Raw genomic sequence first — 56,617 nt, forward strand, 5'->3', positions numbered from 1 at the left:
TCGCGGGTGGCTTTGCCCTGTGCAGCCAGTTGGCGTGTTTTGGCTTTCTCTGAATTGGACAAACCGGTTTCCATGGGGCCTGCCGGAATGAACACAAAGGGCAGGTGCCCAAAGCCCAAAGCGCCAATCAACAAGCCAGGCGCAATTTTGTCGCACACGCCCAGCAAAATGGCACCGTCGAACACATCGTGCGACAAACCCACGCAAGCGGACAAGGCGATTACGTCGCGTGAGAACAGGGACAATTCCATGCCTTCACGGCCTTGCGTGACGCCGTCGCACATGGCGGGTGTGCCGCCTGCAACCTGGGTGGTGGCGCCCAGTGCGCGTGCATGTTGGGCAATCAATTCAGGGTAAACCGCAAATGGCTGGTGAGCCGACAACATGTCATTGTATGCAGTCACAATACCCAAGTGCGGTGACTTGTGTAATGAAATAACACGCTTGGTGGTGCTTGGGTAAATGGCTGTGGTGTGGGCCAGGTTGGCGCAGCCCACAGCTGTGCGGTTTTGCGGGCCCTGTGGCAGGCTGTTTAAGTACGCAGCGCGCGTGCCCTTGGAGCGCAGTTCAATGCGTTCGCGAAGCGCAAGCAGTGCGGGATGTAGTGGTGTTGCCATTGCACAGACCTTGATAAGATTGCTTGTGAACTAGTGTTGTTTGTAACATAATTACAAAAAATTATCAATTAATGTAATCGACTTGATCGACACGAACGGATATTAAAATGACTGACAATTCTCCCCTGCCCGTTGGCGCGTTCACCTTTGTGCTGCACGGTGCGGGGGGCGATCTGGCCAAGCGCAAAATCATTCCTGCACTGGCACATCTGGCCAAGTCTGGCTATTTTTCAAACGACTCCAGAATCATATTTGCACAACGCGAAGCGCTGACACCCACAGAGGCATTGGCCCAAGTGGATGCGTTTTTGAAATCTGCTGGCGATGAGGCTGCCCGCGAATCCATCCCCGCCTTGTTGCCCTACCTGCACACCTTGCAGGTGGTGTTGGGCACGCCCGAATCGTGCGGGGCCATGGCGAATGCCGTGGCGGGTAGCCCGGAACCCGTGGTGCATTACGCAGCCCTGCCTTCTTCCCGTTTCATTGATTTGATCAATTGTATTCCTACAGTGCGCGATCCGGAAAAGTTGCGCCTTGTGCTGGAAAAACCATTGGGTTTCAACGCCAAAGAATCCGCCTTGATTGAAGAAGCGGTGGCCGCAAAACTGGACGAATCGCAGGTGTACCGCATTGACCATTACCTGGGCAAACAAGCGGTGCAGAACATGTTGGCCCTGCGTTTGGGCAACCGTATTTTTGAGCCACTGCTGACCCGCGAACATGTGGCCTATGTGCAAATTACGGTGGCTGAAGATTTGGGTGTGGAAGACCGCGCCGGTTTTTACGAGCATGCGGGTGCGCTGCGCGACATGGTTCAAAGCCATATTTTGCAGTTGCTGGCCATTGTGGCCATGGAACCCCCGGTTAGCCTGGAGGCCAATTCGCTGCGCGATGAAAAACTGAAGGTGCTGCGTTCACTCAAGGTGCCCCAAATTACGGGCGTTCCGGAAATTGTGGTGGGCCAGTATGGTGAAGGTTATGTGAAGGGGCAGCCCGTGCCCAAGTACCGCAATGAAAAGGGTGTGGCAGCCAATTCCACCACGGAAACCTATGTGTCGTTTCGCACCGAAGTGCAAACCTGGCGCTGGGCTGGCGTGCCTTTTTTGGTGCGCACGGGCAAACGCATGCCGCGCCGCTTTGCAGAAATCGTGATTCAGTTTCGCGATGTGCCCAAGCCTTTGTTCGAGCCGGTGGGCGGGCAGTGGGTGGGCAACCAGTTGGTGATCCACCTGCAGCCCGAAGACAAACTTGAATTGAAGTTGCTTGCAAAAACACCGGGCGAGCGGGAACGGTTGAAACCTGTTTCGCTGGATCTGGATTTTTTCAATACCTGGCGCATTCCGGTGCGTGACGCTTATGAGCGTTTGATCACCGACATTCTTCGTGGCCGCCTGGGCTTGTTTTTACGCCGCGATGAAGTGCAAACCCAGTGGCAATTTGTAGACCGTATATTGAACGACTTGAAAAGCCATGGCATGGAACCTGTGCCTTACACCAGCGGTACTTATGGCCCTTCATCGGCCACAGCCATGGCTTTGCGGGCTGGTGCATTGTGGTCGGAGGACGGCTTGTGATCGAAGACAAGGATTCCCAGTTGCGGGAAGACATTCGCCTGCTGGGCGCGTTGCTTGGAGAAATCATTGCTGAGCAACAGGGTTTGCCTGTGTTTGCAGCCATTGAGGAAGTGCGGCAGTTGTCGGTGCAGTACCGCCGGTTTGATGACAAGGCGGCGCGTACCAAACTGGAGGCTCGCCTTGAGGCGTTGACTCAGGACGAGACCATTTCACTGATACGCTCTTTTTCGATTTTCTCAATGTTGAGCAACATTGCCGAAGACTGCCATTTGATTCGCCGTAACCGCGAGCATGAACTTGCAGGCGTGCCCGCACGCGAGGCCAGCCTGGATTACACCATGGCCGAGCTGAACCGGGTTGGCGTGAATCGCGATGCGGTGCTGGCGCGGTTAAAGCAAACCGAATCGGTGCCCGTGTTGACCGCACACCCCACCGAGGTGCAACGCAAAAGTGTGCTGGATGCGCAGCAAAGCATTATTGCGCTGATTCGCCATCGGGATGAAATCCGCCTGACGCTGGAAGAAACCCATGCCTGGCGAGATGAACTGAAAGCCGCAGTGCAGCGCCTGTTTCAAACCCGCTTGCTTCGCCGAAACAAGCTCAGCGTGATTGATGAAGTGAACAATTCGCTGGCCTATTTTGATTCCACTTTTTTTGCTCAGGTGCCGCAGGTGTACAGGCGCTTGCAAAGCCTGTTGGATTTGCCCAGCACCGACAATTTTTTGCCAGTGAATGAAGACCCGCTGGGCAAGGTGCTCACCGTGGGTTCGTGGATTGGCGGGGATCGCGATGGCAACCCATTTGTAACTGCGCAGGTGCTGGACACCACCCTGAAAATTCAAAGCCGCAAGGTACTGGAGCATTACCTTGCCGAGGTGAATTGCCTGATTCGCGAATTCAGCGTGACCGACTACTTCTTGAAACCCAATCCACCACTAACGGCATTGGCCAAAACCTCGGGCGAGGACTCTGCACACCGCCAGGATGAAACCTTGCGGCGCGCCTGTGTGGCCATTCGCAATCGCCTGCAGGCTTCGTTTGAGCAAAGCCAACAGGGCCATGCCGTGGCCACGGCCTATGGCTCGCCGGGCGATTTACTGGCCGATCTGAATGTGATGTACAAGGCTTTGAGTGACAACGGCATGCAACGCATTGCCGAGGGGCGTTTGGCTCTGTTGGCACGCAAAGTGAAAGTATTTGGATTCTCGCTGATGGCCCTGGACCTGCGGCAAAACAGCGATGTGTTTGAAGAAGTGGTGGGTGATTTGCTCAAGCAATCAAGCCTGGGGCAAATTGATTACCTGGCTTGCAGCGAAGCCGAACGCATTGAATTGCTGTGCGCTGAACTGCGCACACCCCGTTTGTTGTTCAGCGATTCACTTCAATACGGCGAACGCACCCATTCTGAAATGGCCATTTTTCGCAAGGCCAAACTGGCGCATCAAATACTGGGCCACTCGGCCATTCAAAACTGCATTATTTCCAAAACAGCATCGGTCAGTGATTTGCTTGAACTGGCCGTGTTGCTCAAAGAAGCCCATTTGCTGAATGTGGCCAAGGGCGACATTGCCGTGAATGTGGTGCCGCTGTTTGAAACCATTGGCGATTTGCAAGCCGCGCCCGACATCATGAACCGCTTGTTCAGCATTCCTGAATACCGTGCCTTGGTGGCTTCACGCGGGCATGTGCAGGAAGTGATGCTGGGCTATTCCGACAGCAACAAAGACGGCGGGTTTGTTACATCGGGCTGGAGCTTGTACCAGGCTGAAATCGGTTTGGTCGATGTGTTTGCAAAGCATGGCATAAAAATTCGCCTGTTCCATGGCCGTGGCGGTTCGGTGGGTCGTGGCGGTGGTTCCAGTTACCACGCCATTTTGGGTCAACCGCCCGGTGCGGTGGAAGGGCGCATTCGCTTGACTGAGCAAGGTGAAGTCATTGCTGCCAAGTATGGAATTGAATCGCTGGGCAGGCGAAACCTTGAGGTACTTGTTTCTGCAAACCTGATGGTGTCTGAGCACACGGAACTGACGCGCGAAGTGCCTGCCAAGTACCTTGAATTGATGGCGCAGTTGTCAGACCATGCATTCAACGCCTATCGCGATTTGGTGTACAACACCGACGGTTTTCTGGCGTACTTCAAACAATCCACGGTCATTTCAGAAATTGCGAGTTTGAACATCGGCAGCCGCCCTGCTTCACGCAAAGCCGATTGGACCATTGAAGACTTACGCGCCATTCCCTGGGTGTTTAGTTGGGCGCAAAGCCGTGTGATGTTGCCGGGCTGGTATGGTTTTGGCACGGCAGTGGCTACGCTGCGCAAATCGCTTTCCGACAGTGAACAAGCGGACTTGCAAACCATGGCCAAGCAATGGCCGTTTTTCAACACCATGTTGTCCACCTTGAACATGGTGCTGGCCAAGGCCGACATGGCAATTGCATCGCGTTATGCTGCCATGGTGGAAGACGTTGCGCTGCGCGAGAAAATATTTGGCTGCATTGCAGCCGAGCATGCGCGTGCTGTGGAAGGGCTGCTGTGGTTGACCGGGCAGCAGGAATTGCTGGCCGACAACCCATTACTTAAACGTTCCATCGAGGCGCGTTTTCCTTATGTTGACCCGTTGAACCATGTGCAGGTGGAGTTGTTGCGCAGGCACCGGCAAGGCGAGGCCGACGAACGCGTGGCGCGGGGTGTGCATTTGTCGATCAACGGCATTGCCACAGGTTTGAGGAACAGTGGCTAGCAGGGAGTGAATTGTGGAAACCATACACATTGCCGACTGGAACGAGTTTGTTGCGCTGACTTCGGAATGCGATGGCTGGGCATTTCGTGGCCTGCAAGACGCGGACTGGCCTTTGTTAAGTTCGCTGTCGCGATACCTTCAGAATTATGTGCCTGAAAAAGCATCCTGGCGGTCACGTGAAGAGCGGGCTTTTCGAATTTTCAGGCGCAAAGCACACAACTACTTGCCCGATGCCAGCGTGCTCGACGATGACATTCGCTGCCTTGCCTTGATGCAACACCATGGCGCACCCACGCGCATGCTCGACTTCACCAAGTCGCCTTTTGTAGCCGCTTTTTTTGCACTGGAAAGGGCGGTAAAAAATTCAGCCGTGTTTGCGCTGGACACGCCGCGCTTGTGGATGGCCTCGCCGATTAACAACGCAACCTTGCACCGCGACATGATCGACCCCCGCATTGAAGGGAATTTCGAGCGCTACTTTGCATCGAATACCAACGACATGATGTGGGTGGGCGAGCCCGATCAAATGGACAGGCGCTTGGTGGCGCAATCAGGAACTTTTGTGGTGCCTGGTGTGCTCGACAAACCGATCGACGAAATTATTCAGCAATATGAAACCGGTCCGGCCATGATCCGAAAATTCATTTTGCCGGCCAGTATTCGAAAAGAAGCGATGTTGGCGCTGTACCGAATGAACATCACCCACGCCACATTGTTTCCAGATCTGGATGGCTTGTCGCGATCCATTTCCTATGAGCTTGAAATTACCTGGCCGGGGCATGCTATGGCAGCGAAAAATAACGGCTAGTTTCACTTGCGGCTTTCCTGCCTGTATTCCTCCAGCTTGTTGCCCCGGTACACTTGCTTGAAGAATATCGGGGTCAGAAAGGTGGTCACAATGCCCATCAACACCAAAGTTGAGAACATGGTGGGGCCAATAAAGTCGTTTTGGTAAGCGATGCCGGCCACCACCAATTCCATCACGCCGCGGCCGTTGAGCACAGCACCCAAGCCCAGTGCTTCGCGGTGGTCCATGCCCACCATCAAGCCGCCCAGCCAGCCTGCGAATAGCTTGGTGACAATCGACACCACGATGACAATCAGGGGAAATTCCCATTCGGTCAGGCTGACCAATTGCAATTCAAGTCCCAGATAAGCGAAAAATATGGGTGCGAGAAAGCCGTTGGTGATTGACCCCAAGGTGCCTTGCAAGTCTTTGTAGCGGGAAGCAATGAAGTGTTTTTTGTCGAGAAACAGCGCACCAAAAAATGCACCAATCACGAAGTGAAATCCCAAGGCTTCACTGATGGTGCCAAACACAAGCACAAACACAATCACGATACCAAACAAGGCTTCGGGACCAAATACTTTGATCATCGATTCTGGCAAAGCCTGCACATTGACATTGCGTTTTTCAAGCCAGTTCAGTAACTGGTTCAGCCCCACCACCACCATGCCCATGGCCATTAGTTTTAAGGTGGCAATGCCCACGGCCACGCTGGCGTCACCCAGGGTGAGCGTTTCGGGCAGGTTCAACACAATGCCCAGAATGAACAGGGCAGCCACGTCGTTGACCACCGCGGTGGCCAGCGAGAACTTCGCAATCGGTGTGTGCAAAATGCCAAGGCTGTCCATCAACTTCACAGCCACGGGCAGTGCAGTGATCGAGATGCACAGGCCCAAAAAGATCATGCGCATGATGTCTTGCCCGAAAGCCGCAGCTACCAATACACCACCACCGAAGGGAATGAAAAAGCTGATGACGGCCAGCATCAGGCCGCGGCCTTTCATGGCGCCCACAATGTCGGAGAAGCGCATTTCAAGCCCGGCGTTCAGAATGATCAGGAACACGGCCAGTTCTGTAATACCCGCCAAGGCTTGGTTGGGTTCAATCAAACCCAGAATGGCCGGGCCCAGCAACACCCCGGCCAGAATTTCACCGATCAGCTCAGGTTGGTTGTAGCGCGCAAACAGGCGACCAAACAAGCGGGCAACCACAATGAGCAACAGCAAGCTTGATAAAAGCGACATGGGGAAATTTACAAAGAGATGGCGATTGAGTTTATACCACCGGTGAGCCTAGGGTTAACACCAAGATGTGAATGTGATCAAATGTGGCGTTTGATCCATTTGACGTCGTGAATATGCCTAATTCTGAAAAACACCTTGAAGAAACCTGCATCACCAGCACACGGGTGTTTGACGGCCATTTGATGAAAGTGAACCAGGACAGGGTTCGCCTGCCCAACGGTGAGGAATCGGTTCGCGAGTACACCGTACACCCCGGTGCTGTCGCCATTATTCCCATACTGGACGATGGTCGTTTTGTGATGGAAAGGCAGTTTCGCTACCCCCTGCATCGTGTGTTTCTGGAGTTCCCGGCAGGCAAAATTGATCCTGGTGAAGACCCCGTTGCCACAGCCCACCGTGAACTGCTTGAAGAAACCGGCTATGTGGCGCAAACGCTTGAGCACATCACCACCATACACCCGGTGATTTCTTATTCCACCGAAAAAATTGAGCTGTATGTGGCACGGGGTTTAACCCTTCAAGAACGCCAACTCGATCACAACGAGTTTCTGGATGTGGTGCTGGTTGAGCCAGCTGAATTGATGCGACAAATCAAGGCCGGTGAAGTCAGCGACGTTAAAACAATGATTGGGGCGTTTTGGGTGGCACAAAGCGTTTAAAACTGAAGGTCGCGCACGTACGGGTTGCTTCGCCGTTCCTGACCAAAGCTGCCTTCCGGGCCATGGCCGGGAATAAACACCGTGTCGTTGCCCATGGGCCACAGGCGGTTGCGAATGCTGTCGATCAGGGTTTCATGGTCACCACCAGGAAAGTCGGTGCGGCCCATGCTGCCCACGAACAAAACATCGCCCACAAATGCGCGTTTGGCTTGCTCGGAATGAAACACCACATGGCCTGGCGTGTGGCCCGGGCAATGGCGAACACTCAAAGTGCAATTGCCGATTTGAACGGTGTCGCCATCGACCAGCCAGCGGTCGGGTATAAAAGGTTTACTCAATGGAAAGTTGAACATGCGGCTTTGGTCGGCCAGGCGGTCGATCCAGAATTGGTCGCCTTCGTGTGGGCCGATAATGGGCAGGTTCAGTTTTGCAGCCAGTTCAGCCACCCCGCCCGCATGGTCAATGTGCGCGTGCGTTAGCCAAATGGCCTGCAGTTCAAGATTGCGATCTGCAATTGCCTTGGTCAGTTTTTCAAGATCACCACCCGGGTCGATGATCGCAGCCTTGTTGGTTTCACTGCACCACACAATGGAACAGTTTTGCGCGAATGGCGTGACAGGGATGGTGAGGTACTGAAGCATGTTGCGGGTAGTGGGGTTGGAGTGACGATATAGTAGAGAAATTCAAACGGCAGAGGGGCTAAATTTCATGGGAACAGAGGCATATCGCAAATTGTTAGTCGTATTGGCGGTGGCATTTGCTGTGGCTTTTGCCATGGTGTGTATTCCGCCGTTTATCGACAACCCGGATATTATCGGCGCGTTCGCCGGCGGATTTGTGAATCCTTACGCATCGGGTTATGCGATCGATATTTTCTTCACTTGGGCTGTGTTGGCCGTGTGGGTGATGTACGAGGCCAAGGTAAAAGGCATTCGCCACGGCTGGGTTGCGCTGTTGTTGGGAGTGGTGCCCGGTGTTGCCACCGGGTTTGCGGTGTACCTGCTGATTCGGTTGAAACAGGAAAAAGCAGGCGCTTGAAACTACACCAGAAGTGGATGATCGGCCATGTCGTGGTTCACATCAGCATGGCCTTGTTCGTCCTTCCTCACCGCGATCACTACATCACGTAGCTTTGCATCGGCAGGTAATTTGTAATACTCGATCGCAATTTTCGGTGCGTCGATATTTTCAATTCGGCCCGCATCAATTTCAGTCAGGTAGTCGGTGTAGCTGACCACGGCCTGATTTTCAAAATACCCCACCATGCGGTGCGCGGTTTTTGGAAAGAACACATACAGCACAAAATAGAAGTGCCAGAACACCAGCTGGGCAAACAACACCAGCAGCCGTTCGCCCACGCTTGGCTTGGCAATCTCGATAAAAATCATCAAGTGCATGCGCTCGTTTTCGGCCTCGTCCAGCAAGGTTCGAATGGTGGGGCCGTAGCCGGTTTTCATTTTCCGCAGGCTTTTGAGGTGAATCCACATGCCCGCGACCATACCGGGCACCCCAGCCACTGTTTCAAGAATAACGGCCCTGTGCCCGTAGCGTTTTGCAAAGAATGTGTCTGCAAACCACCGAAAAAACATGGTGAGTGATTTGGCGAAACGGTCTGAAAAGTCCTGTGGTGCGGGTTCTTGTGGCATTACTTCCATGTGCTCGACTCCCTGTGGTGCGATGACAGTACGTTCGTTTACTTTGTTAATGAGTCTACGCGTGTTGGGGGGAGTAGGCCAATCCAATTTCCGAGCCCGAGAAACATCCCGGAAACTCGCGAGCGAATATCAGCCTTTTTTGAAACCATCCAAACCAAAGTCACCAAAGGGTTCGTCTCGTTGACGCACGGCCTGCATGAACCCTTGGGCCATCGAGTCTTGCTGAAACTGATAGCCCTCTTTGGTGTGGCGGGTGATTCCATCAAACACCGTGCCCAGAATTTGCGTTGTGTGCAGGCCTTGCTGCATCACTGACTGGTTCAACAGCAATTTCATCATGATGAGCTGGTTCACCGGCATTAAAGCGATCCGTTGTACCAAGGCTTCGAAGCGTGCGTCTAGCTCGGCTGGGGGCGCAGACTCTATCGCCAAACCCCATTCTTGTGCTTGTTTGCCTGTCAGGCAATCGCCAGTGAACAGCAAGCGCTTGGCTTTTTCCAGCCCAATGCGGTGAAACCAAATTGACGTGGTGGGGCAGCCCCACACGCGCGCGGGTGGGTAACCAATTTTCGCATCCTCGGCAATCACCAACAGGTCTGAACACAAGGCCATGTCGGTACCGCCGGCCACACAATAACCGTGCACTTTGCACACCACAGGTTTCTCGCTGTGAAACAGGCTCATGAAGCCTTTCACATTGCGACTCATCATGGCGTAGTCAAGCATTGGGTCCCAGGTTTGGGCTGGGTTGTGATTTTGCATTTGCACCATGGGGTCAAGTGTTGAACCTTTCGGGCGCGAGGCATTCAGCTCCCCCAAATTGCCTTCGGCCTGCGCACTTTCAACCAAATCGTAGCCGCCACAAAAACCGCTGCCATTTCCACTCAGGGCAATCACATGCACGTTGGGGTCAATATTGGCTTTTTCCACGCACAGAGCCAGTTCCTGCGGCATGTCCATCGTGATGCCGTTTCCACGGGATGGGCGATTCAAAGTGATTCGGGCCACTCGGCCTGTGACCTCGTAGGTCAAGGTGGAAAGTTCTAGCTTGGATACGTGGCTCATGTTTCGACCTTAAGCATTGCTTGTTGAAATTGGGTTTTTTGAAGAAACAATCCTCAACACTTCCAGGTAGCTGGGTGCGGGTTGCACTACACCGCGTTGCAAGAACAGTTTGTGTAGTTTCGGCAGCTTGTACCAGGGCACGGAAGCAAGTGCGTGGTGTTCAATGTGGTAGTTCACATTCAAAGGTGCCACCAGGCTTTTGGCCAACCAGCCTGCGCGAGTGGTACGGGTGTTCTCGAACATGTTGTTGGTGCGTTGGGTGGCTGCGTGTTCCGCCAGTGCACGAATGCGAATGAACATGGGGTAAGTGGTCAAATAGGCGATTAACCAAAGTGCATACAGCTCGCCATAACCAAACATCATCAACGCTGCGGCAATTGCCAAATTGGTAATCAGGGTGGGAAAGAAATTGATCACAAAGCGCTTGGCATGAAACCACCGGCTTTGCTTTGGCAACCACTCGTAGTTGCTGGCCACTGTCCACTTCATGTATTCAGCGCACATCACAAACTGACCAAACATGAATTTCATGCCTGTTATTCCAACCGCATCACGCAGCAGTTTTCGCGCAAGTGATTTGCGGGTGGTGGGCAAACCGGCAATCAGTGAAATATCCACATCCTCGTCGGTGCCAGTTTTCAGGTGGTGAATGAAGTGATGTTCCCTGTACTTGAACAAATCCAAACCGACAGGCCTGGCGCACAGCCAATCGGTGAAGTGATCGTTCAGGGCGCGTGTTGCAAACAAGGTACGGTGGGTTGCCTCGTGCGTGGCAATGGCCAAGGCCAACTGGCGGCCTCCGATCACAATGACACACAACAGCAGCACAAGGGCAGTCAACCAAACTGCTTGTGTAAGCGACCAGGCGGCCAATGCAAAACTGCCGGCAATTACCGCCCAGGTTGATACAATCGCCCAAAACCCAGCCCAATCAGAGCGTGAAGTCAAAGCACGAATTTCGTCTTTGCTTAAAATCTCGTTAATTTTTTTGCGTGTTACTGCGCTGTAATCAGTAATGGCTTCGTTGTTCATTGCATGGCCCGTCAACTGCAAAATATTGATAATCGGATCTTTATAAAAATTACTCAAAAAAGTAATATTAAGCAATTTATGTAATATTACTAATATTGTCAATAAAATATTTTAATGTAATGTAAAGATGTAGATCTCAATACGGTGTGCGATGTCAATGGCTTGGGCGTGTTCAATACACTGTTACAAAAAGAACATGTATTGATTGCTTCTTCTTAAGCCTGCAACACCCACTTTCTGTACTGCCTTGTCCTGAAAAACGCACCAAGCTGCTGCTGCGCCAACGCAAATACAGGGTTCACCTTTGCATTGGGGTTACGCCCTTTGCTTACCCTGTTCAACTGGTGTTTCACCATGGCCATGTAAGCCAGCGAAGCCAGCATTTTGTTGTTCCATGCAATAGGGCGCAACTGGGGCACGCTGGCTTGGCCTTGTTTCCACTCGTCGGGCAAATTGGGGTTCAGCGCCAGTGCGGTGGCAATACCCACCAGGTCAATGCCCTCGGTGGCCAACACTTGTTCAGCCACGGCCTGTCTGCGAATACCACCGGTCACCATGATTGGCACGGTGGCCACGGTGGCAATGTCTTTGGCAAATTCAAGAAAGTAAGCTTCGCGGGCCAGGGTGCGACCGTCGCGTGCGTTGCCTTGCATGGCGGGTGCTTCGTAGCTGCCGCCTGAAAGCTCGATCAAGTCCAGCCCCATGGGGTTGAGCATTTGCACCACGGCTTTGGCGTCGTCTTCGCTAAAGCCACCGCGCTGAAAGTCGGCAGAGTTTATTTTTACAGCCACAGCAAATTGTCGCCCCACCCCTGCGCGAATGCCTTTCACCACGTCGATCAACAGGCGTGCCCGGTTTTCAATCGAGCCACCCCATTGGTCTTTGCGCTTGTTCGATATGGGGGACAAAAACTGGCTGAGCAAATAACCATGCGCAGCGTGAATTTGCACCCCGTTGAAACCAAATTTCTCAGCCAGTATGGCGGCATTGATAAAACGGTTTTTGATGTCTTCAATTTCAGCCGCTGTCAGTTCACGCGGTGGTGTGAACTGTTTGGAAAATTTGCCCAAGTCCATGGCCACCTCAGAAGGTGCCACGGTGGGCTGCCCCAAGTTGGCGGGCATTTGCCGACCGGGGTGGTTAATCTGCATCCACACTTGCGCACCATCTAATTTCGCAGCTTTGGCCCAGCGTTCAAACTGCGCAGCTTGTGAATCGTTTTCCAACACCACGCCGCCCGGGCCTGTCATGGCCCGGCGATCAATCATCACGTTGCCGGTGATCATCAAGCCCACACCGCCCGCAGCCCACGCGCTGTACAAGCGGATCAATTGCTCGGAAGGAGCTTGGTCGGCATTGGCCAGGTTTTCTTCCATGGCGGCTTTGGCCAGGCGGTTGGAAAGCTGGGTGCCGTTGGGCAGCGTGAAGGCGGTGAACAGGCTCATGTGGTTTTCCATGGTTGCAATGGATGAAACAATAAGCTTAAAGTTAACCTGAAGGTCAATAGAGGAAATACACCATTATGAAAATTGGCGAGTTGGCCAAGCGCAGCGGTCTGTCTGCGGCCACCATTCGGTTTTACGAATCCAAAGGTTTAATTACCGCAGTAAGCCGGAAAGCGAATGGTTACCGCGAGTACCCGCTGGAAGCCGTGGCCGTGTTGGCCATTATTGCCAACGCGCAACAAACCGGTTTTACGCTGGAAGAAATACGGCAGGTGATGCCCGGCAATTTAAGCAACTGGAAGCACGAAGAACTGGTGGGCATGTTGAAGAAAAAAGTGGCCGACATGGAAGCCATGGAATTGAAGCTGGCACAGAGCAAATTGCAGTTGCAAAACATGATTCAGTTGATCGAGGGCAAGCCCGAGGATATGGGTTGCGACGACAACGCCAACCGCATTTTGAAGGAAATGGGGCTTTTGAAATCTAATTAGTTTTTTAATTTGGCGTGGGGCGAATTGTCATTTGTAAAAATCCGAAGGGGTTACGCCAAAGTGTCTACGGAACATGGCAGAGAACGCGCTGTGGCTGGTATAGCCGCAGTTCAGGGCAATTTCGATGCCTTTTTTGCCTTCTGCAATTTGGCTGAGTGCATTCAACAACCTTGCCTGCTCTCGCCACTGAGAAAAGCGCATACCCGTGTCTTGTACAAAAAGTCGGTGCAAGGTGCGTTCACTCATGCCAATTTTCGCAGCCCACATGGCTGCAGTTTTGTTGTCCCAAGGTTGCTTGGTCAAGGTCTCGCACACTGTTTTAATTCGCGTGTCGTTGGGCATGGGCAAATGCAGCGCAATGGTGCTCGACACGCTCAGTTCATCCAGCAGCAAATCGATCACGCGTTCGTGTCTTGGGGTAGGTTCCGCATGAACAGGAATGCGCACGGCTTCCACCAAAAGCTCCTTTAACAGGGGGGACACATTGATCACGCAGGTTTGCGTGGGCAGGCCCGTGGCGGCGTGCACGTCAATGTAAGCGGTGCGCATTTCAACTTCGCCTGACATCGTAACGTTGTGGCGCAAGCCGGTGACCATCCAAAGAGCCCGCGTGGGCGGAACCACCCAAGTTCCGGTATCGGATTGCACAATCATCACGCCTTTAATGGCGTACAGAAGTTGCCCTCTGGGATGTGAATGCCAGCCCGTGCTTGCGCCCGCAGGCCATCGGTTCTCCATGGCCACCAAGCGCCGTGGTTGGTTGTGATAATCCTGATGTTTGTTGTTCACAGAGGTATTCATGGCAGAAACTCTACACCTTTTGACTGTTTAGCGCGAGATGGCAATTCTGCTTGACCCTACACTGCGTATTCCACGCTGTCGCACTTTAATTACCATGTCCAGTCAACCAGCCACCAGCAACAACCCCGTACCCACCCAAGGCCACTTTGCGATAGGCATTGTCGGCGCGGCCGCGTTTTCACATTTGCTGAATGATCTGATTCAGGCCATGTTGCCTGCAGTGTTCCCAATGCTGAAGACCAGCTTTGCACTCAGTTTCAGCGAAATTGGCTTGATTGCACTTTGCTACCAATTGACCGCGTCGCTGTTGCAACCCTGGATTGGTTTGTACACCGACAAGCACCCCAAACCCTATTTGTTGCCCAGCGGCATGGCAGTTACATTGCTGGGAATTGTGTTGCTGGCCACCGCGAGTAGTTACGCCATTTTGCTGTTGGCCGCTGCGGTGGTGGGTGTGGGTTCGGCCACGTTTCACCCAGAGGCTTCACGGGTGGCACGCATGGCTTCGGGCGGGCGGTTTGGTACGGCGCAGTCCACCTTTCAAGTGGGGGGCAATACAGGGTCGGCGATCGGCCCCTTGCTGGCTGCTGCAATTGTGATTCCGAACGGGCAAGCTGCAATTGCCTGGTTTGTGGTGGCCGCGCTAATTGCAATTGCGGTGCTGTTTCGCCTCACCGGCTGGACGTTGTCGCATGGTCATGCCCAGCTCAAAGGTTTGGCGAGTATTCAAAAAGAGGGGCTTTCCCGGCGGGGTGTGGTGCAGGCGGTGGTGGTGATCTGTATTTTGATGTTCGCAAAGTTTGTGTACATCGCGTCGTTCACCAACTATTTCACTTTTTATCTGATTGAGCGCTTCGCCTTGAGTGTTCAGCAAAGCCAGGTGTTTTTGTTTGTCTTTCTGGCCTCGGTGGCCTTGGGCACTTTTGCAGGCGGACCTGTTGGCGACCGCATTGGCCGCAAGGCTGTTATTTGGGTGTCGTTTTTGGGCGTGGCACCATTTGCGCTGGCGCTGCCTTATGCCAACCTGTTTTGGACGGCGGTGCTGGCCATCGGGGTGGGCTTGGTGATGTCATCGGCTTTTGCGGCCTTGGTGGTGTATGCCCAAGAAGCAGTTCCTGGCCGGGTGGGTTTGATCTCGGGTTTGATGTTCGGGCTGATGTTTGGCATTGGTGGCATGGGCGCTGCGGGCTTGGGTTATTTGGCCGACATCCACGGCATTGTGTGGGTGTACGGGTTTACCTCGTTTTTGCCTTTGTTGGGATTGGCCACTGCACTTTTACCGAAAACTCGACGGTAGCTGCGCCTGAAAGAATGATGTGACGACTTTTCTATAATTTGATTGGCGCCGGTATCCAAGAAAAGTATTCGTGCAGAATACGGTTGAACCCATCACTTTATTCAGTCAAATCCATGTTGATCAAAAGCGCTGATGATCGAGAAAACGACATCAAGATTCTTGAAAGCCTGTTGAACCATCCTTCCGCATCTGCGTTGACGAAACGTAAGATTGAAAAAGTGATTAAAGCGATCCGGTCGGGTGTAAAGGGAGAGAAGGACGCCGCCTATCAAATTGAGTACCACTACGGCAATGGAAAAAACTGGGCAGTCATTCACGACTTGCGCATTGAACACAAGGGCCGGGTTGCGCAAATTGACCACTTGCTGATTAATCGGCTGATGGAAATTTGGGTATGCGAAAGCAAGCACTTTAATCAAGGGATTTCAATTAACGAACAAGGCGAATTCGTTTCATTCTTCGGCACCAAGGCCTTTGGAATACCCTCGCCGTTGGAGCAAAACCGCAGGCATTGTTTGCTGCTGCAAGAAGCATTTGATGACGGCGCTGTGGAGTTGGAGAGGCGTTTGGGCTTTGCGATCAAGCCCGTGATCAAAAGCCTGGTACTGGTATCCAGTAAAGCGCGAATTACCCGCCCATCGTTATCATTTCCGGGGCTTGATGAGATTGTTAAAGTTGACCAAATCAAGGCGATACTTGATAAGGCAATGGACGATGACAATAACCCGCTAAGCCTTGCAAAGCTGGTCAGCAGCGAAACATTAAAAGCGTTTGCTGAACGGTTGGCAGCGTTGCACAAACCGCATCAATTTAACTGGCCCGGAAGGTTTGGTTTGCCTGTGCGCCTTGATGAAGAGGCTGCAGTTGAGGCCGTTGAGAATGTTGAGCCAGAGCCCAAGAAATCAAAATTGGCCTGCAATACTTGTGGAACTGCAGTGGCTTACAACGTGGCGAAGTTTTGCTGGTTTAACAAGCCGCGTTTTGGGGGGCAGGTTTACTGCTTCGAGTGTCAGAAGCATGTGCAGGTGGGTGGGTAGTTGTATTTTCTGCCGCGTTGCCCTGACGCATTTGAATGTCACACCCACCTTTGGCTGTAAGCAAAACCCGAATTTCTCACCCTTCACTTATTTTTGCTAGTCTCATTTTCTTGAAAAATTCACGAGAATAGCTTTGGCGAATATTCAATTTTTAAACGCGGAAAAAAGCATACGGTTTGTGTCAGAGTACTCAAGGCCGGTACTCACAGACATCATGCGACAGACAGGCGTGCCCTCGATCCTGATTACCAGCACTGCGCGTACCCCTGCGGATCAAGCCCGAATCATGTACGAGAATATTGAACGCTATGGAGTAGATCACCAAAAGTTGCTTTACAGCAAGTATGGTGACCAAGTGATTGACGAGTACTCAAAGTACAAATCGAAAAAGCATCACAAGCAGTTCATTATTTCAATGATGCAGGCGAAGATTATTGCGCTTGATCCATCAAAGATTTCAAGCCACGTTGCTGACCCGATGAAGTTGAATGTGATCGACATTGCCCCCTCCAGCATTGATCCAGGCTTACGTAATCTGTTTGTGGCGGCAGTACAGGGCGAAAACGAGTTGCGAAATATATAGGCCCACCCAAAGATCCCGCCTATCATCTGGAAATTCCACAGCCTGAGAAATCATGATCAAGAAAGCTGCTTTGTATTTACTCTTTGTGTGTCTTCCAATTTCCCTAGTGCCTGCTTGGGCAGTTTCCGGAAGCGAGTGCGTATATGAACACAGTGGTGTTGATGTGCAGCAGTTTAAAAAATCGCGGCATGTGATTGGCTTTGAGAAGTTGGAGAGAAACACTGGTTACATGGGTGCCCTAAAAGGCATTGGTGGTTTTCACCTGCAACTTTTTAGTTGCGTTCACTACGGTGCAACGCTGACAGTTGTTCTTGGTCCTAACCCCAACGCCGAAACAGTGACTAAAACCTTCGATCTATTGCCTGCTCTGTTATTCCCCGCAGTGGATATGGTGAAGGTGACGGCAGCGTTAAAGGAAGTTCGGTTAGATGCTTTGTATACACCGCAGCACTTGGAACGATTGGCCACTGAATTGGGAATGACTGATATGCGTGTGCAAATAATTGATGCAGACGGTATGAGTTTGTTGGTGTTTTCGTTCTATGGCGGGTGAGTAACCGCAACTTTGAGCAGGGTTTTTTCTGCGTCTCTGCCGCTGGCGATAGCTCGACTTGGTTGATGCGTGCGGCTTTGCTTTCCTTTGTAGGATTATTTTGATGTGCATGATTTCTCCCGATCGGGAGATTATCAATCGCTAGAATATCCCCGTATGGCTATTTTATGTTAGTAAAAATATCCCTAAAGGGATATTAATAGGTTTTATGTTTATCCCTGTAGGGATACAATGTAGGCTCATTTTTAGCCCTACAGGGATAAATTCATGAACAAGTCCTACCGCTGGCTACAATTGCGCCAAGCCGATAAGCAATTAAAACCTTTGCTTAGGAAGACCTTCCCGCCACGGCCGTCCTGCGGCTGGATACAGGCCATTCGGGAAGCCCTTGGCATGACTGCCGTATCACTCGCTCAGCGCCTGCATGTGAGAAACTCCACGGTGCACAAGCTCGAGAAAAGTGAGGCCGACGACAGCATCTCGCTAGCCTCTCTGCGAAAGGTTGCCGCTGCGCTCGACTGCGAACTGCACTATGTCTTCGTGCCGAAAATGCCCCTAGAGGCCAAGCTGAAGGAGCAAGCCAAAACAGTGGCTAGAAAGCACATGCAACCTGTGGCGCATACCATGTCGCTCGAGGATCAAGCCGTTGGCAACAAAGCGCAGCAGGCTCAATTGGAGCTGATGGCAAAAGAGCTACTCGATGGCAACTGGCGCGAGTTGTGGTGATGGAGTTTACGTACCAGCCCGGGCAGACCCCGCTTGATCCGGATGAAAAAGAGGGCCTGAAGCCCAAGCACATCTCGACGCAGGGTGAGCTCAACGAATGGGAGCAGCTTAATATCATCAAGGGTGCCCGGTGGGCTCAGCGTCAGCTCAAGCAGGACATTCTGGATGATGTGTTCCTGCGCAAGCTACACAAGCAGATGTTCGGCGATACATGGACATGGGCTGGCACGTACCGCAAGAGCGACAAGAATATCGGCTGCGATTGGCACCAGGTTTCTATGCGCGTCCGGAACTTACTGGAGAACATCAAGTATCAGATCGAACACAATGCCATGCCCCCGGATGAGCTGTCAGCACGATTTCACCACCAGCTTGTGCTTATCCACCCGTTTCCGAACGGCAATGGGAGGTGCTGTCGTTTGATCGCCGATCTTCTACTCCAGAAAATGGGTTTGGAACCCTTTACATGGGGCAGCGGTGGACATGCTTCCCTTGTGAGCCAGAGCGAAATGCGGGCCGAATATCTGGCCGCCCTACGAGCTGCCGACCAGGGCGACCTCTCGCCACTTCTTGCCTTCGCACGCAAATAGCCCAATTCTTGCAATGGCGGCAGCACACGTACGCTACGTTAAATGTTGTTTGGTAACGCGTCTAAAGAGGCGTTTATCTTTGTATCGTTGACTGAATTCACGGCAGACTGAATAAGTGCAAAGGCCGAAATTCGGCCGAAGCAGACAATCTGTTTTGGTTCTTAAGCGTCTGCATTGCAAACTTAAGGAGACGTTGGATAACGCAAAACTTTGTGGCAACTTTGGAGCTGCGAAGCGGTGGAAAAGTTGTCCAGTAACATTGACTGGTTAGCTCTCACTACGCTGAATAACTTGCTCCAAATGTCTAACAAACCCTTTTGAATCTGCAAAGTAGTTGGGGTATGCCGCCATGAGGTTATGCACCGATGAAGCAGAAACTAATACAACGTCGTATTCGGGCTGTGCCTTCGCTTTCTTTTCGCATTCGATATATAGGTTTGTGGCTTGCCCCAAGTTCTCTGGTGAAAATTGGGTGACCTGAATCTGTGACGCGTGGTCTGTAAGCTCAAGAAGAAAGTAATCTGACTTCCGGTCCGAGCGCTCAGAAATAAATTGTGTTGAAACGGTGAAAGCATTCAGACGGACTTTAGCATTTAGCTTTTGCTCTAACCGCAACAATTCGGCATACGTGTCAGTGTCAACCAGCTCCGGATCTATCGCGCTATTTTCGAGCTTCGCGAATTCTGCACTCGCGTATCGGAAGAAATTCAACCAGTCTTGATTTCCCTGACTAGCTTTTAGCGCCTGCTTCGTAAAATGCTCGACAACTTCCACGGCTGTAGCCCAAGCGTGTTGAACTTTGGAACGGAGTTGTATCTCAACAAAGTAGTCCTGATACGCGGTTTTTTGCCCGTTGTACTTATAAACAAGATGGACGCCGCGATATCCAGAAGATTTTGGTTGTGTAATGTAGTCGTCTTCTCGGTGCAGTTTATGGCGAGTGCGACTATTTACAATTGAATTGCGTAACGCGCGGACTCTACTAATATTCGAGACTACCGACCTGCAGCCGCTAATGTCCTGCATTCGATGCAGCTTCATGCCGTCAATTCGCTTCAATTTCCCAACGATGGAAGGGGTTCGTTTTAGTCTTTGAACTACAATACTCTTTTCATCTATTTTTGCTGATTGGTTACGAAGAAAAATTAATATGGCATGCATCGGATAAGCGTGCGCACTCCGCCAGTTCGAAAGTACATCCATAGCGACAGATATATTCTCATCTGACGCATCTTCATTGATGAGGCATTCGCCAGCCCGCTTAACCGCCTTCTTCGAGAATTCAGCAGTGATCCAACTCATGCAACTTCCTTTGATTAAGAGCTAACTAGGTTTATCGAAAAATAACGGCGCTATCCAGTAATCCGCACATTGCAAAACATTTCAATAATCTAACCACTTTAAATGTTTGCTAAGCATTGCATGAACAGAATGAAAAATAAACCCTGTTTATTCATCACCAAATGATGAGCCTTGAATTCAATTCTGAAGATCAGTGTCATCATCGACTACCGCCTAAGTTTCGAAGTCTGCTTTCGCGAACAATTCAGACGTTTCATCAGTCAATCCGAATGTCAGCTCCGGCCGAAAAGCAGTCGATCCCCTAAATCCGATCCGCCTCCAATAGAACTCCATACCAAACTAACCATAGCCTATCCTTACTGGTCAGCAGGTGCCTAATCGTCATCTCCCCTTCACAATCCATACTCAAAACATTCGTCTTCTCTGGCAGCTTTGCATTCGTATCCAGCGAATAAAACTGAAGAAATTCTGAAAGACTTTGTTTATTTGACTCCAGGCGGCTGTAGTCACAAGTTTGGTTCTGAAACTGAATTGTTTTAGCGCTTATGGATAGTTTGTCGCCAATTAGTCCAGCAGTTTCCTCATCGCTGATCCCAACAATGGGTGCGGCAGTCAGCTCTTTGTTGATAGTCCATTCACCTTGTATGGCTTGAGGTTCTGAATTATTCGAGCAAGCAGCAAGTGCTATAAAAAGTATGCAAGCAAATTTACGCATGGTGAGGGTCTCGCAGATGCAGTGGTTCAAGGCTGAATTTGAAACGGAACAATTTCCCGCTTGCGGCGATTCGCAAGTCCGTTCGAGAATTTCTTTTTGCTGGGCTTTCCGTCTTTGCCTTTCTCCGTGATGTAAACAAACCGGTTCATTTCGTTTTCAACTTTTTGGTACTCGCCTTTGTTGGCAAATGCCAGCACATCCTTCGCATTTCCAACACCCACGTTAAATACAAAGCTTGTTAGCGCATCAAATTGCGCTTGGCTTAGTTGCGATCCCCTGACATAAAACCGAACGTACTTTTGGGCTTCCTCCAAACGATCATGAAATGTGGCATTTAACTTGGCCATGTCGTATTTGGTCTTCATTTGCTGTTCTGTGCATGGGCTGTAACTGAGAAGAATACCCACCCCCACGGTGCAATTACCTGCAATGTCGTTGTAGGGAATTGCGGAAAAGCCTTCGTCCTTTGAAATATGTTCAATCCCTGATTTGGAAATGACCATTGTTGAGTTCAGTGGTTTTTGTAGGGCTACGTTGGACATGAGATTGCCTCAGGGGAAGAGTTTTTCAATTTCACGAGTCTAGGGGGTGTTCTCACGTCCATCAAACTTGTACCCTGTTCAGGGTAACTACCGCGCAGATTGACAACGTCAATGCAGCCAATAAACCAAGTACCAAACCCAAAACAATCAAACCTACCAACCAGCGCAGTTCGGAAAAGCTCACCAACTAATTATTTGCATAACAGGTAATTGCAATTTAACTGAATATCAGATAAATTAAATTTATTTGTAATTCAGGTATTTTGCGATGCAAAATCAAAAGCACATTCTCAACACCAATGGCCAGCTTGGGCAAATTTTGCAGGCCTCCCGCAAAGCAAACAAATGGTCGCAAGCCCAGCTGGCAAAAAAGCTGGGTCTTAGTCAATCGCGCGTGTCTCATCTTGAATTACACCCTGAGGAACTTAGCTTTGCCCAGTTGATGAATTGGTGCGCTGTACTGGGGCTTGAGTTGTCAATTGGAATGCGTGAAGTTCGGCCAAGTCAATCATCAAAAACGGATTGGTAGTATGGGCCGCAAATCGCACAGTCAAAGTTTATCCATTTGGTCCAACGGCCAGCGTGTGGGCTTTTGGACCATACCTGCACGCGGCGACATGCAGCTTCAGTATGACCCTGCCTGGCAGGTCTCTGAACTTGGGCGACCCTTGTCCTTGTCGTTGCCGTTCAACCTCCAGAACCAGCCAATCAAAGGCGACAAGGTTTTAAATTACTTTGATAATTTATTGCCCGATAGTGAAGCAATTCGAAAACGGGTTGCTGAACGATTCAAAACCGGATCAACGGATACTTTTGATTTGTTGAAGGCGATTGGTCGCGATTGCGTGGGGGCTGTTCAACTGCTGGGCGAGCATGAAGAGCCCGAGAACATTGAGACCGTGCAAGGCAAGCCGGTGACGAAGAAAGACATTGAACGTCTTTTGATTGACACGGTATCGCCTGGCGGCTTTGGCAAGAACATCAATGCGCATGCAGACTTGCGTATTTCGATCGCCGGTGCCCAAGAGAAAACCGCCTTGTTGCGCTGGAAGGGCAAGTGGTGCATGCCGCAAGGATCAACCCCTACCACGCACATACTTAAATTGCCATTGGGCTTGGTGGGGGGGCAGCGGGCTGATTTCACTACCTCGGTAGACAATGAATGGCTTTGCATGACCTTGTTGAAGGCCTATGGTTTGCCTGTTGCAAATGTGGCGATAGAAACATTCGGTGCCCAGCGTGTTTTATCCGTGGAGCGATTTGATCGAAAAGTTGCACCGAATGGTGACTGGATCATGCGCCTGCCTCAAGAGGACTTTTGCCAAGTGACCGGTGTTCCTCCAATGCTTAAATACGAAAGTGATGGCGGCCCTGGATTAAAAGTATTGTTCGACACACTTCGGCGATCCGAGAACTCGGCGGCCGATCTTCGTACCTTGATAGCCAGCCAGGTGTTGTTCTGGATGCTGAGTGCACCCGATGGGCACGCAAAGAATTTCAGTATTCAATTGTTGCCACGTGGGCGATTCCGCTTGGCCCCGCTTTACGATGTCATGTCTGCTTATCCGGTGTTGGGCAAAGGCCCGAATCAGTGGTCGCCGCAGCAGGTCAGGTTGTCCATGGCATTGCTTGGAAAAAACCGCCGTTACACCATGCATTCAATTGCTCGGCGGCATTTTAATAGCACAGTGCAACAATTGGGCTTTGAGGAGAATATGGAGCCTTTGATTGAAGATTTGCTGGCACGTACACCCTCCGTTATAGAGCAGGTTAAACGGCAGCTGCCCGATGGCTTTTCCAGCCATGTGGCAAATACTGTGTTGGGTGGTTTGGAGCAAGCTGCACAAAAACTAAAGGCCATGTCTTGACCATGAAAACCCTCCTCATCATTTACCACTCCATCACAGGCGGCTCCAAATCCATGGCCCAGGCTGTGGCTGAAGGTGCAACCTCGGAGGAGGCAACGCGCACCCTGCTTCTTCACGCCAGTGAAGCGAATGCAGATCATGTTTTACAAGCAGATGGCTATGTGTTCATCGCGCCTGAAACTTTGGGCAGCGTGGCAGGGTTGATGAAAGACTTTTTCGACCGAACTTATTATGCGGCGCTGGACCAAATCAATGGTCGCCCTTACACCGCGCTTGTGTGCGCGGGCAGCGATGGACAAGGCGCAGTGAAGCAAATTCAGCGCATTGCCACGGGTTGGCGTTTAACTGAAATGGCACCGTCGACAATTGTGTGCACGCATGCGCAAACGAAAGATGAAATTCTTGCGCCCAAAACCATTAACCCTGCTGATTTGCAACGTTGCCGAGATTTAGGGGCGGCATTTGCAAGTGGTTTGGCCATGGGTTTGTTTTAGAACGACTACTTCAACTTTGCTCGTATTTCAGCAAAGTTCTTAATTTGGCGAATGGAGTACAGTTTGCCAACAAGCTGAATTTCCAGCTCGCCTTTGTATGCATCCGGCAAAGTGTCATAGCGTTCACGCAAGTCAAGATCGTCAAGGGTGGGCAGTAGTAAGTTGAGTAATTCCTCAACCTTTGGCATGAAAGGATGCTGCGCCACAACCCGCAGGCGAAACGTTGTCAGTGCATTCACCAACGGTAAAAGGGTTTCGCGTTCGCAGGTTGCAACACTGCCTTGGCTGATCCGGGCCAAAGCGGTTTGCAGCATCGCTTTGTTGAAATCTGGCCCGTTCAGCTTAGTTAGGTCCAGCGTAATGGGGCCAATCTTTTTTGCCATGTCGCCACAATACTCAATTTGCATTGAATGCGTAGATTCATATTGCTGAATTTCTTCTTTCAGACGAGATTCAAATGCATGGGCTGCGCAGCTGAACACTGTGGCTGAAAGCAGCATGGATTGACAAACGAATTTAACAGCCTTCAAGAAAGTTTCTCCAAAAGACAACGTGCTGGCGGTCATAGTTAAGTTCGTAATGAAGAAGCATTAATTCTGCTTCTTTTTCGATAACTCTGCGTGTAATGGACGGTAATTTTTGGAGTGTCGTCGCCCAGGAAATCCAGTCAGTTTGCGAAATATTATAAGCAGATCCAGTGACCGAGCTTCCAGCGACTTCTTCTGTAAGTCGAACAGAGTTTGTAAACGTGGTGAACGACGGACTACCCCTGACCAACGCGCCTGAGAAGAGATTGATCAACACGGCAGAGGTAATCAGTGGGCCGAGAAGATTTCCCATTTGCTGTTTGGATGCAATGGTTCGCAAAGCGTCTTTGGTTTTTTCGTCGGGTACAAAATCCTGCAACGATTGGCAATTTTGCATGCGGTATGGCTGGGCCGATTGTTGTGGACCAAATACCTTAACGAACAATGGCCGGTTCAATCAAAAATAGGTAGTGCTAGCTAATCACATGTAATTAGCTGGCATGAATGAAATTCCCCAAGGCATTTGCAGATGAGGCGGCTCTAGCGCATCGGCTAATTACGCCACGCCGGAATCCGCACATCCTTCCACACGGCAAATGCACGCAAGCCCAAAGTAACCAGCACGCAGCCAAGCAGGTTGACATAAGCAGGGTTGCCCAGTTCACGCAGGCCAATGTAGGCCCAACCACCGAAGAAGGCGCAAATGGCGTAGGGGCGATGGTCTTTAAAGGCTTGCGGAATTTCATTGCACACAATGTCGCGCAGCACACCGCCGAACACACCGGTGATTACACCCATGAACACGGCCACCAAACTGGGCATGCCCGCTTGAATGGATGCAAATACACCCGCTGCGGTAAACAGGCCAAGCCCCAAAGTGTCGGGCCATAGAATGGCTTTTTCCGTGAACCTGAAATGCCGTTGCCGCATAAACAGCATGGCGATGATGCACAACACGAACACGGCCCACAGCAATTCAATGTACTTCACCCAGAAAAAGGGCCGTACATCGAGCAGTAAATCGCGCAGCGTACCGCCGCCAAATGCGGCCAGAAACGCCACCACACACACGCCCACGGCATCGAGCCGTTTGCGCGCACCTTCCAGAATGCCGCTGAGTGCGAAGGCCAGTGTGGCTACCACTTCAATGCCCAATTGAATGTTTTGGCTGAATTCGCCGGGGTTAAGCGCCGCCATATTACTGCACCGCCGCGCGGTCAACGATCACGTAATGTTTGCGCACAGGCTCAAGTACTTCAAACACGCCAGTGAATTCAGCAGGTATTACACCGGCATCGCCCGGGCCAAACTGTTCGGCCTGCCCAGCTGCATTGGTAATCTGAATGCGCCCTTCAATCACATGAAAAAACTCGTCTTTGCCCTGCGCAAATGCGATACGCCACGCGCCTGTTTCGCAAGCCCACAGGCCCGCACTGACACCGTTTTTTTCATAATGATTCCTGGTGGTGCGCAAGGGGTTGCCTTTTTCAAGCCGGTCGGGCCGGGGGCGATCAAATTCTTCTGGTGTACGTGCTTTGGAAAATACGGTCAGTTTCTGGATCATGTTTTTTTCAATGACAGGTTTTTGCCCATTGTATTACCAGCTGCTTATGCAAGCCCACATTTTCCACCCGGTGTAGAATCTAGCCACGTTCCGCTAAAGGTTTCATTGTGTCTACAGCTTTCCGTGTGTTGTCGTTCATCCCGCCGATGACGCAGCTCAACACGCCTTATCCATCCACCGCCTACATTACCGGCTTTTTACGCAAGCAGGGCATTGATGCTGTGCAGTCGGATATTGCGCTGGGCTTGGTGCTCAGGTTGTTCTCGCCGCAAGGGCTAGACCGCATTGCCGAAGAAATTGAGCAGTACGAGGAAGTGACCGAACGCGTGGCCCTGTTTATGGACCAGTTCAGCCGCTACCGCGCCACCATTGCCCCCACCATTCGTTTTTTACAAGGTGGCGATTCCACCCTGGCCCACCGCATCAACAGCCGTGCCTTCTTGCCCGAAGGCCCACGGTTTGAGGCGCTGGATGTGTACGTGGACGAAGAAGGCGGCGACCCGCTGGCGTGGGCCTTTGGTGCCCTGGGGGCGCAAGACAAAGCCCGCCACCTGGCAACCCTGTACCTGAACGATCTCGCCGATGTCATTGCCGATGCGGTGGATGAACGTTTCGAGTTTGTGCGCTACGCGGAATCGCTGGCGGGCAGCCAAGCCAGTTTTGATCCCTTGGCCGGTGCGTTGCAACAACCTTTCACCTTGATTGATGAAATTTTGGTGCAGCTTACGCTTGAGGAATTCAAGCGCCAGCAGCCGCAACTGGTGTTGCTTTCCGTGCCATTTCCAGGCGCTGTGTACGCGGCTTTGCGCATGGCGCAAGCCATCAAGGCTGAAAACCCCAACGTAAAAATTGCTTTGGGCGGCGGCTATGTGAACACCGAGCTGCGTGAGCTGGCCGAGCCCCGCCTGTTCGATTTTGTCGATTTTGTAACCCTTGATTCGGGTGAACGCCCCCTGCTTTGCCTGATCGAACACCTGCAAGGCAAACGCGGGCCACAGCGTTTGGTGCGCACTTTCACCCGCAATGCGCAGGGTTTGGTGCAGTACACCAACTGGGCTGAACCCGATGTGCCGTTTGGCGATGTGGGCACCCCCACTTGGGATGGTTTGCCACTGCACAGCTACTTAAGCCTGCTCGACATGCTGAACCCCATGCACCGCCTGTGGAGCGATGGGCGCTGGAACAAGCTGACCGTGGCGCATGGCTGTTACTGGAAAAAATGCAGCTTTTGTGATGTGTCGCTCGACTACATTTCGCGCTACGAAAACGCCACAGCCACTGAGCTGGTGAACCGAATTGAAGCGATTGTGGCTGAAACCGGGCAAACCGGTTTTCACTTTGTGGACGAAGCAGCCCCACCCAAAGCCCTGAAAGCTTTGGCAGAGGAGTTGATTGCACGGAATGTGTCCATTTCCTGGTGGGGCAACATTCGTTTTGAAAAATCCTTCTCGCCCGAGTTGTGCCAATTACTGGCCGACAGCGGTTGCATTGCGATTAGCGGCGGGCTGGAAGTGGCGTCCGACCGCCTTTTGAATTTGATGAAGAAGGGGGTTTCAGTCGAGCAAGTGGCCCGTGTTACCAAAGGCTTTACCGACGCAGGTGTGCTGGTGCATGCCTACTTAATGTATGGTTTCCCTACTCAAACCGTGCAAGACACGGTGGATGCTTTGGAGTACGTGCGGCAACTGTTCGCTGAGGGCTGCATTCAATCGGGCTACTTTCACCGCTTTGCCTGCACGGTGCATTCGCCTGTGGGCAAAAACCCGGAAGAATATGGCATCAAGCTATTGCCCATGCCGCCCGGCACATTTGCGAAGAACGACATTGGCTTTGTCGACCCCACGGGTGTTGACCATGCTGCTTTGGGCGAAGGTTTGAACCGCGCCTTGTACAACTACATGCACGGCATTGGCCTGGATCAAAACGTGCGCAGCTGGTTTGATCAAAAAGTGCCGCGCCCCAGCGTGCAAAAAAACTTTATTGAGCAGGCCTTGTATGGAAAACCTGTGAAATCAGCTTAATATTGACAGTATGTAAAATTTTAAAGGTGGCACCATGAGTTTAAAAACCCTGCTGATGCCCATGATTACTCAACAGCGCTTTGCACGCAGCACGCTGCTGGCCAAGCGTGCCAAGGCTGAAAAACTCAGGTTGGCATCTGGCCGCCCGCACCAGCTTCACTACTTTCACCAAATTGACGACCCTTACAGCCATTTGGTGGCGCAGGCCCTGCCGCGTTTCCTGGCGCGTTACAACATTGAATTATTACCCCACGTGGTCAGCCCCCCGCCCGATTCCGCAGCGCCTGAGCGGGACAAGCTGGTGGCCTACAGCCGTTTTGATGCTGCCTTGCTGGCAAAGCACCATGGTTTGAATTTCACCGACCCGGGTAAACAACCCGAGGCTGATCGGGTTCAGCAGGCAACGCACACACTGGTGGGGGCCATCGGAATGGGGCAATTTGCTAAATATGCCGCCTTGGTGGGGCAATGGCTGTGGGCTTGGGATGAAACTCAAATTCCACCGGAACAGATCAATGCATTGAAACCAGTGTCCAGCCAGGATGTGCAAAACCACATTACGCAATCCGATGACTTGCGAGAAAAACTGGGCCATTACCTGGGCGGCATGTTGTATTACGAGGGCGAATGGTACTGGGGCATTGATCGCCTGTACCACCTGGAGCAACGCCTTCAGGAATTGGGTGCGCAGCACAGTGGCGTGTTTGGTTTGCTGTTTCCTGCAGACGATGGTCTGGCTACTGCCAAGCCGCTGGACAACCCACCCGAGATTGATTTTTTCTTTTCTTTCCGCAGCCCCTATTCCGCCATTGTGGCTTCGCGCATTTTTGAATTGGGCCAACGCACTGGTGCGAAAGTAAATTTACGCTTTGTGTTGCCCATGGTGATGCGGGGGCTGCCCGTGCCCAAGGTCAAGCGCGAATACATTGTGTACGACACAGCCCGTGAGGCGCACGTGCGCGGCGTGCCGTTTGGCCGTTTGAACGACCCTGTGGGCAAGCCGATTGAACGGGGTTTGGCTTTGATTCCCTTTGCCGAGCAACACAGCAAGGGGCAAGAGTTTGTGTTGTCCTTCATGCAAGGTGTTTGGGCCGAAGGCATTGACGCTGGCAGTGACAAGGGCTTGCGCAAAATCGTGGAACGGGCTGGTTTGCGTTGGGAAGGCGTACCGGTGGCTTTGCAACATGAGGCCTGGCGTGAGCGTGCAGCGGCCAACCGGGAAGAATTGTTTGCCGCTGGCCTGTGGGGTGTCCCTTCTTTCAAGCTGGGAAACCAGGGGGCGTGGGGGCAAGACCGTTTGTGGGCAGTCCGCAATGCCTTGTGTACGCAATCGGCCTGATTTGCTCATCGATTGTTTTTGGGGTATCAATAACTTTTACGCGCCCGAAGTTTGAACGCCATGAAAATCAGCGATGTTGCCAAACAGCTTGGTTTGAACCCCAAGACCATTCGATTCTATGAAGATCAGGGTTTGATTGCCCCAAAGCGGGCCGATTCAGACTCTTGGTTTTCTGCGGGCAAGAATCGTGTGTTCGGGCAGGAAGATTTGTCGAGGCTTGATTTCGTCAAAAAGGCGCGCGAGCTGGATTTTTCAATCAAGGAAATTCAGTCGGTGCTGGATTATTACGACCAAGGCCCTGCCTGCGGTTGTGGTTCAAGAAACAAGGTTGACGAGTTGATTGAGCGAAAACTGGCTGAAGTTCGGCAATTGAAAAAAAGTCTTCTTGATCTGGAAAAAAAGTTGATCGACATTCGGGAAAACAATACTGTAATTGCAGCCAGGCTGGCCGGTGAGCCCAGTGAGCCTGAAGGTGAGTTTTTAATTGCAGACTATATTTTGCCGGCAACTGACAAACGAGAAAAATAGGGCTTGACCTTCCAGTGGCTGGAATGTTCACCATGCAAATTGGGGACGTTCCCACTTGCTTTTAAAGGAGATTTTTTGATGAAAGTTAAATTGTTTACTGCTGCCGTTGGTGTGTTTGGCCTCGTGGGTGTGGCCATGGCCGTATGCCCACTTTGCGCATAAAGCGGTAAAAGCTTCGGGCCCTTTCGGGCCCGGACTTGTGCCCTAACAACACGATTTATTCTGCTGAATGGGCGGACATTTCACGGACCCATACGAGCAAAATACACAGCAATCGCCCGGCTTGGGCTTGAGCAAAACACCGCAGTGTGCACACTGGAAAAAAAACTGGCATGCGTCTGTGGGCATTAAGCACGGCGTGCGTGTTTTGCAGCGCGGGCAGGTCAAAATCGATTCAAGCACCACATTATTCATTGTGCGATCACCGTCGCCGTGAATGCACTTGCCATGATTGGTTTCATATTGATTTCTCTGAATGAGGCCACCAGTTGTCCGATTGTTGATGCATTGACAAGTGACGAATCGCTTGACCTTGCCACCCTGTCAGGGTTTCTAATACAGTGGTTATATTCCGCTAATTTTTACGTACCAAGCAAGGAAATTTCATGCCCGGTTGTAACCACTGCCCCGCTGACGAGGCCGCCAAATCCACCGCAGTTGATGCCGGTTTTCGCAAAGTGTTGTGGATTGCGCTGATTGCCAACGCAACCATGTTCTTCATAGAAGTGGGCGCCAGTTGGTCAGCAGGCTCGGTGTCGCTGCTTGCAGATTCGCTCGATTTTGGTGGTGATGCTGCCAACTATGCCTTGTCGTTGTTTGTGTTGGGCATGGCGCTTCAAACTCGCGCAAAGGCCGCGCTTCTGAAAGGCATTTCAATGGGACTGTACGGCACAGGTGTGCTGGCTTTCGCGGGGTATGCGGCGTTTCAGGGTAATGTGCCAGCGTATGCCACCATGGGTTTGGTTGCGGTGCTGGCCTTGGCCGTGAACGTGGGGGTGGCTGCCATTCAATACCGCTACCGCAATGGCGATTCCAATATGCGCTCGGTGTGGCTGTGCAGCAGAAACGATGCAATCGGCAATCTGGCTGTGTTAGGTGCCGCTGTGTTGGTCGGCGTTACGCAAGCAGCCTGGCCCGACCTGCTGGTTGCCGCCTTGATGGCGTCACTGGGTTTGTCATCGTCGGTCACCGTGATCCGGCAGGCGCGTTCTGAAATAAACTCAACCGTGGTTCGTGCGCACAATTGATTCTAGAAATTCAAGGCGGCAGGTTTTACAGATAAACTGGATTAATGATTGATTCGATGTCGACTCGCCATCACGTGTATTTGCTGTGCGCAGAATGGTGCGGTGTTTGCCGCGCATTTGAAATGCCATTCAATGAAGCCATCCAAAGGCTGAGCTTCGTCCAGGCGCATTGGGTCGACATCGAAGACTTTCCGGAATGGGAAGACAGGGTCGATATTGAATCGTTTCCGACCTTGCATGTGGAAACGGCCGACGGGCAGGTTGTTTTCTCCGGCAGCATCGAACCCGATCCTGACCAGCTTCTCCGGCTGCTGGGTCGCTTGCGGGAAACAGCGCCTTTCGCGCAGAATTCGGGCAAGAATTGAAAGCTGTGTTACTCTCACTTTCATGAAAAAGCTGTGTATTTTCTTCATGATTTTGATGTTGCCGCTTCAAAGCCTGATGGCGGAGGGGCAATTCTTTCATGCGTTGGAGACAGGCCATGAACACAGCCATTCACATGGCCACGGCGATGCACACCACAGCCACGGCGACTCGGATTCAAGTGAATCCGATCACCACCACCACTGCCCGGGCCATTGCACGGTCATGCCTTCCAGCCAGTTAAACAGTGTTGAGCCCCAGTTGAAGTATGCCGAGTACTCGCTTGAGCCCACCCTGAACACGTCCTCCCCCAATACCCGCATAGAACGCCCCAATTGGTGTTGACCCCGCATTGACCTGTGCCCCCATTTGATCTGGGGGAATTTCACTTGTTCACGGAGTTTTTCACCATGAATTCACCACTGCGCGTGGTGCTTTGGGCATGCCTTCTCGCGGGCACAACCCCAGTGGCACATGCACAAGAAGCCAGTGTGTCGATTGCACAAATTTATCAGTCGGCCCTGAACAACAGCCCGTTGGTGCGTGCCCAGCCCCAGCGCATGGATTCGCTTGAGGCTGCAAGACGCGACGCCAATCGCCTTGGCGCAGGCCCTTTGACGCTGGAAGGTTCGTATCGCAGCGATCGAAGTTTTGAGAACCAGGGTTTGCGTGAAACCGAGATTGGCATCAGTGCCCCCCTTTGGCTTTGGAATGAGCGGAGCAACACCCAGCGTTTAAGAGATGCGCAATTACAGGCTGGCGAAAGCCGACAACGACAACAGCAGCTGGAGCTGGCCGGTCAGGTTCGGCAAGTGGTTTGGAATACCCTGGCTGCGCAACTGGATGTTGACATTGCCCAGGCGCGTTTGCTTGGCTCAAAAAAGCTGATGGGCGACGTGGAGCGCCGCGTGAATGCGGGCGACCTGGCCAAAGCAGATTTCCTGCAGGCCAGCGCCTTGCATGTGCAGGCACAGACCGAGTTCACCCGTGCCTTGTCCAGTTTGTCAACCGTGGGCGCCGAGTTCACCGCAGTCACCGGGCTGCCAGTCAGCATGCTGAACACCGGGAACAATGCAATCAGCCGCGAGGCGATGCCGGAAAACTTACAGGCGGACATTCAAACCCACCCGGCGTATGCGGCTTTGCAGACTGAAGCGCAGGCATTGCAAAGCCAGGTCGATCTGGTTGCGATTCAAACCCGCGAGAACCCGGAGTTGGGTTTGGCGGTGGTGAATGACCGGGCTGCATTTGCCGCACCCAATGAAAAATCGCTAATGGTTTCAACACGAATTCCATTGGGGGCCAGTGCTGCACATGAAAGCCGTTTGTTGGCTGCACGTGCCGATGAAACAGAGGCACAAGAAAAACTGAAGCGCGCAGAAACCACCTTGAAAGCACAGGCCAGTGCGGCTTTGTCGAATGTGCAGTGGTTTGAAAAACTGAAAGCCAATGCGCAGGAACAGGCGCAATTGGCACAGCAGGTGTATGCCATGTACCAGCAGTCTTTCTCATTGGGCGAAACAGACTTGCCTACTTTGCTGCGCTTTGAACAGCAAGCCTTCGAGGCCGAGCGCATGGCCAAAAAATCAATTGTTGAATATTCAAGCAAAGTGTCGGCCTTGCGGCAGGCACTTGGTTTGTTACCCGAGCAGGCACCATGAAAAAACTACTTCTTGCAATTTACCTTGTCGCGTTTAGTGCAATGACTGCGGCAAGCCCCGGGCATGACCACGGTGATGAAGCACCCCTTGTTGAATCAGAAGCGTCGCCACGCGTGGTGATGGAGTCCGATTTATTCGAGGCTGTGGCCATTTTAAAAGGCCAAACGTTTGAAATTTTTGTTGACCATGCTGCCACCAATGCACCGGTCGAGAATGCTGAACTGGCCATTCTTTTGAATGGCGAATCGGTGCCGCTTGAATTGCACAATGTGGGCGAATTCGATGCCGTGCTGCCCAATTCAATGGTCGGCAAGAATATTGATTTGGCAATGCGTGTCACGGTGGGGGATCAAAGCGATGTGTTAACCGGCCAACTGGTGTTGGATGATCACGACCATGATCACGCCGATGAAGAACACGAGCACTTGCTGGAATACATGGCCATGGCCGGGGCGGCTTTGCTTGCCTTGGTGTTGATTGCGCTGTTTTTTAAACGCCGCAACAAGGGAGTGAACTGATCATGAGCAAGCGTTTCATTCCCCGTTCTTTCGCACTGTCTTTTTTTGTATGCGCCTTGTTGAGCCCATTGAGTGCATGGTCAGGCCCAGGCCATGACCATGGCGATGAGGCCGCCGCTGTAGTGCCAGGTGACGGCCCGCGCCGTTTGCCCACCGGCGAAGTGTTCCTGCCCAAACCAGCCCAACGCCAGTTGAATGTACGAACGCTGCCTGCCTTGTTGGAACAACATGCCAGGGTGATTGAACTCAATGGCAAGGTGGTGATCGACCCACAAAGTGGCGGCTTGGTGCAAACCAGCACAGGTGGGCGGTTTGAGGCCCCTTCAAACGGTGTGCCACGGCTTGGGCAAGTGGTGAAAAAAGGCGAGGTTCTGGGTTATGTGGTGGCCACTCAGGCACCTTTGGACAGGGCAAGCCAACAGGCCGAACTGGCTCAATTAAGGGCACAACTCAGCCTGGCTGAAAGCCGCTTGCAACGTGTGCAGCAACTGCAAGACACCATTCCAAAAAAGGAGCAGCAAGCAGCTCAGGCTGAAGTGCAAAGCCTGAAGGGGCAGGTCGAAGCTTTGGCTGGCGGCGTGGGTGCGAAGGAAGCACTGCGAGCGCCCACAAGCGGCGTGGTTGCCAGCAGCAATGCCTTGTCTGGCAAGGTATTTGAAACGGGTGCCTTGGTGTTTGAAGTCAGCAATCCCGGCGTGGTTCGCATTGATGCAAGCTGGTTCGAGGGTGTAACGCCCCCTGTGTTTAGCGGCGCAAAAGTAATGTCTGGCAATGAAACAATTGCATTGAATTATTTGGGGGCAGCGGGTGCGGTGCGTGATCAATCGCTCACACTGGCCTTTGAGAATCGGAAGCTGGACAAGGCCCGATTCGCGACAGGGCAACTCGTGAAGGTGTATGCCGAGCAGGCCAGCAAATTTGAAGGCATTGCGGTATCCAGTGGTGCCTTGATGAAAAACGCAGCCAATCAAACCATTGTGTGGGTGAAAGCGGAACCGGAAACTTTCGAGCCCCGTGTGGTATTGACCGAGCCGCTGGATGGCCAACGGGTGTTGGTTGTCAGCGGATTAAAGCCGTTTGACCGGGTGGTAGTTCAGGGCGCAACCCTGATCAACCAGATTCGGTAAGGGGCGGCAGCATGTTTCAACTATTACTCGAGAACAGCCTGAAAAACCGCCTGCTGGTGTTGCTCGGTGCGCTGATTCTTACGCTGTATGGCGCATTCACGCTGACCCAAACGCCCGTGGATGTGTTCCCCGATTTGAACAAGCCCACGGTCACGGTCATTACTGAGGCCGGTGGCATGGCCCCGGAAGAAGTGGAACAACTGATTACCTTTCCGCTGGAGGCGGCACTGAACGGTTTGCCGGGCGTGGAAGTGATCCGTTCGGTGTCCAGTGCCGGGCTCTCTTTTCTCTATATCACTTTCAATTGGGATGTTGAAATTTACCGTGCGCGCCAAATGGTGTCCGAGCGGCTTGGCAGCATGGAAGAATCCATTCCCGCCGGGCTTGCGCCCACCATGGGGCCTGTCAGTTCCATCATGGGCGAAATCATGCAAATTGCCATTCCCATCGATGTGGCGAAAACCTCACCCATGGATGTGCGGGAATATGCAGACTGGGTGTTAAGGCCGCGTTTGTTGTCCATTCAGGGCGTGGCGCAGGTGATTCCGATTGGGGGCGAGGTACGCCAGTTTCAGGTGCAACCCAATTTGCAGCGCATGGTTGAATCGGGTGTTTCGATTGATGATTTGCAGCGTGCCTTGAGTGGCTTTGCTTCCAACACATCGGGTGGTTTCTTGTCGCTCAATGGTCGGGAGTACCTGATTCGGCATTTGGGAAGAACGTCGTCGCTGGAGGACTTGCGAAACCTTGCAGTGGATTCGCGCAACGGTCAAACCGTGTTGCTTAAGCAGGTGGCCCAGGTGGAATTTGCTGCTGCGGTGAAGCGGGGTGATGCTGGCTATGAAGGCAAGCCAGCGGTCATTCTGGGTATTCAAAAACAGCCCGATGCAGACACCATTGAGCTGACCCAGCAAATTGAAAACGCGTTGAACGCCATGAAAGGCGCTTTGCCTGCGGGCATGGAAGAACCACGGGTGACCTTCCGGCAAGCCAGTTTCATCGAGGCCTCCATTACTACCTTGCAAGGCAAGTTGATCGGTGCCTCGGTGTTTGTGGCAGCGGTGCTGTTCTTCTTTTTGGGCACGCTACGCCCAACCGTCATTGCGCTCACGGCCATTCCCGTTTCAATTTTTATCACCGCGCTGGTGTTCAAGTACTTTGGTTTGTCGATCAACACCATGACCTTGGGTGGTTTGGCCATCGCCATTGGTGGTTTGGTAGACGATGCGGTGGTGGATGTCGAAAACATTTTGCGCCGCCTGAAAGAGCAACGCGCAAAACACCCTGGCGTGCCTTTTGATTTGGTGGGGTTGGTGCGACAAGCCAGCCTGGAAGTGCGAACCGGCATTGTGTACGCCACCGCAATCATTGTGTTGGTGTTCATTCCATTGTTTGCGTTGCCCGGCATTGAAGGCAAGTTGTTTGTGCCCCTAGGCATTGCATTCATCGTGTCCACGCTGGCCTCGCTCATTGTGTCCGTCACAGTCACGCCCGTGTTGTCGTACTACCTGTTGCCGCGTATCAAGAATTTGGACCATGGCGACACCAAGGTGCTGGCGTGGTTAAAGCACCATTACCAACACAGCTTGCAGCGTGTGCTGAACAATCCCAAACCTGCAATCACCTTGGCATTAGGTGCTGTGCTGGTGGCGGGGTTTTCCGTGCCTTTCTTTGCCAAAACATTTTTGCCGCCTTTCAATGAAGGCAGTTTGGTGATGGGGCTTCGCTTGAATCCGGGTGTCACGCTGGAGGAGTCTTCAAGACTGGCCTCACAAGCGGAACAGCTTTTGAAGGGCGTTCCGGAAATTACCCACATTGGTCGCCGAAGTGGCCGGGCCGAACTGGATGAGCATGCGGAAGGGGTGCATGCGTCCGAGCTGGACATTGGCTTGATTCCAGCTTCGGAAATGACCCGCTCCATGGATGAGATCAATGCCGATATTCGTTCACGGCTTCAAAATTTGCCGGCGGCCATTGCGGTGGGGCAGCCCATCTCGCACCGCCTGGATCACATGCTTTCTGGCGTGCGTTCTCAAATTGCCATCAAGGTGTTTGGCGAAGACCTGGACACGCTGCGCGGCACGGCCGAGCAACTGCGTGCGCAGCTTTCACGCATCGATGGTTTGGTCGACCTTGAAGTGGAAAAACAGGTGTTGGCCCCTGAAATCAAGGTGCGTGTGAATTACGATGCCGCGTCGCAGTACGGGGTGCCCGTTTCGGAGATATTGCACAGTTTGCAGGCTTTGGTGGAAGGCGAAAAAATTGCACAGGTGGTTGAAGGCAACCGGCGATTTGCTTTGGTGCTTAAGTTGGCCGAGGAAAACCGCAGCCTTGAGCAACTTGGGCAACTGCTGATACAAACACCCAATGGTGCTGTGCCCTTGCGGGTACTGGCCACGATTGAAGACAGTGATGGTCCCAACCAGATCAGCCGCGACGATGGCAAGCGGCGAATCGTGATTTCGGGCAATGCGCAGGGGCGAGCCTTGTCGCAAGTGGTCGAGGATATTCGGGTCACCACAGCCAGTTTTAATTTACCGCAAGGGTATTTCATTACCCTGGGTGGTCAGTTTGAAGCTCAAAGGCAAGCCACGCGCTTGGTGGGTTTGCTGTCGCTGGTCTCACTGACACTCATGTTCGCCGTGCTGTACAGCCGTTACCAGTCCATGCGTTTGTCCTTGATTATCATGGGCAATATTCCGCTGGCCTTGGTGGGTGCCGTGTTGGGCTTGTGGTTGTCGGGGCAGCCCCTGTCGGTGGCAGCGCTGATTGGCTTTATTACGCTGGCGGGGATCTCGGTGCGCAACGGCATTTTAAAAGTGAGCCACTACATCAACCTGATGCGTTTTGAGGGCGAAACGTTTAACCACAGCATGATTGTTCGTGGTTCGCAAGAGCGTTTAAGCCCGGTGTTGATGACGGCATTGGTCACCGCGTTTGCACTTGCGCCCTTGTTGTTCGAGGCGCAGCGGCCGGGTACCGAAATACTTCACCCGGTGGCGGTGGTGATATTTGGTGGCTTGATCAGTTCTACCTTGCTGGATACCTATTTAACGCCCGCCTTGTTCTGGATGTTTGGCCAGAAGGATTCGGAACAGTTGTGCGATCAATCCGACAAGGAGTCTGGTCGTGATTTAAACGCACTGTGAAACATGCACCCGTGCTTTCAGGCGGGTGATCAGTAAAAACAGGCCTCCCAGTTTGCGGTGTATGAACAGGCAATCAATGGGTGGGGCATGCCAGAATTTTCGGTCTTCACCCAGCGCGAATCCCTTGTCGCGAATTCTTGCGGCAAGGTCTGTGTTGCCAAAGTCGAATTCACCTGGGGTACAAAAGGGCTCGCAAGCCAGTTCCATCAGGTCCAGTACCAAATCGCGGTGGTGGGCTTGTGTGGTCGAGTCAAAGTAACCAATCCGGGTGGCTGCTTTTTCCATCAAACTGCGGCTTGCGGCCTGCGCCGCATTCATCACGTCGACATACCCGTCTACCAATTCTTTCTCAAAGCTGCGGGTGGCACCGAAATCCAGCAACACCACTTTGCCGGTTTTGGGGTTGTAGCGGTAGTTTGCAAAATTCGGGTCGGTTTGCATCAGCTGCATGCCCAGCAATTCCTTGAACAACAATTCAAACATGGTGGTGGCAATTTTGTCGCGTGTTGGCTGTGTGGCATGGGCCATTTGTTCAATGGGCACGCCTTCTACATAGCGCATGGCCAAAATACCGCGTGTGGTCAGGCTTGAATCCACGGTGGGAATTTCAAACCGTTCATCCTCACCCAGTGCCTTGGTGTATTTCACAATGCATTCGGCTTCACGCAGGTAATCGGCCTCTTCGTGCAACTGCTTTTTGGCTTCGGTCAACAGCGCAGCCAGGTCGAATGTTTTGGGCACCAGGCCCGTGAAACGCAAAATGGTCGCCACGTTGTCAATGTCGCTGTCAATGCTGTCGCGCACACCGGGGTATTGAATTTTAATGGCCAGTTTTTCACCGGTCAGTGAAATGGCCTCATGCACTTGGCCGATGGATGCAGCGGCGATTGGCGTTAAATTGAATTCACGAACGCGTTGATCCCAGTTTTCACCCCATTCTTTTTCAAGAACAGCCAACAACTGTTTGCGCGGCATGTGTTTGGCGTCTTGCCGCAGCTTGGCCATGATCTCGGCGAGTTGTGGCGGCAGCATGTCGCCGGCGTCCATGGACACCAATTGCCCCAGCTTCATGGCGGCACCGCGCAGTTGCGCCAGTTGATCCGCAACACGCAGTGCATTTTTTGGTGTCAGTAACAGCTTGCTCAGTTGGGGCCGTTTGCCTTGGGCCAATTGCTTGGTGCCATTTTTAACAACAGAACCTGCTACAGTCGTTGCCAAGGCACCGAAACGGCTTAAGCGCGCAAACCGCCCCGAGGGCACTGCCGATTCATTGCTGTTTTTGTTGCGTGGGGGTTTTTGGCTAGACGACATGAGGACTGCTTGGGTGCAAAGTTGACCCTCATCTTAAAACAAAAGGCGCCTGTGCGGGGAATCACAGGCGCCCTTTGAAAACCATCAAGATGACTGGTTTTATGGATTAGCTGGCATCACCTTCGGTCAGGTTCACGCCTTTGATTTTGCTCAATACTTCAGCACGTGTGGCTGTAGAGTTCGAGGTGTGGGTCAGGTTGCTTGCATCACCGGCCACTGGGCTGAATTCGCCAGTTTGTACTGCTTTCTGGTATGCATTCAGTACGGCATTGCGACTGGCTTGGTCGCGCTGGCTTTCTACTGCGATCACGTGGCTGGTGGCATCGCCCTGCTGGGTTGCTGAGTTGGCCATGACCACGGCTGGTACAGTTGCTGAAATGGCCAATACGGAAGTAGCGATCAATTGACGTGCGTTCATGGTAAATCTCCTTTTGGGGTACTTCATCAAGTTTTGCCGTTGCTTTGTTGCGTTGGCATGAGTCGTACTTTACGCAGGGTCGAATTACCAAGGCCCCACACGCACATTACAAATTTGTAATTTTAAAAAGTACTTGTGCCTTCTATACTTCAAGGCATGTTTGTTCACGCACAGCGACGTTGCGCCCATGAAAATTTTGGTAATTGAAGACGAGAAGAAGTTGGCCAGTTACCTTCAAAAGGGGCTGAACTCCGAAGGCTTTGTGGTGGATGTAGCCCACAACGGTATTGATGGTTTGCACCTGGCCACTGAAGGCCATTACGAACTCATCATTCTCGATGGCATGTTGCCCGACCTGGACGGACTGGGCGTGCTGGCCGCATTGCGCCAAACCATGAACATCCCGGTGCTCATGCTCACGGCCCGTTCCATGGTCGAAGACCGGGTCAAAGGCCTGCAGGCGGGTGCCGACGATTACCTGACCAAACCTTTTGCATTTTCAGAATTGGTGGCCCGCGTGCATGCACTGGCACGCCGTGCCCAGGGGCAGCAGCAAAATGCCACCGTTGACAGCAGCCATTTGGGTCTTGCTGACCTGGAGCTGGATGCTGTCAAGCGGCAGGCCAAACGCGCTGGGCAAGACCTGCGCTTGACCGCGAAAGAGTTCAGCTTGTTGTGGCTGCTGTTGCGCAGAAAGGGCGAGGTGTTGTCACGCACCGAATTGGCTGAGCTGGTGTGGGACATGCACTTTGACAGTGAAACGAATGTTGTGGATGTGGCCGTGCGCCGTTTGCGCAGCAAAATGGACGAGCCCTTTAATTTGCCCCTTCTGCACACTGTGCGTGGCATGGGCTATGTGCTGGAGTTGCGCGCTGGGGAGAGCCAGCCATGAGGCGCTCAATAGCCAGGCGATCTTCTTTTCAAATGTCGATCCTCAGTATTGTGGGTGTTGGATTGATCGCTGTGTTTGGCTATCACTGTGTGTGGATGTGGCAAGAAGTGCGACACCAGGAAACGCTTGAACGTGCCGCAAATGCGGTGGAGCAGGTGCTGGCCCGCAACAGTGAATTGATGCCCACAGAAATGTGGGGCCGTGTAGACGAACTGCTGCTGAACCTGGGCAATGTGCGCGCCAAAGTGCACGGCGAAAATGATCAGGTGTTGTACGGGCCACAGGTGTTGCTAAGCAAGGTCAAGCACAAAAAAACTTACATGCATTCTTTGGTGGGCTTGGGCGGCACTATGCCAATGCGCGATCTTGAGCTGGCCATGGATGTGTCAGAGGACAAAAAATTCCTGAACTTTATTGGTGCCGTGTTTGCGGTGGCGGCAGTGGTTTGGGGCTTGTTCATTATGCTGCTAAGCGGCACTTTGGCGCGCTTTGAATTAAAGCCATTGAATAAATTCGGGCGCAAAATCGCCAGTTTTGATCCGTCGGATCTGACTGCACGAATCAAGACCGAGCATGAACCCGAAGAGCTGTACCCGGTCATTGAGCAGTTCAATAAATTAATCGGAAAAGTAGGGCAATACCACGACCAACTGCGTTCATTCAATTCCAATGTGGCGCATGAATTGAACACGCCGCTTTCCAGCCTTACCGTTAGCCATGAATTGCTGCTGCGTGAAAAAAATCCCGATCCCGAGCATTTGAAGGAGGCACTGCACAGCCACCTCGAAGAGCTGCAGCGCATGAACCGCATCATTCAAAGCATGTTGTTTTTGTCGCATGCCAGCCAGGGCCAGTACAACGATTTTCGGGTAGTGGCCAAGCTCAGTGAACCTGTCATGACTGTGATGGATTACATGGAGGCCATGCTGGAAGAAAAAAATCTGCAATTTGAATTGCACGGTGATGCGTCTGCTCGGGTTGATTCTGAATTGATCAAGCGGGCGCTGTCCAACCTGGTGTCCAATGCCATTCGCTATGCCGAGGAGGGCAGCACCATTCACATTCACATTGACAACAGCACTGTGGCGGGCCAGGTTCTTTTCACAGTGAGCAACAAGGGTGTGTGTATTCCCGCAGCCAGCGTGCCGCATTTGTTCGAACCCTTTTACCGGGTGGATCAATCGCGCAATGAAAGTGGCCACAACCACGGTTTGGGCTTGGCCATTGTGGCCGCAATCGCCCGTTTGCATGGGGGCGAACCTTTTGCGCAGTGCGATGGCGACTGGGTACGCATCGGGTTTTCATTGAAGAAGGGCGACTCATCATCGCTTGCAGAGGCATAAATGGGCTGTGTTACACTTTATCTACTGCAGTTTGTTGATTTCATCCAATGATGCGTCGAATTGGTGTTCATGTGTTGTTGCTGTGTGCGCTCATGTTTCAAAGCATGGCCCACGCAATGCCGTGTTGCGCCGAAATGCAAGACACGCAGCACGCCATGGATTCAGCGGTTCACCTTGACGAGGGCTGTTTCGCGGGTTCTCCCTTGTGTTGTGCCGTGCCCTCTTTGCCGTATGTAGCGGCAGTCATCTCGCCCCAAAGCCCCTCACCAGTGTATGCCACTGTAGAGCAGGTGCTTCAAATTTCCTTTCAGCAAAGCTCTCCCGAACGCCCGCCCCGGGCCTGATCACACCAATTTGAGTTAAGCGTTGGGCTGACCCTGGTCAGCCTGATTGTGTGTTCGTTTCTCATGGCTGATACGCCATGCAGGAGAAGCCCATGCAGGGTAAACATGTCATTTTGAGAATTGCGCTGATTGGTTTTGCGCTGTTTGTGTTGTTGAATTTTGGCGGGGTGCATGCCGAGCAACAGTACACGCTTGAGCAAGCACTGGCTGCCCCTGAAACGCGCCATTCGACCGGGCCGCTCAGCCTGAGCCTTGCGCTTGAGCTTGCTGAACAGCGTTCAGAATCGGTACGCGCCCAAAAGGCTGCTGCGCAGGCTGCGCAAAGCGAGGCTGTGGCCGCGGGCGAGTTGCCCGACCCCATGCTGAATCTGGAGGTGAGCAACATTCCAGCCAACGGGCCTGATCAGTTCAGCCTGGCCGCAGACTTTATGACCATGCGGGGGGTGGGTATTTCTCAAACCTTCACCCGGCAAGACAAACGCAAAGCCCAGGCCAATGTGTTTTCAAAAAATGCCGAGGTTGCGCAAGCCAGCGAGCTATTGGCTTTGAGTCAATTGCGCACCGGCACGGCGCAGGCGTATCTGGACCGGGTGTACCTGCAACAAATGCTTGAATTGCTGCGAAGCCAGCACACCGAATTGCAACTGCAAATTGATGCGGCCGATGCGCTGTTCCGCGCTGGCAAAGCGCCACAAACCGATGTATTCACAGCACGCACCGAACTCGGCTTGCTGAACTTGCGAGTTCAAGACACCCAGGCCATGTTGGACAATGCGCAGGCCGATTTGCACCGTTGGGTTGGCGATGCAGCAGGCAATGAGTTGAGCAGCGATGTTGATTTGAAGCGCTCCAGCCTGGGTGAAGTGGATTTGGCTGAAAGCCTGAACAAACACCCGGAACTCATCGCCCTGCAAAAAGCAGAAGATGCAGCGCTGGCCAATGCCGAAGTCAAACTGCAGGAAAAATCAGCAGATTGGACTTTGTCGGTCATGTACGCAGGCCGTGGTCCGGAGTTTTCTGAAATGCTCACACTGGGTGCCTCCCGGCCCCTGTTTGTTGATCAAACTTCAAGGCAAGACCAGGCGGTGGCCGCTGCCAATTCCATGGCGGCCAAAGCGCGTTCAGAGCGAGTCGAGTTGTACCGCAGCCACCTGGCACAAACCAAGCGCTGGCAACAAACCTGGCAAAGCAATTTGAAGCGGCTGAGCGACTTTGATCAAAGCCTGATCCCCTTGACCCAACAACGCACGCAAGCCGCGCTAGACGCCTATCGCGGCAACACCGGCACCCTGAGCGAGGTGTTGGCGGCGCGCCGCATGGAACTGGACATGCGCATTGAAAAACTTCGTATTCAAATGGACACAGCCCGGCTTTGGGCGCAACTGGAATACCTGATTCCCGAAGAGGTACAACAATGAAAAAGACGCATATCGCGATCGGCGTGTTCGCAGTGGCGGCGCTGGCTGGTGGGGGTTATGGCTTGTGGGCACTGGGCATGAGCCAAGGCATGGAAATGATGTCGGCACCCATTGGTGCTCCTGCCGGGGCCGGTGGCAACGGGCAAGATCCGTCCACCTGGAATATTCCCCAGGGCGAGGCAGCCACCCGTAGACACATGGAAAACGGGATCAAGGCGGGTGATGTCGATCCTGAAACAGGCTTGACTGTGCAGTATTACCACGACCCCATGGTGCCGGGCCGCAAATTCGATTCACCGGGTAAAAGCCCTTTCATGGACATGATGCTGGTACCCGCCTACTCGGGTGCCGATACTGCTGACACCAGCAGTATCAAAGTCAGCCCGCGTATTCAGCAAAACTTGGGTATACGCACTGCGGTGGTGGGCATGGGCATGCTGGCACCGGAAATTACTGCCAGCGGTGCCGTGCAGTGGAATGAACGTGACCGGGTGGTGGTGCAGTCCCGTGCCATGGGTTATGTGGAAAAACTCAATGTGACTGCCACGCTTGATCCGGTGAAGCAGGGGCAAACTTTGCTGACCGTGTACGTGCCCGACTGGATTGCGGCACAAGAGGAATTTTTGTCCTTGCGAAAAATGAAGGGCGATAACTTGCAGCCATTGGTAGATGCAGCCCGCCAACGCATGTTGCAAGTGGGTATGAGCACAGCGCAAATACGGCAGGTGGAACAAAGCGGGCAAGTTCAGCCGCGCGTCGCCATTGCGGCACCCCGTAGCGGCGTGGTCACGGAGTTGATGGTGCGTGAGGGTATGACCGTGCAACCGGGAACCACCTTGATGGAGATCAATGGACTTTCCACGGTGTGGGTGCAGGCCGAAGTGCCTGAAAGCCAGGCCAGTTACGTGCAGCCTGGTGTCACTGTGAATGCAATCGCGCAAGCCATGCCAGGGCAGGTGTTTGAAGGCCAGGTGCAAACAGTGTTGCCACAAGTGAATGCCAATTCACGCACGGTACTGGCTCGCCTGGTGCTGAAGAATCCGGGTAACAAGTTGCTGCCCGGCATGTTTGTACAAACCCGGTTCATGGACACCAGCAGGCCGCAATCCCTGATCGTGCCCTCCGAGGCTGTCATTCAGACCGGTCGCCGTGCTGTGGTGATGCTGGCCGGTGAGGATGGCCGCTTCTCGCCGGTTGAAATTAAGACAGGCATTGAGTTTGGTGGACAAACCGAGGTGCTCGCAGGCCTGGAGGCGGGTCAGGAAGTGGTGCTGTCTGGCCAGTTCCTGATTGATTCTGAAGCCAGCTTGCGTGGGCTTGAAGCGCGCTTGAATGAGCCGGGCGAATCTGCAAAATACACCACCTCGGCCGTGGTCGAGGCCTTGCACGATGATTCGGTCACGGTCACCCACGCGCCCATTCCAAGCCTTGGCTGGCCGGAAATGACGATGGACTTCATGCTGCCTGCGCCCGATCAACTGCCGCGTGAAAGCCTGAAAGTGGGTGACCGGATCAACATGGAGTTTCAGCTACAGGAGGATGATCTTCCCTTGATGTTGGGCGTCAGCCCCAGTGGAGGTCAACGATGATTGCGATGCTGATTCGCTGGTCGATCGCCAATCGACTGCTGGTGCTGATCGCCACGGTAATGATCAGTGCCTGGGGCGTGGTGTCGGTGTACAAAACGCCGCTGGATGCCCTGCCCGATTTGTCCGATGTTCAAGTGATTGTGCGCACCAGTTTTCCGGGGCAGGCGCCGCAAATTGTTGAGAACCAGGTGACCTACCCGCTCACCACCACCATGCTGTCGGTGCCAGGTGCAAAAGACGTGCGTGGTTTTTCCTTTTTCGGTGACAGTTTTGTCTACATTATTTTTGAAGATGGTGTGGATTTGTACTGGGCCCGCTCGCGGGTGCTGGAGTACCTGAATCAGGCCCAAAACCAGCTGCCGGCTTCGGCAAAAAGCGTATTGGGTCCCGATGCCACAGGCGTGGGCTGGATTTATCAATACGCCCTGCGCGACACCACGGGCAACATGGATGTGTCGCAACTGCGGGCTTTGCAAGACTGGTTTTTGCGTTATGAATTGAAAACGGTCGAGAACGTGGCCGAGGTGGCCTCGGTGGGCGGCTTTGTGAAGCAGTACCAGGTTGAACTGGATCCGCAAAAGCTGGCGGGCTATGGCATCACCCTGGATCAGGTGATCCAGGCGATTAATGATGGCAATCAGGAAGCGGGTGGATCGGTCATTGAACTGGGCGAAGCCGAGTACATGGTGCGGGCCACGGGGTATCTGGAGAATCTGGAGGATTTCCGGTCTGTACCGTTAAAGGCCAGCCTCGCCGGTATTCCGGTGCAGCTCGGCGATGTGGCCCGCATACAGATTGGTCCCGAAATACGCCGAGGCATTGGTGAACTGAACGGCAATGGAGAGTCGGTGGGCGGCATTGTCGTTATGCGGTCTGGAAAAAATGCCTTGCAAACCATTGATGCAGTGAAGGCCAAGCTTGAAAGCCTGAAAGCCGGTTTGCCGCAAGGCGTAGAGGTGGTGGCGGTGTACGACCGGTCCACACTGATCAACAATGCAATCGACAACCTCAGCTTTAAATTGCTTGAGGAATTCATTGTGGTGGCGCTGGTGTGCTTTGTGTTTTTGTTGCACTTCAGGTCCGCTTTCGTGGCGATTGTTTCCCTGCCGTTGGGTGTGTTGATTTCATTCATCGTGATGCAGCAGCAAGGGGTGAATGCAAATGTGATGTCCCTGGGGGGTATTGCCATTGCCATTGGGGCCATGGTGGATGCTGCACTGGTCATGATTGAAAATGCACACAAGCATCTTGAACAGTGGGCACACGACAATCCGGGTCAGGAACTGGCGGGTGCCGAGCGCTGGCGCGTGATTGGTGATGCTGCCGTGGAGGTAGGGCCCGCCCTGTTTTCTTCCCTGTTGGTCATCACGCTCAGCTTTATTCCGGTGTTCACGCTGGAAGCACAAGAGGGGCGTTTGTTCTCGCCCCTGGCGTACACCAAAACCTATGCCATGGCGGCTTCCGCCGGTTTGGCGGTTACGCTGATCCCCGTGTTGATGGGCTATCTGATTCGCGGAAAAATCCCCTCGGAAAATTCAAATCCAATTAACCGTGCCTTGATCGCGGCCTATCGGCCCGCCTTGGATGCTGTGTTGAAGTTTCCCAAAACCACCGTGCTTGTGGCGCTGGTGTTGCTGGGCATCAGCTTTTATCCGCTCACCAAGCTGGGCACTGAATTCATGCCCCCGCTAGACGAAGGCGATTTGCTGTACATGCCCACGGCCTTACCCGGCTTGTCGGTGGGCAAGGCGGCTGAATTGCTGCAGCAAACGGATCGCTTGATCAAAACCCTGCCGGAAGTTGAAAGTGTGTATGGCAAGGCGGGGCGCGCGGAAACAGCCACAGACCCCGCGCCTTTGGAAATGTTTGAAACAACCATTCAATTCAAGCCCAAAGACGAATGGCGTGAGGGCATGACCGCCGACAAACTGGTCGATGAGCTGGACCAAATTGTCCGGGTACCGGGTTTGACGAATATTTGGGTGCCACCCATTCGCAACCGGATCGACATGTTGGCCACCGGTATAAAAAGCCCGGTGGGTGTCAAGGTGACGGGCCCTGACTTAAACACCATCAATCAAATCTCGGTGAAGGTCGAGAAGGCGGTGAAGAACATTGAAGGCGTGAGCAGCGCATTTGCTGAGCGACTCACGGGTGGGCGCTACATTGATGTTGATATTAATCGAGACAAAGCCGCACGTTACGGCATGAATATCTCCGATATTCAGTCGATTATTTCAAGTGCGGTGGGCGGCATGAACATTGGCGAAACCGTCGAGGGGCTGGAGCGTTTTCCAATCAATGTACGTTACCCGCGTGAACTGCGTGATTCACTCACCCGACTTCGCGCCTTGCCCGTATACACCGACACGGGTCAGCGCATTGTGCTGTCAGATGTAGCAACCATTCAGATCACCGATGGCCCACCCATGTTGCGTAGTGAAAACTCGCGCCTGGCCGGGTATGTGTACATCGATATTCGTGGGCGAGATTTGCGTTCTGCGGTGCTGGACATGCAGCAGGTGGTGGCTGAACAGGTCAATTTGCCCGCAGGCTATTCCATTTCATGGTCGGGTCAGTTCGAGTATCTGGAACGCGCAACCGAGAAATTAAAGTTGGTGGTGCCGTTCACCTTGCTGATCATTTTTGTCTTGCTGTACATGACTTTCAAGCAAGTGGATGAGGCTTTGCTGATCATGGCCACCCTGCCCTTCGCGCTAATTGGCGGCGCATGGTTGCTGTGGTTACTTGATTTCAACTTGTCAGTGGCAGGTGCCGTGGGCTTCATTGCCTTGGCCGGTGTGGCGGCCGAGTTCGGCATCATCATGCTGCTGTATCTGAATCAAAGCTGGGCCAACCGGGTAAAGCGTGGAGTCATCGAGGAGGATGATTTGCTCGATGCAATTCGTGAAGGGGCCGTGTTGCGCGTTCGGCCCAAAGCCATGACGGTATTGACCATTCTGGCGGGTCTGATACCCATTATGTGGGGTACGGGTACAGGAAGTGAGGTTATGCAACGCATTGCCGCACCCATGGTAGGTGGTATGGTCAGTGCACCCCTGTTGTCGATGTTCGTGATTCCTGCCGTGTTTCTGCTGATTCGGCGTGGACAAACCCGAAAATCTGGCTGAATTGGGTGGGTGCTGTGTAAACCCAGACCGACCTGTGACGTTGAGAAAGGTGCAGCTTTAATGCCAACACCCCAACTTCACTCATAGAAGGTCACCAGCCATGTTTAACCAACGCAGCAGGTCGCGCTCCCTGTCGTTCGATTCACACCGACGACAGGGTTCATTTCTGGGCAAAGCCAGTAAATTTCTTTTTGTGTTGTTCGGCCTGATGGTCGCCACCGCACTCACCTTGTTCGGTGTGTCCTCCTGTCAGGAAAAAGCGGCAGCGCAACAAGTGTTGTCGTATGCATCGAAAAACAACTGTGAGTTTCGCTTTGAAGGCGTGGGCCACACCCTGATCGAAAACCATTGTGGCAACAATGCCGGTGTGTATTTCATGACACCGCAGGGGTTGCACACCGCTCCGTTGATTGATCCTGAAGTGAGCGAACTGGTGAACAAACACGGTTGCGAAGCACCCAACCAGTGCGTATTCAATCTTGAAATGAAACCGCGCGCGATCAGCGGTCAGTTTGACTACACCATTAACGGTCAACAGGGTTTTTACAGTTTTGAATGGCCACGGGACGAACAACCCCGCCTGGTTGAAAGCAGCAGTACACCCAACAAATCCTGAGTCACCGTATTTTTTAAGCTTTAATTCAGGTGAATCGGTTAAATTACGAGTCACCATGAAAGCTCGTGCCTACTTATTGATCATTGCCATCTTGTTGCTCGCCGTTCCTGCTGCGCATGCGGACGACGATCGACGCATTCGCCGACTGCAGCGCAGCGGCGAGATCCTCTCGCTGGAAACAATATTTGCGGCCGCCCGATCGGTCAAGCCTGGGCGGATCGTGGATGTTGATCTGGACAAAGAGGATGGCCGCTATATCTATGAAATAGAAGTGCTGGATGCGGGCGGCCGTGTGTGGGAAATGGAATTCGATGCCCGCACAGGCAGCTTACTGAAACTGAAACAGGACGACTAGTCACCATGCGACTTTTGTTGGTAGAAGACGACCCTGTATTGGGCGCCCAGTTGCACAAGCTGTTGGGCAAGGCTGGTTACGCGGCAGACTGGGTTCAAGATGGTGTCGAAGCTGAAATTCAAGGTCGTCTTGAACCCTACGATTTGGTGATTCTCGATTTGGGCCTGCCCGGTAAGTCAGGCCTGGAGGTGTTAAAGAACTGGCGCACAGACCATTTGAAATTACCCGTGATTGTGTTGACGGCACGGGGCACCTGGCAGGAAAAGGTCGAAGGCTTTAATGCCGGTGCAGACGATTATGTGCCCAAGCCTTTTCAGCCCGAGGAACTCTTGGCTCGTATTGGCGCAGTGCTCAAGCGTGCAGTGGGCAATGCGCCTGAGTCACTGAAAGCCAAGGGCCTGCTGCTCGACGAAACGTTGCAAACCGTCCAGGTGAACGATGACTCACCCCAACAACTCACCGCCACCGAGTTCCGTTTGCTGCGTTACTTCATGCTGCATCCAGGTCAGCCCTTGAGCAAAACCCGTTTGACTGACCACGTGTATGAATACGACACTGACAAAGACAGCAATGTGATGGAGGTGTATGTGAACAGGTTGCGCAAGAAAATCGGGCCACAGTGGATTCAAACCCGAAAAGGTCAGGGCTATGTGTTTGGCGAATCCATCGAATGAATTCACTGCGCAATCGTTTGTCGTTTGGTTTGATTCTCAGTTTGCTTGTGCTGCTGCTGGCGCAATGGTGGTTGTCATCCAGAGCGATTGAGAACTTGCTGCAGGCCCAATTGCAGGATCAGCTTCAACAAGACAGCGAAACTTTGCTGGCGGGGGTCGAGCTTGATACCGCTGGCGTACTCAGCATGAACAGCGACCGTTTGGTGCCTGCTTATCAGCAGCCCTATTCGGGTGTGTATTATGCCCTGCAATACAAGCAGGACATTCGTTATTCCCGTTCGCTGTGGGACGCCGCATTCGTCATGCCCACCGCTTCTGGCAGCAACGCCACCATTACACGCCAGCCCGGGCCCGACGGGCAACAATTGTTGGTGCATGCGCGCCTGTACCAAAAGGACGATCAACTCTTCACGATTGCGATTGCACGCGACATCACCACATTGCAAAACAACCTGTTGCAGTATCAGCTGGCCAATGCCGGTTTCTCCGCCCTGTTCCTGTTGGCCTTGGTGTTGATTCAACGCTGGATTGTCATTGGTACATTGAAGCCGTTGAACACGGTACAGGCCGCTTTGGCCCGCTTGCAGCAAGGTGAAATCGCTCAACTGGAATTCAAGGGGCCCGATGAAATCAAACCACTGGTTGATGAACTCAACCGATTATTGATCGCCATTGATCAGCGTTTGAAACGCTCGCGCGAAGGCATGGGCAATTTGGCGCATGCCTTGAAAACACGGCTTGCACGGCTTTCGCAGCTCAGCGCAGACACCGATCAACGCGGTTTTTCCACTGAAGTACAGGCCTTGACTCAAGAAGTTGCACGTTTGATTGACCGGGAAACCGCGCGTGTTCGCGTGGTGGGTGATTTGCGACCAGGTCAACGTGTGGATCTGCACGAAATTCTCAGCGCCTTGGTCAACAGCTGCAAAGCCTTATATCGCGACAAGGCAATTCAATTCACCTTGCAGGTGCCCATGAACACCCGCCTGTTGGGCGATCGCGAAGACCTCTTCGAGCTGTTTGGTAATTTAATCGACAACGCATCGAAATGGGCAAGTTCACAGGTCAGCATTTCACTGCAGGGCAGCACACTGATTGTTGCCGACGATGGACCGGGTTGCTCTCCCGAGAATCTGAATGCGTTAACACAACGCGGTTTTCGTGCCGATGAAAACACACCGGGCAGCGGCTTGGGTTTGGCGATTGCGCAAGACATTGCGAGTACCTATGGTGCAACACTCGAGTTTAAAAATGGCAACACCGGGCTGCACGTGTGGGTCACCTTCAAGCCCGGTGCGCTGGTTTAAAACCACGCTTTGTCTACCTTCAGTACTTTGCCGGTTTTTGCGTCAATGTCGACTTCCACTTCACGGCCATCGGCATTGGCCACTTCAACTTCCCATTTCCAGCCCTTCGCGTAGTCACGGTCGTCTAGCTCCAGTTCTGTCACTACACCGGGGGCTTGCTTCAATGCAATTTCACGGGCTTGCTCTGCATTGATCAAGCCGAAGGCTTGAACAATTTCGCTGTCTCGTGCTGTGTTTGATCGATCGTCATCCGCTTGCGAAATCTTGGGGAAAGCCATCAGCGTGGCAGTCAGCAAAATCAAGGCAAGGGCTGACAATGTGGGGGTGGGGCGTCGCATCATTTTGTTTCTCCTGTGTGGGTTCAATGTGTTCCCAGTGTAGAAAAGCAAGATGAATTGAAGCTGAAAAATTCAGTGCCTCAAGAACTCAATTAAGTTGATTGTGCAGCAAGGCCTGAATATCAGAAATTTTTGGTGGCTTGGCCAACACCGCATCAATATTTGCCATGGGCGCTGTTAGTGTGTCCAGTTGATTGCCCCAACCCGTCAAAAGATTCACCGGGCATTTGTCGTCGATGTTCTTGATTGCCTCAGCCACTTGTCGCCCATCCATGCCGGGCATCCCCAAGTCAGTGATCACCACATCAAACGGCATCCCGTCATTCATTGCCTTTGAGAAAAGCTCAATACCGGCCGATCCCGAACTTGCTGCTTGAACGCGATGCCCACTGGCACTTAACCCATCCCGAAGCGCATTCAATACCTTGCTGTCGTCGTCGATCAACAGAATATGAAAGTTATTTGAAGGGGTCTCCGCAGGCATCGCCTCGGTCGCTGTGCGCTTTTGTCGACATGCAGACGGCAGCAATATCCGGACAGCGGTACCCTGCTGCTCGGCACTGTCGATTTCAATTGAGCCACGCATGCGTTTTACAATGCCATAGACCATTGCCAGGCCCAGGCCAGTGCCGCGTTCACCTTTGGTGGTGTAGAACGGCTCCAGGCATCGCCGTCGGGTTTCATCATCCATGCCCACACCGGAATCCCGAATTTCAATTACAACTTGATCGTGATTGTCCCTGCGCTCCAGTCGTGTGGCCAACAAAATAGATCCACCATTGGGCATGGCATCTACTGCATTGAAAATCAGATTGGTCAGCGCCTCGCGCAACTCGGATTCAGCCGCATCGATTTCTGGCACCTTGTCGTCGTGTTCAACTGTAAATTCGATTGAAATGCCGTTGCGAAGCGGGATGTCGTGCCATCGCGCCCTGGTCAATTCCATGGATTGTTCGCACACAGTCCTCAAATTGACTCGGGTCAGTTCAGTGCCTTCCTCTTGCCGCCTGGAAAACTGTCCCATCCTGTCCACTGTTCTTGCAACATCGTCGATTGCCAATTGAATCGTCCTTAGCTGTTTCACGCCGCGTTCGCTCAAATTGGTCTCGGAGCCCAGCAGGGCATCGGTGTACAAAGCCACCGGTGAAATTGCATTGTTGATGTCGTGTGCAATACCGCCAGCCATTTCTGCCAGTGCACGCAGCCGTTCTTGCTGTAACACCAGCTGTTGGGTGCGTTGCAAATTCTCGTAGGCTTCTTTCAGTTCCTGAAGCAACTCGGTTTGTGCCAATGCCAGGGCCACGTGTTCTGCAAGCTGTCTCAGGAAGTCCAGTTCGTCATCGGAAAACGAGTTCAAACCTTTGCGGGCAGTGGTAATAATCCCCAGCACTTTTTTGTCTTTCATCAGGGGGGTAATCACCATGCTGTCCAGCCCGGCCAGTTCATGCATACCCTCGCCGGTTTGGCACATGCTGCCGCCCAAATCGGGTTGGTACACAAACTCGCCCAGCAAGGCACGGTCCAGGTGCACTCCTCGCGCAGGAATACTTGCGTCCAGGAAAAATCCGATTTTGTTGGCAGCCTCTTCTGTGGCATTGCCAAACGACCGGAATGAAATGGTTTTGTCTTGCTCCGAATAAGATGCGGTCAAACAGAAATCAGCAGGCAGTTCCACTTCAATGCTGTTGGTGACCACCTGATAAATACTGGTCAGGTCGTGTCGATTACCAATGGCACGGGTAATTTCATTGAGCAAATTCATGCGCGTCAATTGCGCGGTGCTTCTGCGTTCTGATTGTCGAATGTGGCTCATGTCGGTCATGCCGCCGATCATTCGAATGCCTTTTCCGTGGTCATCGCGAATAATATAACCACGGTCCAGCACATCCAGCCAATGGCCATCTGCATGCGCGAAGCGATATTCTTCTTGCCAGTTTTCAACGCTCGAACTGATCGCTGCGGAAATACTCTTGACAGCGCGTTCCCGGTCCTCTGGGTGAATCCGGTTGGTCCATGAATCGTTGTCGGGTTCAATTTTGCTGCGATCAAACCCGAACAGTTTCTCAAATCCCTCATTCCACCAAATTTCGTCCGAAGCAATGTTCCAGTCCCAGATGCAATCCCGGGAGGCACTGGCGAGCAAACGGAATCGTTCAGATCCCTCCTTCAGTGCAGCTTCAGCCTGCTTTCTTTCCGTGATGTCCCGCTCAATGGCAACCCAGTGGGTGTACCACCCTGTTTCATCGGCCACGGGAACAATGTCCAGCTCAAGCCAGAACGGCTCGCCCGTTTTGGTGTAATTGATCAACTCTTCCCGCACGGGCTGCCAGTTTGTCAGTGCCTTGCGAATTCGGTCCAATGCATCACGTTGGGTCAGCTCGCCTTGCAATATCCGGGGTGTTTTTCCAATTGCTTCCTCCCGCGTGTATCCGGTGCGGCGCACGAACGCATCATTCACATACAGAATTTTTGGACCTTCACCGCTGATCGGTTCCGCCTCGGTGATCAGCACAATGTCGTTGAGCCGTTCCACGCAGGTTTCAAGCAGCTTCAACCGCTCCGCACTTTTGGTGCGCTCTGCAGCGAAAATCAAATTTTCAAAAGCGAAAGACAAATTCTTGGCCACAGTTTTAAGCAACTGGCGAACTTCATTGGTGAAAAAGTGAATGCCCGCCCCGAACAAAACCAAGCTTGCGCGCAGTTTACCCTGTGCATGAATGGGCAAAATCGCAAACGATTCAAGACCTTCTTCGATGGCTTGTTTGTGCCACATTTTTGCTTGCGGCTCTTCCGCCACATTTTGACAAATGTGCATTTTCCCGGCCCGCAACCGGTCGACCAGTTCGTGGTCCCGCGGCAGGGTGGTGGTCTTCATGATTTTTGAAACAAATTCTTGCTGCGAACCATCGGCTGCCGTAACTTTCAAGTCACTCAGGTCTTTGCCAAATTCGCAAACCCAGGCCAATGGAAGACCACCCAGTGAACAGAACACGCTGCACACCTCTTGCAGCAACTTCTCCGGTTTGTCCAAGGTGCTGGTAATGTCATTGACGCGTTGTTGTGCCTCCAGAAGGCGGTTCATGTGCATCAAGGTCAATACAGCAAGCTTGGAGTCGGTGATTTCCTGAAACGCACCCTGAACCCGCACAATCTCGCCTTTCTCATTGCGCACCGCCTCGCCCACCACACGTGCCCAAATGCGTCGCCCGTTCGCGGATCGCATTTCTGCTTCAACCTCAAATGGCAGTCCTTCAGTTGAACAGCGTTGCAGTGCCGCCTCCAGAATTTTTTTCCATTTGCCGTGGTAATGCCGCAAGGCCTCGTCATAACTGGTGGGTAGTTGGCCTTTGGGAAGTTCCAGAATGTCGAACACCTCATCGGACCAATACAGCCATGGTACCGGGCCCAATTCAATCGCCCAGGCCCCCAGTTTTGCGAGTCTGCCACCAATGCGTTGCAGGGCCTCGTTGCGTTTAAATTTGTCTTCGGATTGGCGTCGTTCGGTGACATCGCGTTGAATCGAAGCAAAGTAGAGCACTTCGCCATCAGATCCCACCACCGGCACAATGTCCATTTCAAGCCAGTGCGGTTTGCCGCTTTTGCCATAATTGACCAATTCAACATGCACGGACTCCCGCTGACTCAAGGCTTGTTTAACCTTTCTCAACTCAGCCTTGTCGGTCTCTGGACCTTGCAATAGTCGCGGGCTTTTGCCGATTACCTCGTCGCGGCTGTAGCCAGTCACTTTCTCGAATGCGGAATTGACATAAATAATGCGCGGGCCGGGCGCATCAATGGGTGTGGCCTCAGTAATCATCACAATGTCATTCAGGCGTTCTATGCACGCCCCCAACAATTCCATGCGCTGGCTATCAATTTGCTCGTCCAGTTGCTTGGTCAGCATCGGCATCATCGGTTCTGGCAGTGCAGGGGGCGCTATGCGCTCCTGGTCCTGGCGTATTGGCAAGGTCAAGGTAAACACAGCCCCTTTGTCGGGAGCAGACTCAGCCGTGATGTGGCCGCCGTGCCGTTCAATGATGCGTTTTACATTGGCCAGACCCATGCCGTGGCCTTCGAAATCATGGGCATTGTGCAGGCGGTGAAAGGGCTTGAACAAGCCATCGGCCCTGTCAGGGTCAAAGCCTGCGCCGTTGTCAATGACCTTGATCTCCACGATCTCATTCAGAATATTGGCCTCGACTACAATGGTGGCCAGTTCCCGAGTCTGACTGAATTTCAAGGCGTTTGACAATAAATTGACGAACACTTGTTCCAGCAAAGACTCATCGCCTTCAATGTCTGGCAATTTGGCAATGCTCCAGTCCGCCTGCCTGAGACCCTCGGCTGATTCCACCTGTGCCCTGGCTTTTTCCACAACCTCGTTCAACACCACCTGGTTGAATTTCAGTTCGCCCGAGCCCAGTCGCGCAAAAGCCAGCAGGTCAGAAACCAGTTGACCGCCCCGTGCGCTGGCCTCATTGATGCGCAGCAGGTATCTCTGCTCTTGTTCATCCAGCTTACTGTGGGCACGGCGCGTCAGGCTGCCTGCGAATCCCTGGATAATGTGGCAAAGCGAGTTCAGGTCGTGCGCAACACGCCCCGCGAAATGATCCAGTTCATGATTCATCTCCAGCAAGCGGGAATTGCTTGTGGAAAGGTCTTGAATCAGGCGGGTGTTTTGCCGTTTCAGTTTGCGAACTTCAATGGCCCGGTTCACCACAGGCATCAACTCGCTGACCTTGAATGGTTTCAGAATGTAGTCCAGCACCCCCAGCTTCATGGCATCCACTGCCGTTTTAATGCTGCCATGCCCGGTCATCAACACCGCGCACAAGTCAGAATCCAGCTGGCGTGCACGCTGAACCAGTTCAATACCGTCCATGCCAGGCAGCCGCAGATCGGTGAGCAGCACATCAAAACTTTGGGTTTTCAGCAGATCAAGGGCTGAATCGGGTTCAGCAAACCCCATGACCTTAAAGCCTGCGTCCTGCAACAGTGAACACAGTGCTTCAAGTTGGG

At 52.8% G+C, this 56,617-nt stretch carries 55 protein-coding genes (2 of these 55 only partly in view); 35 read left to right on the plus strand and 20 right to left on the minus strand.

The window, feature by feature from the left end; translation table 11 throughout:
- Positions 1 to 617: the 5' end (the start) of a phosphogluconate dehydratase gene (gene edd, locus ACVL1J_RS02505; RefSeq protein WP_341237637.1), read on the minus strand. 1,177 nt of this gene lie to the left of the window's left edge; 617 of the gene's 1,794 nt are visible here — the first part of the coding sequence; the start codon lies at positions 615 to 617; its stop codon lies beyond the left edge, outside the window.
- Positions 618 to 724: 107 nt separating this feature from the next.
- Here edd and zwf point away from each other — a divergent pair, with 107 nt between their 5' ends.
- Genes zwf through ACVL1J_RS02520 form a run of 3 tightly spaced genes read left to right on the plus strand, consistent with a single transcriptional unit; the run spans position 725 to position 5,740 of the window.
- Positions 725 to 2,191: a glucose-6-phosphate dehydrogenase gene (gene zwf, locus ACVL1J_RS02510; protein WP_159569274.1), complete on the plus strand. Its 1,467-nt coding sequence runs from the start codon at positions 725 to 727 to the stop codon at positions 2,189 to 2,191.
- Positions 2,188 to 4,932, plus strand: coding sequence for a phosphoenolpyruvate carboxylase (ppc, locus tag ACVL1J_RS02515; RefSeq protein ID WP_341237636.1), 2,745 nt, complete (start codon positions 2,188 to 2,190; stop codon positions 4,930 to 4,932). The genes zwf and ppc overlap by 4 nt, the downstream gene beginning before the upstream one ends.
- Before the next feature lie 13 nt (positions 4,933 to 4,945).
- The gene (locus ACVL1J_RS02520; protein ID WP_341237635.1) at positions 4,946 to 5,740 is read left to right on the plus strand and encodes an FRG domain-containing protein; all 795 of its coding nucleotides are present in this window, start codon (positions 4,946 to 4,948) and stop codon (positions 5,738 to 5,740) included.
- Between the two features lie 2 nt (positions 5,741 to 5,742).
- Here the strand turns inward: ACVL1J_RS02520 and ACVL1J_RS02525 are convergent, their stop codons facing one another.
- Positions 5,743 to 6,963: a cation:proton antiporter gene (locus tag ACVL1J_RS02525; protein ID WP_341237634.1), complete on the minus strand. Its 1,221-nt coding sequence runs from the start codon at positions 6,961 to 6,963 to the stop codon at positions 5,743 to 5,745.
- A 113-nt stretch (positions 6,964 to 7,076) separates the two neighbouring features.
- Between ACVL1J_RS02525 and ACVL1J_RS02530 the strand changes: the two genes are divergently transcribed.
- Positions 7,077 to 7,622: an NUDIX domain-containing protein gene (locus ACVL1J_RS02530; protein WP_341237633.1), complete on the plus strand. Its 546-nt coding sequence runs from the start codon at positions 7,077 to 7,079 to the stop codon at positions 7,620 to 7,622.
- Here ACVL1J_RS02530 and ACVL1J_RS02535 read toward each other — a convergent pair.
- The gene (locus tag ACVL1J_RS02535; RefSeq protein ID WP_341237632.1) at positions 7,619 to 8,263 is read right to left on the minus strand and encodes an MBL fold metallo-hydrolase; all 645 of its coding nucleotides are present in this window, start codon (positions 8,261 to 8,263) and stop codon (positions 7,619 to 7,621) included. The genes ACVL1J_RS02530 and ACVL1J_RS02535 overlap by 4 nt on opposite strands.
- 67 nt (positions 8,264 to 8,330) lie before the next feature.
- On the opposite strand from ACVL1J_RS02535, the gene ACVL1J_RS02540 reads away from it, so the two are divergent.
- On the plus strand, positions 8,331 to 8,660 hold the full coding sequence (locus ACVL1J_RS02540) for a DUF2834 domain-containing protein (RefSeq protein ID WP_341237631.1): 330 nt from the start codon (positions 8,331 to 8,333) through the stop codon (positions 8,658 to 8,660).
- A gap of 2 nt (positions 8,661 to 8,662) precedes the next feature.
- Here the strand turns inward: ACVL1J_RS02540 and ACVL1J_RS02545 are convergent, their stop codons facing one another.
- From ACVL1J_RS02545 to ACVL1J_RS02560, 4 genes are all read right to left on the minus strand, one after another.
- Positions 8,663 to 9,277 (minus strand): alternative oxidase, encoded by a 615-nt coding sequence (locus tag ACVL1J_RS02545; protein ID WP_341237630.1) that lies wholly within the window; start codon positions 9,275 to 9,277, stop codon positions 8,663 to 8,665.
- A 129-nt stretch (positions 9,278 to 9,406) separates the two neighbouring features.
- Complete coding sequence (locus tag ACVL1J_RS02550; protein WP_341237629.1) at positions 9,407 to 10,342, minus strand: crotonase/enoyl-CoA hydratase family protein; 936 nt, start codon at positions 10,340 to 10,342, stop codon at positions 9,407 to 9,409.
- Between the two features lie 9 nt (positions 10,343 to 10,351).
- A complete protein-coding gene (locus tag ACVL1J_RS02555) occupies positions 10,352 to 11,431 on the minus strand; it encodes a fatty acid desaturase family protein (RefSeq protein WP_491665085.1) in 1,080 nt (359 codons plus the stop codon).
- Between the two features lie 158 nt (positions 11,432 to 11,589).
- Positions 11,590 to 12,819, minus strand: coding sequence for an NADH:flavin oxidoreductase/NADH oxidase family protein (locus tag ACVL1J_RS02560; protein WP_341237627.1), 1,230 nt, complete (start codon positions 12,817 to 12,819; stop codon positions 11,590 to 11,592).
- 77 nt (positions 12,820 to 12,896) lie between these two features.
- Here ACVL1J_RS02560 and ACVL1J_RS02565 point away from each other — a divergent pair, with 77 nt between their 5' ends.
- The gene (locus ACVL1J_RS02565) at positions 12,897 to 13,310 is read left to right on the plus strand and encodes a MerR family transcriptional regulator (protein ID WP_341237626.1); all 414 of its coding nucleotides are present in this window, start codon (positions 12,897 to 12,899) and stop codon (positions 13,308 to 13,310) included.
- A 27-nt stretch (positions 13,311 to 13,337) separates the two neighbouring features.
- Here ACVL1J_RS02565 and ACVL1J_RS02570 read toward each other — a convergent pair whose 3' ends face one another.
- The gene (locus ACVL1J_RS02570) at positions 13,338 to 14,111 is read right to left on the minus strand and encodes an AraC family transcriptional regulator (RefSeq protein WP_341237625.1); all 774 of its coding nucleotides are present in this window, start codon (positions 14,109 to 14,111) and stop codon (positions 13,338 to 13,340) included.
- Positions 14,112 to 14,205: 94 nt separating this feature from the next.
- Between ACVL1J_RS02570 and ACVL1J_RS02575 the strand changes: the two genes are divergently transcribed.
- The 6 genes from ACVL1J_RS02575 (at position 14,206) to ACVL1J_RS02600 (ending at position 18,897) form a co-directional block, all read left to right on the plus strand.
- On the plus strand, positions 14,206 to 15,408 hold the full coding sequence (locus tag ACVL1J_RS02575; RefSeq protein ID WP_341237624.1) for an MFS transporter: 1,203 nt from the start codon (positions 14,206 to 14,208) through the stop codon (positions 15,406 to 15,408).
- A gap of 113 nt (positions 15,409 to 15,521) precedes the next feature.
- Positions 15,522 to 16,445, plus strand: coding sequence for a nuclease-related domain-containing protein (locus tag ACVL1J_RS02580; protein WP_491665086.1), 924 nt, complete (start codon positions 15,522 to 15,524; stop codon positions 16,443 to 16,445).
- 178 nt (positions 16,446 to 16,623) lie between these two features.
- Positions 16,624 to 17,028, plus strand: a complete 405-nt coding sequence (locus tag ACVL1J_RS02585; RefSeq protein ID WP_341237622.1) for a hypothetical protein — start codon at positions 16,624 to 16,626, stop codon at positions 17,026 to 17,028.
- 52 nt (positions 17,029 to 17,080) lie between these two features.
- Positions 17,081 to 17,581 (plus strand): hypothetical protein, encoded by a 501-nt coding sequence (locus tag ACVL1J_RS02590; protein WP_341237621.1) that lies wholly within the window; start codon positions 17,081 to 17,083, stop codon positions 17,579 to 17,581.
- A gap of 267 nt (positions 17,582 to 17,848) precedes the next feature.
- Positions 17,849 to 18,307, plus strand: a complete 459-nt coding sequence (locus ACVL1J_RS02595) for a mobile mystery protein A (RefSeq protein WP_341237620.1) — start codon at positions 17,849 to 17,851, stop codon at positions 18,305 to 18,307.
- Positions 18,307 to 18,897: a mobile mystery protein B gene (locus tag ACVL1J_RS02600; RefSeq protein ID WP_341237640.1), complete on the plus strand. Its 591-nt coding sequence runs from the start codon at positions 18,307 to 18,309 to the stop codon at positions 18,895 to 18,897. Before ACVL1J_RS02595 ends, ACVL1J_RS02600 begins: the two co-directional genes overlap by 1 nt.
- 267 nt (positions 18,898 to 19,164) lie before the next feature.
- On the opposite strand, the gene ACVL1J_RS02605 is transcribed toward ACVL1J_RS02600, so the two are convergent.
- The 3 genes from ACVL1J_RS02605 to ACVL1J_RS02615 form a co-directional block, all read right to left on the minus strand.
- Positions 19,165 to 20,199, minus strand: a complete 1,035-nt coding sequence (locus ACVL1J_RS02605; RefSeq protein WP_341237619.1) for a RelA/SpoT-related domain-containing protein — start codon at positions 20,197 to 20,199, stop codon at positions 19,165 to 19,167.
- Between the two features lie 301 nt (positions 20,200 to 20,500).
- The gene (locus ACVL1J_RS02610) at positions 20,501 to 20,914 is read right to left on the minus strand and encodes a hypothetical protein (RefSeq protein ID WP_341237618.1); all 414 of its coding nucleotides are present in this window, start codon (positions 20,912 to 20,914) and stop codon (positions 20,501 to 20,503) included.
- 26 nt (positions 20,915 to 20,940) lie between these two features.
- Positions 20,941 to 21,456 carry a lysozyme gene (locus tag ACVL1J_RS02615; protein WP_159569246.1) on the minus strand — a complete coding sequence of 172 codons (516 nt, stop codon included), beginning with the start codon at positions 21,454 to 21,456 and terminating at the stop codon, positions 20,941 to 20,943.
- A 268-nt stretch (positions 21,457 to 21,724) separates the two neighbouring features.
- On the opposite strand from ACVL1J_RS02615, the gene ACVL1J_RS02620 reads away from it, so the two are divergent.
- The 3 genes from ACVL1J_RS02620 to ACVL1J_RS02630 are packed head-to-tail and all read left to right on the plus strand — an operon-like array spanning position 21,725 to position 23,818.
- On the plus strand, positions 21,725 to 21,985 hold the full coding sequence (locus ACVL1J_RS02620; RefSeq protein ID WP_341237617.1) for a helix-turn-helix domain-containing protein: 261 nt from the start codon (positions 21,725 to 21,727) through the stop codon (positions 21,983 to 21,985).
- Position 21,986: 1 nt separating this feature from the next.
- Entirely contained in the window at positions 21,987 to 23,324 is a 1,338-nt protein-coding gene (locus ACVL1J_RS02625) for a type II toxin-antitoxin system HipA family toxin (protein ID WP_341237616.1), read from the plus strand.
- A 2-nt stretch (positions 23,325 to 23,326) separates the two neighbouring features.
- Positions 23,327 to 23,818: a flavodoxin family protein gene (locus ACVL1J_RS02630; protein WP_341237615.1), complete on the plus strand. Its 492-nt coding sequence runs from the start codon at positions 23,327 to 23,329 to the stop codon at positions 23,816 to 23,818.
- A 5-nt stretch (positions 23,819 to 23,823) separates the two neighbouring features.
- Here the strand turns inward: ACVL1J_RS02630 and ACVL1J_RS02635 are convergent, their stop codons facing one another.
- From ACVL1J_RS02635 to ACVL1J_RS02650, 4 genes are all read right to left on the minus strand, one after another.
- On the minus strand, positions 23,824 to 24,348 hold the full coding sequence (locus tag ACVL1J_RS02635; RefSeq protein WP_341237614.1) for a hypothetical protein: 525 nt from the start codon (positions 24,346 to 24,348) through the stop codon (positions 23,824 to 23,826).
- Positions 24,335 to 24,790 carry a hypothetical protein gene (locus ACVL1J_RS02640; RefSeq protein WP_491665087.1) on the minus strand — a complete coding sequence of 152 codons (456 nt, stop codon included), beginning with the start codon at positions 24,788 to 24,790 and terminating at the stop codon, positions 24,335 to 24,337. The genes ACVL1J_RS02635 and ACVL1J_RS02640 overlap by 14 nt, the downstream gene beginning before the upstream one ends.
- A gap of 107 nt (positions 24,791 to 24,897) precedes the next feature.
- Positions 24,898 to 25,542: a trimeric intracellular cation channel family protein gene (locus ACVL1J_RS02645; RefSeq protein ID WP_159569244.1), complete on the minus strand. Its 645-nt coding sequence runs from the start codon at positions 25,540 to 25,542 to the stop codon at positions 24,898 to 24,900.
- 1 nt (position 25,543) lies between these two features.
- Positions 25,544 to 25,909: a cupin domain-containing protein gene (locus tag ACVL1J_RS02650; RefSeq protein WP_491665088.1), complete on the minus strand. Its 366-nt coding sequence runs from the start codon at positions 25,907 to 25,909 to the stop codon at positions 25,544 to 25,546.
- A 146-nt stretch (positions 25,910 to 26,055) separates the two neighbouring features.
- On the opposite strand from ACVL1J_RS02650, the gene ACVL1J_RS02655 reads away from it, so the two are divergent.
- Genes ACVL1J_RS02655 through ACVL1J_RS02665 form a run of 3 tightly spaced genes read left to right on the plus strand, consistent with a single transcriptional unit; the run spans position 26,056 to position 29,797 of the window.
- Positions 26,056 to 27,930, plus strand: coding sequence for a B12-binding domain-containing radical SAM protein (locus tag ACVL1J_RS02655; protein ID WP_394673693.1), 1,875 nt, complete (start codon positions 26,056 to 26,058; stop codon positions 27,928 to 27,930).
- A gap of 34 nt (positions 27,931 to 27,964) precedes the next feature.
- On the plus strand, positions 27,965 to 29,269 hold the full coding sequence (locus ACVL1J_RS02660) for a DsbA family protein (protein ID WP_491665089.1): 1,305 nt from the start codon (positions 27,965 to 27,967) through the stop codon (positions 29,267 to 29,269).
- Positions 29,270 to 29,329: 60 nt separating this feature from the next.
- Positions 29,330 to 29,797: a MerR family transcriptional regulator gene (locus tag ACVL1J_RS02665; protein WP_341238153.1), complete on the plus strand. Its 468-nt coding sequence runs from the start codon at positions 29,330 to 29,332 to the stop codon at positions 29,795 to 29,797.
- 204 nt (positions 29,798 to 30,001) lie between these two features.
- Here the strand turns inward: ACVL1J_RS02665 and ACVL1J_RS02670 are convergent, their stop codons facing one another.
- Entirely contained in the window at positions 30,002 to 30,211 is a 210-nt protein-coding gene (locus ACVL1J_RS02670) for a GDCCVxC domain-containing (seleno)protein (protein ID WP_341238152.1), read from the minus strand.
- 191 nt (positions 30,212 to 30,402) lie between these two features.
- Between ACVL1J_RS02670 and ACVL1J_RS02675 the strand changes: the two genes are divergently transcribed.
- The 7 genes from ACVL1J_RS02675 (at position 30,403) to ACVL1J_RS02705 (ending at position 37,862) form a co-directional block, all read left to right on the plus strand.
- The gene (locus tag ACVL1J_RS02675; protein WP_341238151.1) at positions 30,403 to 31,044 is read left to right on the plus strand and encodes a cation efflux transmembrane domain-containing protein; all 642 of its coding nucleotides are present in this window, start codon (positions 30,403 to 30,405) and stop codon (positions 31,042 to 31,044) included.
- Positions 31,045 to 31,100: 56 nt separating this feature from the next.
- Positions 31,101 to 31,409, plus strand: coding sequence for a thioredoxin family protein (locus tag ACVL1J_RS02680; protein WP_491665090.1), 309 nt, complete (start codon positions 31,101 to 31,103; stop codon positions 31,407 to 31,409).
- Positions 31,410 to 31,431: 22 nt separating this feature from the next.
- Positions 31,432 to 31,752, plus strand: a complete 321-nt coding sequence (locus ACVL1J_RS02685) for a hypothetical protein (RefSeq protein ID WP_341238149.1) — start codon at positions 31,432 to 31,434, stop codon at positions 31,750 to 31,752.
- Positions 31,753 to 31,817: 65 nt separating this feature from the next.
- Positions 31,818 to 33,068, plus strand: a complete 1,251-nt coding sequence (locus ACVL1J_RS02690) for a TolC family protein (protein ID WP_341238148.1) — start codon at positions 31,818 to 31,820, stop codon at positions 33,066 to 33,068.
- Positions 33,065 to 33,586, plus strand: coding sequence for a hypothetical protein (locus ACVL1J_RS02695; RefSeq protein WP_341238147.1), 522 nt, complete (start codon positions 33,065 to 33,067; stop codon positions 33,584 to 33,586). The genes ACVL1J_RS02690 and ACVL1J_RS02695 overlap by 4 nt, the downstream gene beginning before the upstream one ends.
- A 2-nt stretch (positions 33,587 to 33,588) precedes the next feature.
- Positions 33,589 to 34,713, plus strand: a complete 1,125-nt coding sequence (locus tag ACVL1J_RS02700; RefSeq protein WP_341238146.1) for an efflux RND transporter periplasmic adaptor subunit — start codon at positions 33,589 to 33,591, stop codon at positions 34,711 to 34,713.
- 11 nt (positions 34,714 to 34,724) lie between these two features.
- A complete protein-coding gene (locus ACVL1J_RS02705; protein WP_491665091.1) occupies positions 34,725 to 37,862 on the plus strand; it encodes an efflux RND transporter permease subunit in 3,138 nt (1,045 codons plus the stop codon).
- On the opposite strand, the gene ACVL1J_RS02710 is transcribed toward ACVL1J_RS02705, so the two are convergent.
- Positions 37,848 to 39,173, minus strand: a complete 1,326-nt coding sequence (locus tag ACVL1J_RS02710) for an ABC1 kinase family protein (RefSeq protein WP_394673162.1) — start codon at positions 39,171 to 39,173, stop codon at positions 37,848 to 37,850. The genes ACVL1J_RS02705 and ACVL1J_RS02710 overlap by 15 nt on opposite strands.
- A 106-nt stretch (positions 39,174 to 39,279) precedes the next feature.
- Positions 39,280 to 39,591 carry a hypothetical protein gene (locus tag ACVL1J_RS02715; protein WP_159569231.1) on the minus strand — a complete coding sequence of 104 codons (312 nt, stop codon included), beginning with the start codon at positions 39,589 to 39,591 and terminating at the stop codon, positions 39,280 to 39,282.
- A 187-nt stretch (positions 39,592 to 39,778) separates the two neighbouring features.
- Here ACVL1J_RS02715 and ACVL1J_RS02720 point away from each other — a divergent pair, with 187 nt between their 5' ends.
- The 10 genes from ACVL1J_RS02720 to ACVL1J_RS02765 all read left to right on the plus strand — a co-directional run bounded on the left by ACVL1J_RS02720 (position 39,779) and on the right by ACVL1J_RS02765 (position 51,260).
- Entirely contained in the window at positions 39,779 to 40,483 is a 705-nt protein-coding gene (locus ACVL1J_RS02720) for a heavy metal response regulator transcription factor (RefSeq protein ID WP_159569230.1), read from the plus strand.
- Positions 40,484 to 40,515: 32 nt separating this feature from the next.
- Positions 40,516 to 41,826 (plus strand): ATP-binding protein, encoded by a 1,311-nt coding sequence (locus ACVL1J_RS02725; RefSeq protein ID WP_236550822.1) that lies wholly within the window; start codon positions 40,516 to 40,518, stop codon positions 41,824 to 41,826.
- Positions 41,827 to 41,873: 47 nt separating this feature from the next.
- Positions 41,874 to 42,170 carry a hypothetical protein gene (locus tag ACVL1J_RS02730; protein ID WP_159569228.1) on the plus strand — a complete coding sequence of 99 codons (297 nt, stop codon included), beginning with the start codon at positions 41,874 to 41,876 and terminating at the stop codon, positions 42,168 to 42,170.
- Between the two features lie 92 nt (positions 42,171 to 42,262).
- Positions 42,263 to 43,588 (plus strand): TolC family protein, encoded by a 1,326-nt coding sequence (locus tag ACVL1J_RS02735; protein ID WP_491665092.1) that lies wholly within the window; start codon positions 42,263 to 42,265, stop codon positions 43,586 to 43,588.
- The gene (locus ACVL1J_RS02740) at positions 43,585 to 45,177 is read left to right on the plus strand and encodes an efflux RND transporter periplasmic adaptor subunit (protein ID WP_159569226.1); all 1,593 of its coding nucleotides are present in this window, start codon (positions 43,585 to 43,587) and stop codon (positions 45,175 to 45,177) included. The genes ACVL1J_RS02735 and ACVL1J_RS02740 overlap by 4 nt, the downstream gene beginning before the upstream one ends.
- Positions 45,174 to 48,308, plus strand: a complete 3,135-nt coding sequence (locus ACVL1J_RS02745; RefSeq protein WP_341237331.1) for an efflux RND transporter permease subunit — start codon at positions 45,174 to 45,176, stop codon at positions 48,306 to 48,308. The genes ACVL1J_RS02740 and ACVL1J_RS02745 overlap by 4 nt, the downstream gene beginning before the upstream one ends.
- A 100-nt stretch (positions 48,309 to 48,408) precedes the next feature.
- Complete coding sequence (locus ACVL1J_RS02750) at positions 48,409 to 48,924, plus strand: hypothetical protein (RefSeq protein WP_341237332.1); 516 nt, start codon at positions 48,409 to 48,411, stop codon at positions 48,922 to 48,924.
- A gap of 91 nt (positions 48,925 to 49,015) precedes the next feature.
- On the plus strand, positions 49,016 to 49,279 hold the full coding sequence (locus ACVL1J_RS02755; RefSeq protein WP_491665093.1) for a PepSY domain-containing protein: 264 nt from the start codon (positions 49,016 to 49,018) through the stop codon (positions 49,277 to 49,279).
- Between the two features lie 5 nt (positions 49,280 to 49,284).
- Positions 49,285 to 49,953 carry a response regulator transcription factor gene (locus ACVL1J_RS02760; RefSeq protein ID WP_394673157.1) on the plus strand — a complete coding sequence of 223 codons (669 nt, stop codon included), beginning with the start codon at positions 49,285 to 49,287 and terminating at the stop codon, positions 49,951 to 49,953.
- A complete protein-coding gene (locus ACVL1J_RS02765; RefSeq protein ID WP_341237334.1) occupies positions 49,950 to 51,260 on the plus strand; it encodes an ATP-binding protein in 1,311 nt (436 codons plus the stop codon). The genes ACVL1J_RS02760 and ACVL1J_RS02765 overlap by 4 nt, the downstream gene beginning before the upstream one ends.
- On the opposite strand, the gene ACVL1J_RS02770 is transcribed toward ACVL1J_RS02765, so the two are convergent.
- Together ACVL1J_RS02770 and ACVL1J_RS02775 are read right to left on the minus strand one after the other, a co-directional pair.
- Positions 51,257 to 51,601 (minus strand): PepSY domain-containing protein, encoded by a 345-nt coding sequence (locus tag ACVL1J_RS02770; protein ID WP_341237335.1) that lies wholly within the window; start codon positions 51,599 to 51,601, stop codon positions 51,257 to 51,259. The genes ACVL1J_RS02765 and ACVL1J_RS02770 overlap by 4 nt on opposite strands.
- Positions 51,602 to 51,686: 85 nt before the next feature.
- Positions 51,687 to 56,617 carry the 3' portion of a PAS domain S-box protein gene (locus tag ACVL1J_RS02775; protein WP_491665094.1) on the minus strand. The gene runs 43 nt beyond the window's last position, so 4,931 of the gene's 4,974 nt are visible here — the last part of the coding sequence; the start codon falls outside the window, past its right edge — the gene reads right to left on this strand; the stop codon is at positions 51,687 to 51,689.

Source organism: Limnobacter sp. G6BE5S (assembly GCF_058448965.1).

Coding starts and splice junctions, on each gene's coding strand:
- zwf (WP_159569274.1), top strand. CDS start 725: ATGACTGACAATTCTCCCCTGCCCGTTGGCGCGTTCACCTTTGTGCTG.
- ACVL1J_RS02525 (WP_341237634.1), bottom strand. CDS start 6,963: ATGTCGCTTTTATCAAGCTTGCTGTTGCTCATTGTGGTTGCCCGCTTG.
- ACVL1J_RS02530 (WP_341237633.1), top strand. CDS start 7,077: ATGCCTAATTCTGAAAAACACCTTGAAGAAACCTGCATCACCAGCACA.
- ACVL1J_RS02535 (WP_341237632.1), bottom strand. CDS start 8,263: ATGCTTCAGTACCTCACCATCCCTGTCACGCCATTCGCGCAAAACTGT.
- ACVL1J_RS02540 (WP_341237631.1), top strand. CDS start 8,331: ATGGGAACAGAGGCATATCGCAAATTGTTAGTCGTATTGGCGGTGGCA.
- ACVL1J_RS02545 (WP_341237630.1), bottom strand. CDS start 9,277: ATGGAAGTAATGCCACAAGAACCCGCACCACAGGACTTTTCAGACCGT.
- ACVL1J_RS02550 (WP_341237629.1), bottom strand. CDS start 10,342: ATGAGCCACGTATCCAAGCTAGAACTTTCCACCTTGACCTACGAGGTC.
- ACVL1J_RS02560 (WP_341237627.1), bottom strand. CDS start 12,819: ATGAGCCTGTTCACCGCCTTCACGCTGCCCAACGGCACCCAGCTTTCC.
- ACVL1J_RS02565 (WP_341237626.1), top strand. CDS start 12,897: ATGAAAATTGGCGAGTTGGCCAAGCGCAGCGGTCTGTCTGCGGCCACC.
- ACVL1J_RS02570 (WP_341237625.1), bottom strand. CDS start 14,111: ATGAATACCTCTGTGAACAACAAACATCAGGATTATCACAACCAACCA.
- ACVL1J_RS02575 (WP_341237624.1), top strand. CDS start 14,206: ATGTCCAGTCAACCAGCCACCAGCAACAACCCCGTACCCACCCAAGGC.
- ACVL1J_RS02580 (WP_491665086.1), top strand. CDS start 15,522: ATGTTGATCAAAAGCGCTGATGATCGAGAAAACGACATCAAGATTCTT.
- ACVL1J_RS02590 (WP_341237621.1), top strand. CDS start 17,081: ATGATCAAGAAAGCTGCTTTGTATTTACTCTTTGTGTGTCTTCCAATT.
- ACVL1J_RS02595 (WP_341237620.1), top strand. CDS start 17,849: ATGAACAAGTCCTACCGCTGGCTACAATTGCGCCAAGCCGATAAGCAA.
- ACVL1J_RS02600 (WP_341237640.1), top strand. CDS start 18,307: ATGGAGTTTACGTACCAGCCCGGGCAGACCCCGCTTGATCCGGATGAA.
- ACVL1J_RS02605 (WP_341237619.1), bottom strand. CDS start 20,199: ATGAGTTGGATCACTGCTGAATTCTCGAAGAAGGCGGTTAAGCGGGCT.
- ACVL1J_RS02610 (WP_341237618.1), bottom strand. CDS start 20,914: ATGCGTAAATTTGCTTGCATACTTTTTATAGCACTTGCTGCTTGCTCG.
- ACVL1J_RS02615 (WP_159569246.1), bottom strand. CDS start 21,456: ATGTCCAACGTAGCCCTACAAAAACCACTGAACTCAACAATGGTCATT.
- ACVL1J_RS02620 (WP_341237617.1), top strand. CDS start 21,725: ATGCAAAATCAAAAGCACATTCTCAACACCAATGGCCAGCTTGGGCAA.
- ACVL1J_RS02625 (WP_341237616.1), top strand. CDS start 21,987: ATGGGCCGCAAATCGCACAGTCAAAGTTTATCCATTTGGTCCAACGGC.
- ACVL1J_RS02630 (WP_341237615.1), top strand. CDS start 23,327: ATGAAAACCCTCCTCATCATTTACCACTCCATCACAGGCGGCTCCAAA.
- ACVL1J_RS02645 (WP_159569244.1), bottom strand. CDS start 25,542: ATGGCGGCGCTTAACCCCGGCGAATTCAGCCAAAACATTCAATTGGGC.
- ACVL1J_RS02650 (WP_491665088.1), bottom strand. CDS start 25,909: ATGATCCAGAAACTGACCGTATTTTCCAAAGCACGTACACCAGAAGAA.
- ACVL1J_RS02655 (WP_394673693.1), top strand. CDS start 26,056: ATGACGCAGCTCAACACGCCTTATCCATCCACCGCCTACATTACCGGC.
- ACVL1J_RS02660 (WP_491665089.1), top strand. CDS start 27,965: ATGAGTTTAAAAACCCTGCTGATGCCCATGATTACTCAACAGCGCTTT.
- ACVL1J_RS02665 (WP_341238153.1), top strand. CDS start 29,330: ATGAAAATCAGCGATGTTGCCAAACAGCTTGGTTTGAACCCCAAGACC.
- ACVL1J_RS02670 (WP_341238152.1), bottom strand. CDS start 30,211: ATGAATAATGTGGTGCTTGAATCGATTTTGACCTGCCCGCGCTGCAAA.
- ACVL1J_RS02675 (WP_341238151.1), top strand. CDS start 30,403: ATGCCCGGTTGTAACCACTGCCCCGCTGACGAGGCCGCCAAATCCACC.
- ACVL1J_RS02680 (WP_491665090.1), top strand. CDS start 31,101: ATGTCGACTCGCCATCACGTGTATTTGCTGTGCGCAGAATGGTGCGGT.
- ACVL1J_RS02685 (WP_341238149.1), top strand. CDS start 31,432: ATGAAAAAGCTGTGTATTTTCTTCATGATTTTGATGTTGCCGCTTCAA.
- ACVL1J_RS02690 (WP_341238148.1), top strand. CDS start 31,818: ATGAATTCACCACTGCGCGTGGTGCTTTGGGCATGCCTTCTCGCGGGC.
- ACVL1J_RS02695 (WP_341238147.1), top strand. CDS start 33,065: ATGAAAAAACTACTTCTTGCAATTTACCTTGTCGCGTTTAGTGCAATG.
- ACVL1J_RS02700 (WP_341238146.1), top strand. CDS start 33,589: ATGAGCAAGCGTTTCATTCCCCGTTCTTTCGCACTGTCTTTTTTTGTA.
- ACVL1J_RS02705 (WP_491665091.1), top strand. CDS start 34,725: ATGTTTCAACTATTACTCGAGAACAGCCTGAAAAACCGCCTGCTGGTG.
- ACVL1J_RS02710 (WP_394673162.1), bottom strand. CDS start 39,173: ATGTCGTCTAGCCAAAAACCCCCACGCAACAAAAACAGCAATGAATCG.
- ACVL1J_RS02715 (WP_159569231.1), bottom strand. CDS start 39,591: ATGAACGCACGTCAATTGATCGCTACTTCCGTATTGGCCATTTCAGCA.
- ACVL1J_RS02720 (WP_159569230.1), top strand. CDS start 39,779: ATGAAAATTTTGGTAATTGAAGACGAGAAGAAGTTGGCCAGTTACCTT.
- ACVL1J_RS02725 (WP_236550822.1), top strand. CDS start 40,516: ATGTCGATCCTCAGTATTGTGGGTGTTGGATTGATCGCTGTGTTTGGC.
- ACVL1J_RS02730 (WP_159569228.1), top strand. CDS start 41,874: ATGATGCGTCGAATTGGTGTTCATGTGTTGTTGCTGTGTGCGCTCATG.
- ACVL1J_RS02735 (WP_491665092.1), top strand. CDS start 42,263: ATGCAGGGTAAACATGTCATTTTGAGAATTGCGCTGATTGGTTTTGCG.
- ACVL1J_RS02740 (WP_159569226.1), top strand. CDS start 43,585: ATGAAAAAGACGCATATCGCGATCGGCGTGTTCGCAGTGGCGGCGCTG.
- ACVL1J_RS02745 (WP_341237331.1), top strand. CDS start 45,174: ATGATTGCGATGCTGATTCGCTGGTCGATCGCCAATCGACTGCTGGTG.
- ACVL1J_RS02750 (WP_341237332.1), top strand. CDS start 48,409: ATGTTTAACCAACGCAGCAGGTCGCGCTCCCTGTCGTTCGATTCACAC.
- ACVL1J_RS02760 (WP_394673157.1), top strand. CDS start 49,285: ATGCGACTTTTGTTGGTAGAAGACGACCCTGTATTGGGCGCCCAGTTG.
- ACVL1J_RS02765 (WP_341237334.1), top strand. CDS start 49,950: ATGAATTCACTGCGCAATCGTTTGTCGTTTGGTTTGATTCTCAGTTTG.
- ACVL1J_RS02770 (WP_341237335.1), bottom strand. CDS start 51,601: ATGATGCGACGCCCCACCCCCACATTGTCAGCCCTTGCCTTGATTTTG.